The sequence below is a fragment of the Rhodococcus tibetensis genome, assembly GCF_024438035.1.
Classification (GTDB): Bacteria; Actinomycetota; Actinomycetes; order Mycobacteriales; family Mycobacteriaceae; genus Rhodococcus_F; species Rhodococcus_F tibetensis.
The window spans coordinates 1-56,225 of the sequence record NZ_JANFQF010000030.1 but is presented as its reverse complement, the minus strand read 5'-3'; the positions used below and the strand labels follow the sequence as shown (position 1 = coordinate 56,225).

The following is a 56,225-nucleotide window of genomic DNA, read 5'->3' as shown; positions in this document are numbered from 1 at the left end:
CATAGCGGAGGGGAAACGCCCGGACCCATTCCGAACCCGGAAGCTAAGCCCTCCAGCGCCGATGGTACTGCACTCGACAGGGTGTGGGAGAGTAGGACACCGCCGAACATCCGTTACCGGAAGCCCCCCAACACCTGTTGGGGGGCTTCCGGCATTCCACAACAAAAACTCCCTTCGTCGACATAGATCACGCTGCGGTAAATTCCGGCCGTTTAGCGCGCAGCAACTCGTTCGCCTGCGTAACGTGACCCGGGCAGATCCGGGTCGGATCGTGCCACATGGTGCGCCCCGGCCGGATCACCTGAGGCAACGAAGGGAATCTGTGGTGACGAGCACGATCTCGAAACGACGTCCGACGGTGAGGGTTGCTGTCGCGATGGCGGGACTCGTAGTGGCAGCCGGCTCGATGGCAGGATGCACGAAGACCGACACGAGCAGCGGCGGATCACTTCTCGAACAGCTCCGTTCAGATGGAACGGTGACCGTGGGCTTCGCCGGCGAAGCCCCGTATAGCTTCGAGCAGGACGGGAAGCTGACCGGCGCGACCGTGGCCCTGCACCGGGAGATCTTCAAGAATCTCGGCATCGACAACGTCGAAGGCGTAAGCACCGACTTCGGAGCCCTCATCCCCGGACTGCAGGCACGGAGATTCGACGTCGTCAGTGCCGGAATGTCCATCCTTCCCCAGCGTTGCGAACAAGCAGCGTTCAGCGAGCCCGAATTCAACTACACGACAGCGCTGATGGTGCCCAAGGGCAACCCGGCGAAGCTCACCGACATGCAGTCGGTCAAAGACAGCGGCGTCCGAATGGCCGCGATGACCGGTGCGATCGAGTCCGACTACGCACAGGACCTCGGCATCGAAGCTACACAGGTGGCGTCGCCGCAGGATGGCATGGACGCCATTGCGAACGGCCGCGCCGACGTCTTCGCATTGACGGGGATCTCACTGAACTGGCTGGCACAAAACAACCCGCAGGCACCGGTGGAAGTCACTGATTCGTTTGTTGCGCAGATCAACGGAGTCCCCCAGGTGGGGGCTGGCGGCACTGTCTTCCGAAAGGAAGACACCGAGCTGAGAGACGCCTACAACGCGGAACTGGCAAAGATCACGGCAGATAAGGACAAGTATCTCTCGATCGTCGGACCGTTCGGATTCACCGAGGCGGAGCTTCCCGATCCCGAACTGACCACAGCGAAGCTGTGTGAAGGAGAGGGCTGAATCGGGGGCGTCCGGTAGTGAACGAGAATTTCGATGCTTTCTTCGATGCCTGGCCGGGGATCCAGGAAGGCATCATCATTACCCTCGCGCTTACGGCGGGAGGTGCTCTCCTCGCTTTCGTGCTTGCCGTCGTGCTCGGGTTGGCTGCTCGTTCACAGCACGTGATCATCAGAGGTTCGGCGCGGGTGTTCATCGAGTTCTTCCGGGGCACGTCACTGCTCGTGCAGCTGTTCTGGCTCTTCTACGTGGTTCCGCTGTTCGGATATCTGATCGACCCCGTGCTGTGCGGGATACTCGCACTCGGCCTCAATTACGGTGCCTACGGAGCAGAAGTTGTGCGGGGAGCGATCAATTCGGTGCCCCAGTCGCAATGGGAAGCTGCTACGGCGTTGGATTTCACGCACTGGCAGAGGCTTCGCCGGGTAGTTTTCCCGCAGGCCTGGGCCGAGATGATTCCGCCCCTGACGAACCTTCTGATTCAACTACTCAAGGGCACCGCTCTGGCCAGCTACATCCTGCTACAGGATCTGACGTTCGAGATAGATCAGCTTCGGCGTACGACGGGCAATACGCTGTTCGCGTTCGGTGTCGGTCTCGTCATCTACTTCGTCATCGGCTACGTGTTGACGTTGCTGATGAATGCGCTCGAGGTCCGGGCGAAGAATCGACTGGGCACCGGACCCTCGTTGCGTGAGATCTTCTCTCTCGCGCCCTCGGACCCTCGTGGACTGGAGGCTGCTGAAAAATGAGCGTCCAGTGGAGTTGGGATCGCGCGTTCGAGGCGCTGCCCGTGTTGCTCGACGGGTTCAAGATCACTGTCGTCGCAACCGTTTTGGGGTTCCTCATTTCCGTCGTGCTCGGCCTGATGATCGCGCTGATCCGGCAGGCCGCTCCGCGCTGGATCGGAATGCCGGTACGGGCGGTGAGCGAATTCATCCGCCTCACACCTCTCGTCGTGCAGTTGCTGTTCGTCTACTACACGTTTACAACATGGTCGCCCTTGCAGATCGGTGTGGTGGTGCTCGGCGTCCATTACTCGACGTACATGGCCGAGGTGTACCGGGCAGGGATCGAGGCCGTACCCGTTGGCCAGTGGGAGGCAGCCAGAGCGCTGTCCATCGCACCGGCCCGTACGTGGCGGGCAATCATTCTGCCGCAGGCAATCCGCCGGGTTGTCCCGGCGCTCGGAAACTATGCCGTGTCGATGTTCAAGGACACCCCGCTGCTGTTCGCGATCACGGTGATCGAGATGGTCACGGCTGCGCAGCAATTCGGTGCGCGGCATTTCCAGTACCTCGAACCGCTCACCCTCGCAGGAGTGATCTTCCTGATCGCCAGTTACCCGACCTCCCTGCTCATACGGCGATTGGAGAAACGTCTTGCCGGATAAAGCGCAGCCAGGCACCCCGATGATCAGGTTCGACGACGTCGTGAAGCGGTTCGGTGACCACGTGGTGCTCGATCACCTCGACTTCCAGGTGGAGCGGGGTGACCGGGTCACGTTGATCGGCCCGAGTGGTTCGGGCAAGACGACGATTCTGCGATTACTCATGACCCTCGAGAAGGTGAACGACGGCATCATCTGGGTAGACGGGGCGCGCCTCACTCACGAGGAGAAGGGAGGCAAGCTCGTTCCCGCGTCGGAGAAGTACGTCCGCCGCATACGGCGCCGAATCGGGATGGTCTTCCAGCAGTTCAATCTGTTCCCCAACATGAACGTGATCGAAAACATCACCGAAGCCCCCATCCACGTCCTAGGGCTCGACAAGGCGGCCGCAGTCGAGCGTGCCCGTGAACTGCTCGAGACAGTCGGCCTCTCGGACAAGGAGAAGGCGCATCCGACACAGCTCTCGGGCGGCCAGCAGCAGCGGGTCGCCATCGCCCGGGCGCTGGCAATGGACCCGGACATTCTGCTGCTCGACGAGGTGACGTCCGCCCTGGACCCGGAGTTGGTTGCCGATGTCCTCGATGTGCTGAGGAACGTGGCCCTCACCACGGATATCACGATGCTGATCGTCACACACGAGATGCAGTTCGCGCGAGACGTGTCGAATCGGGTGATGATGTTCGACGCCGGCCGAATCGTGGAGGAGGGGGACCCGGTGACCATGTTCTCCGCACCGAAACACGAGCGGACCAAGACGTTCCTCAAAGCTGTGCTGGCCGACTGAGGCGAGGCCCGTTTCCTGCGACCCTCGGCACAGGCGTATAAATGCATCTTGTGTCTATGTTGTATTCCGCGGCGGAACAGGCGTACCGCGAGGTGAAGGAGCTCATCCTGTCGGGTGGGCTGCCCGGTGGTGAGCTGATCAGCGAAGGCGAGATCGCAGGACGCATGGGCCTCAGTCGCACACCCGTACGCGAGGCGTTTCTGCGACTCGAGGCCGAGGGCTGGATGCGGTTGTATCCGAAGCGGGGAGCTCTCGTCGTCGCGGTGGCCGAGGGGGAGGCCGAGCATATCGTCGACGCGCGAGAGCTCGTCGAGACACACAGCGTGCGTATCCTGGCCGAGCGGCCCCACGCCCGCGAGTTGCTCGTCGCCCGGTTGCGGGCCAATCTCGCCGAACAGCGGCAGATCGCCGAACAGGGCGACGTGACCGCATTCAGTGCAGCAGATGCCGACTTCCATCGCCTGATCGTCGAGGCAGCAGAGAATCCACTGCTCGCTACGTTCTATTCGAGCCTCCGGGAACGTCAGCGCAGGATGACTGCCCACTCGATCACCCGCGACCCCGGGCAGCTGCCGAGAATTCTTGCGGAGCATGAGCAGCTGACCGAGCTGGTGAACGACGGTGATGCCGACGGCTTCGACAGGGCGGTACTCGCCCACATGCGGCGAGTCCACGCTCTGAACCCGAGGGGAGCGGCTCGATGACCTCCGTGCATGAGTCCCGGGCGGTACTGCCGGACGCCGTGGTGTCCCCGCGGGCATGGTTGCAGGTTGCTGCGACGATGTTCGCGGTCGCGTGGGGAGGGAACGAGTTCACGCCGCTCCTCGGCATGTACCGCGCCGACCACGGCTTTTCGCCGGTAACCGTCGACCTCTTCTTGTTCGCCTACGTTCTCGGAATCGTTCCCGCCCTCCTGCTGGGCGGCCCATTGTCCGACCGGCTCGGCAGACGACCGATCCTGCTGCCCGCCCCTGTGGTGACGGTGGCAGGTTCGGTGCTGCTCGCACTCGGCGCGGACTCCGCGGCCATGTTGATCGCGGGCCGCATCCTGTGCGGCGTCGCGCTGGGGCTCGGGATGGCAGTGGGGGGCAGCTGGGTGAAGGAGCTGTCGACCGCACCGTGGGACCCCTCGGCGACGGAAGGAGCCGGTGCTCGACGAGCCGCGATGAGTCTTACCGGCGGGTTCGGTCTGGGCGCCGGGGTCGCCGGCGTCCTCGCGCAATGGGCGCCGTTGCCGAGCGTCCTGTCCTACGTGGTTCACAGTGGAATCGCGATCGTCGCTGCTTTCGCATTGTTACGCGCACCGGAAACCCGTGCCGCTCAACCGGTCTCCGAGCGTGTGTCACTCGCTCGGGATCTCGCGATTCCCTCGGCGGCACACCGGCGTTTCCTCCTCGTGATCGCACCTCTCGCCCCCTGGGTGTTCGGTACTGCGGCAGCTGCGTATGCGGTACTACCGGCACTCATGTCCGAGCACGGCGGCGGGGTTCCCCTCGCGTTCTCGGCACTGATGTGCATGGTGGGACTCGGGTCCGGCTTCGCGATCCAGGCGCTCGGCCGCAAGATCGATTCACCGCGCAATACGCGGGCCGTCGTGGTTGCCCTCGTTTTCGTCATGGCGGGGATGGGTGTGGCGGCAGCAGCGTCGTCGGCCTTGACCGTTCCTCTCGCACTCACCGCTGCGGTAGTGCTGGGCTGCGGGTACGGCATGGCGCTGGTGTCCGGGTTGCAGGAGATTCAGCGCATTGCCGGCCCCGACGATCTGGCCGGTCTGACTGCAGTCTTCTATTCGCTCACCTATCTGGGCTTCGCGACGCCGGCCGCGATGGCATTTCTCTCCGAGAACCTCGCCGCGGTGACATATCCGCGCATGTTCGTCTTCGGGGCGATCGCGGCCGCGGGATGTCTCGTTCTCGCCTTCGCCAATTGGCGCTCGCATCTGCCCAGAGCCCGCGAGATCTCGTAAGTGCATGGGCCGCCGAATAGTCGGGTCGGGGCGCACGACGAAGGGCACAGTTTGGTTGCGGTTCGTTGTAATCGAGAACTCAACTCTTAACCTGAGCCTCAGCCGTATACATTTGCCACATTCCGGTCGGCTGGGGCCCACGGTAGGGAGCAACGTGCAGAATCTCGATGGCGTGGATGCGAAGTCATGCGTGCGGCCCCTGATGCACCGGGGATGGCTGACGCGACGGGGATGGATCGTGACGACGCTGTCGCTGCTCGCACTGATGGTGGTGCCGGCGCCCCCGGTCTCGGCGAACCCCGTGGTCGAGCCCGTTGCCGCGGACCCGAGCGTGGTCCGTGCGGACGACGGGATGTACTACATGTACACCACCGCGGACGACTGGGGTGACGGCAAAGGCATGCGTAACATGTCGATGTTCAAGTCCTTCGACCTCATGGACTGGATGTACGTGGGTGACGTGTTCCCGGAACTGCCCGGGTGGCATCCGGAGGGAAAGCTCGCGTGGGCCCCGAACGTCCTGGAATCGGGTGGCGGATACAGCCTCTACTATTCGCTCTACGACGAAACGAATCCGTGTATCGGGCTCGCGGCCGCTCCCGGTCCGACCGGGCCGTGGACCGATCTGGGTCGCCCGGTGTTCTGTGCGCAGGACGTCGGCATCGAGGGCACGATCGACCCGTTCGTGTGGGACGACGGAGCTTCGAAAACGATGGTCGTCGGCAACTTCCGCGGCATCTACGCGATCCCGCTGGACGGGGAGGGGGCGGCGCCGGTCGGCGAACCCGTGCAGATCGCGGACGACCGGTTCGAAGGTCCCTTCATCGCATTCCGCAACGGCTACTACCACCTCTTTCTTTCCGCCGGCAATTGTTGCAACGGCGGGGACACCGCGTACCGCGTGGTGGTCGGCAGGTCCAGGTCGCTGACCGGGCCCTATCTCGACCGCAAGGGCCAGGATCTCAACGAGGGGGGCGGCGCGCTCATCCTCGCGGGGAGCGACCCGTGGGCCGGACCCGGACACAACACGGTGGTGACCGACGACGCCGGCAACGATTGGATCGTCTATCACGCCATCCCGCGCGACGACATCACACTGCCCAGCGGAGCTCAGCGCCGGGAAGGGATGATCGACCGGATCGTCTGGGCGGACGACTGGCCCGACGTCGGTGACGGTTCACCGTCCTCGACACGACCTCAGCTACCGGACACCGACCTTCCGGTGCGGGTGTCGCTGACTGCAGACGACTCCACCACCCTGCCCGAGAACGGGGGCACGATCGCGGCGACGATGGTAGTGACGGCACCCGAGGACCAACCCTACGTGGGACAGGTATGGGCGAGCGTGACGTCGCCGGACGGCGGGATCAGTGATCCGATCCTCGGGCCGATCGACGTCGACCTGGCTCCCGGGGAGGTATACGAGGAGCCCATCAGTTACACCGTGCCGGCAGACGCCCCGAACGGAACCTATGACGTGTACGCCTTCGCGGGCACATTCGACACCGAGACCGTCGAGTTCGGGGCGCTCAACGGAGTGAAGTCCGGTCTCCAGATGACAGACGTCGCCAAGCGTGTCTCCCCCGTCGTCTGGCGAGACGGTGCGTGACCGTCGATGGTTCTACAACGGCGGCAGCGCCTTCTCGCCCAGCCAGGTGTCCCACAGGCTTCGAAGCGACTCGTCCGTATAGTGCGCGGCGAGATCGGTGAACTGCTCCGCACTGACGCTGGAGTGGCTGTGCGACCGGGTCCACTGCTGCAGCAACGCGAAGAAATTTTCGTCACCCAGCCGAAGTCGCAACGCATGCAAGGTGATTGCGCCGCGCTTGTAGATGCGGTCGTCGAACATCAGCTGCGGCCCCGGGTCGGCCACCACCAGATCCTGCGGTTTGCGGGACAGTCCCAGGTGGGCCTGCAACGCTAGTTGGTGGGCCGTACGGCCGCCTGAATTCTCCGACCAAAGCCATTCGGCGTAACAAGCGAATCCCTCGTGCAACCAGATGTCCCGCCACTGACGCAACGTGAGGCTGTTGCCGAACCACTGGTGCGCGAGCTCGTGGGCCACCAGTCGTTCGGACCCACGTCTGCCCGTGCAGTGGTTGGCGCCGAAGATCGACAGTCCTTGCGCCTCGACCGGAATTTCCAGCTCGTCCTCGGTGACGACGACCGTGTAATCGGCGAACGGGTACGGCCCGAACAACCGGCCGAACAGATCCATCATCTCGGGTTGGCGTCCGAAATCGATATCGAACGAGGAGCGAAGTCGCGGCGGGTGAACGGCGAAGATCTCGACACCACCCGAACCGACTCGCCGGCGTTCGTACGGGCCGATCTGAATGGTGGCCAGATAGCTCGACATCGGCTCGGTCTGCTCGTACACCCACGTGGTCTGGCTTGCCCGGGTCTGCTTGCTCACCAACGCACCGTTGGCAACCGTGTAGTACGGCGAATCGGTCGTGATCGAAATCCGGTAGCTGGCCTTGGAGCTGGGGTGGTCGTCACACGGAAACCAGGACGCCGCGCCATTCGGCTGACTGGCGACGAGGCTGCCCTCCGTCAATTCCTCCCACCCGACTTCGCCCCACATGGTGCGGATGGGCTTCGGGGAACCGCCGTACTGGATCGTGAGTACCAGCGCACCGCCCGCCGGGATCTTCTGCGCGGGGGTGACGACGAGCTTGCCGTTCCGGTGGACCCATTTGGTGTTCCGTGCACCGTTGGCAGCGACCTTGGTGACGTGGAGGTCGGGCGCAAGGTCGAGCGCGAACCAGGATCGCGCTTCCGTGGTGACCGTGGTGATTGTGGCCTTCCCGGTCAACCGGTTGCTGTGGACTTTGTAGGTGAGCTCGAGCTCGTACCGCGACGCCCGATAGCCTCGGTTGCCGTTCTGGGGGAGATACGGGTCGAGGGGTTCGTCGGGCCCCCTACCGGGCTTCACGTGGCTGCCCACGGTGAGATGGGGTTTCCCTGCCACCGGGTGGAGGGCGGCACGGTGTCGCCGCGCATGACCAGTGAGGCAGGCCCGACCGTGGCGCCCGCGCCGATTCCGGCGGCGGGCAGTGCGACACAGTGCGGGCCGAGGGTGGCGCCGGCTCCCAGCGTGACGGTGTCCATGGACATGATCCGATCATGGAACAGGTGAGTCTGCACGACGCACCCCCGTTCCACGGTGGCGCCGTCACCGAGGGTCACCAAATCAGCCTCGGGCAGCCAGTAGGTTTCACACCACACACCCTTGCCGATGGTCGCGCCGAGGCCGCGCAACCAGACGTTGAGTACGGCGGTGCCGGTGGCAGCGCGCGCGAACCACGGTGCGGCGACGGTCTCGACGAAAGCGTCCGATACCTCGTTACGCCAGACGAATGAACTCCAGAGGGGATGCTCGACTTTCCCGATGCGCCCGACCACCAACCACTTCGCGGCCACCGAAATCGATCCGGCCAAGGCGCCTGCGCCGAGAAGGACGACGCCACTGGCCAGGGCGGCCATCCAGAAGCCGATCCGGTCGGCCATCACCTCGAGAGTGAAGAGCACCCCCAACCCGATGCCGAACGTCACCATCACGGGGATCAGACGGCACGTTTCCACGATCGCACGGGCGATCTTCAGCCGGAGCGGCGGATGGAAGGTGCGTGCGGCGTCGGTGTCGCCCGGTGCCCTGCGGAGGCGGACGGGGGGACTGCCCAGCCAGGAGGAACCGGACTTCGCCTTCGACGGCGTGGCCGAGAGCACCGCGACGAGACCGTTCTTGGGCACGCGCCGACCCGGACCGGTCATCCCGGAGTTGCCGAGGAAGGCGCGCTTGCCGACCTTCGCGTGTTCGATGTGCATCCAGCCGCCGCCGAGTTCGTAACTCGCGATCATCGTGTCGTCGGCGAGGAATGCGCCGTCCGCCACAGTGGTGAACTTCGGCAGCATGAGGACGGTCGACGCTTCCACGTTCTTGCCGATCCGGGCGCCGAGCAACCGCAGCCATCCCGGCGTCAGGAGGCTCGCGTACAGCGGGAACAGGAACGTGCGGGCGGAGTCCATGAGTCGTTCGGTCGCCCACACCTGCCAGCCGATGCGACTGCGGACCGGGTGGTAGCCCTCACGCAACCTGATCGACAGCAGCCGGACGGACACGACCGTGAGGACGGCGAACACGGCGAGGCTGACGAGCGTCGCGGCGGGAAGGATCACCAGCGACTGGAGTACGGCGGACCCGATCGTGCCTGCGTCGCGGATCCACCACCCGATGACCACGATGCCTGCGACGAGGGCGAAGATCGGCAGTCCGGCGATGAGCATCGACGTCACACCGAACGCCGGAACCCAGTAGGCCGCGCGGCGCGGGGTCTCCTCGGGCCACGGGTGGACGGCCTTGCCGACCTTGACCGCCGGTGAGCCGGCCCAGTGCTGATTGGCCTTGACGCGTCCGAACACGGCGGAACCGGCCTCGACCTCGGCGTTGCGCCCGATGGTGGCGCCGGGAACCAGCGTGGACCGGGCGCCCACCGACGCACCCGGACCGATCTTGATGGCACCGATGTGGACGACGTCGCCGTCCACCCAGTGCCCGGACAGGTCGACCTCGGGTTCGATGGAGCACCCGTCGCCGAGCTCGAGCATGCCGGTGACCGGCGGGAGCGTGTGCAGGTCGACGCCCTTGCCGACCTTCGCGCCGAGCGCCCGCGCGTAGTAGAGCATCCACGGCGCACCCGACAGATTCGCGGCACCGCTGGCCTCGGTCAGGCGCAACGCCACCCACAACCGCAGGTGTTCGCTGCCGCCTCGCGGGTAGGTTCCCGGCTCGAGTCCGCGCAGCAGGATCCGCGAACCGGTCACCGAGATCGCCATCCGGCCGACCGGGCTGATGAACACGACAAATGCGGCCAGAATCCACCACCACGACACCGTGGGCGCCCACGACACCGTCGTGAACCACGAGAAGACGTTGTTCGCGATGGCCAGCCACGTGACCCACTGCAGGCCCGTGAGCGTGGTGAGCGGAACCGTGGCCGCGATCTGCGCGAGTTGGCTCCGACGCGGAGTCGGCGTGACGATGCGGGGTTCGGCGGCGTCGATCGGCGCCAGTTCGTCGAGGTATTCCGCGAGCGAACCGAGCCGCGGATGGTCGTAGAGTTGCGCGACCGTCACCTCGGGGAACCGTTCGCGCAGTGCCGTCACCAGCTGGGCTGCCGAGAGGGATCCGCCGCCGAGTTCGAAGAAGTCATCGTCGGGGCCTGTGATCTCGGCACCGAGAATCGCCGTCCACAGTCCCGCGACCCAGGCCTGCGTGCCCTCGAGCCCCAGTTTCTCCGCGGCGTCGTCGACACCAGGCGCGGGCCAGGGCAGGGCGTTCCGGTCGACCTTGCCGGACGTGCGGGTGGGAAGTTCGTCGACCAGCACCAGCCGGGGAACCAGCGCCGCGGGCAGTTGCTCGGTGAGCGCCGCGTGCGCCGCCTTGAGGTCGAAGTCGGGGTTGGTGCTGGCCAAATAGCCGACGAGGATCTGGTGACCGGCACCGGTCCTGCGCACGGCCGCGGCCGCGCCGCCGACGCCCGGAAGGTTCTGCAGGGCGTTGTCGACCTCGCCCAGTTCGATCCGCCTGCCGCCCAGCTTCACCTGATCGTCGGCGCGACCCTGGAACAGCAGTCCGCGGCGGTCGAGGCGGACGAGATCACCGCTGCGATACGCACGGTCCCAGCCGAGGGTAGGCATCGGCGCGTACTTCTCGGCGTCCTTGGCAGGGTCGAGATAGCGGGCCAAACCGACACCACCGATCACCAGTTCACCCACCTCGCCCTCGGGTACGGGCTCCCCGGAGCTATCGACTACCGCCAGATCCCAGCCGTCCAAGGGAAGCCCGATGCTGACCGGGCTTCGTCCGTCCATCAGCGCACCGCACGCGACTACCGTGGCCTCGGTGGGCCCGTAGGTGTTCCACACTTCCCGTCCGTCGACGGCCAGTCGTTCGGCAAGTTCGGGTGGGCAGGCCTCACCTCCGAAGATGAGGAGACGGACGGCCTCGAGCGCCTCCGCCGGCCACAACGACGCGAGCGTCGGCACCGTCGACACGATGCTGACGTCGCGGGCCACGAGCCAAGGACCAAGGTCCATACCGCTGCGCACCAGCGAGCGCGGTGCGGGAACCAGGCACGCTCCGTGTCGCCACGCGAGCCACATTTCCTCACAGGATGCGTCGAATGCCACCGACAGTCCGGCGAGCACCCGGTCGCCGGGCCCGATGGGATCGTCGCGCAGGAACATCCGGGCCTCGGCGTCCACGAATGCCGCGGCGTTCCGGTGGCTCACCGCGACGCCCTTCGGTGTGCCGGTGGAGCCGGAGGTGAAGATGATCCATGCGTCGTCGTCGACCGTCGGCGGGCGGGCGGGCTGACTCTCCGACCGCTCGGAGGCGGTTCCCGGCGTAATGCCGACACCGGTCACCACACATCGCACCTGAGCCTCGCCGAACACGAGCGCGGCGCGTTCTTCGGGATCGTCCGCGTCGACGGGAACGTACGCGGCGCCGACCGCGAGGGTCGACAGGATGGTGACGTACAGCGCGCAGGACCCCGAAGGCATGCGGATGCCGACCCGGTCGCCTGCCCCGACTCCGGACTCGGCGAGTGCATCCGCGCCGCGGCCGATTTCCTCGAGCAGCTCCCGATAGGTCAACGAGGTCGTGCCGTCGTCGACGGCCGCGGCGTCGGGGTACGCGTCGGCGGTGGCGTGGAGGACATCGATGAGGGTGCGCTGCGCCGGCGCGAACTCGCGGCGAAGGAATTCCTGGGGTATGCGGTGCGATCGATCCGAATCCGTCGGCGACTGGAGAGACAATCCAGGATTCCTTCTCTGAGCGGGCGGTTGATGCGTACGGCTCGTTATCTCACGATCAAGTGGCCGGTTGGTGAACAGTGGGTGCTCGAGGTGCGGCGCCCGTGGCCATTCTTCACCTCAGAGATTTCCGGCGCGTGTCGATGTCGGATTCCCTTCTTCGTCGTCTTGTCAGAAGGGGCGCGTAGTTCCTTCTCTGCGAGGAAGGATGACGTTATGTACTACCTGGCATTGTCGGCAGGCGAGGCGAAGTGTATTCGAGGCAACCGACCTCGACGAGCTGCTCGAGGTCGCGCGGCAGATACCCGAAGCCACCGATGGATCGGTGGAGTTGTGGCCGATGGTCGAGTGGATGTCGGTCACCGATCGGAACGGCGCGTGGCTGGCTCTGCTGCGTGAACCCGTGGCGGAAGTGGTAGCGCCGGGCACGCAGCAGTGGGAGGCGGGGGCGGCGGAGCACGAGAACTTCGGCCGACTCGCCGGGGAGGTTGTGCGTGGCGGCGGAGCCCTGTACGCCCCGTCTTCGGCGACGACGCTCCGCGTCCGGGACGGCGTACTGCTTTTTCACCGACGGTCCGTTTGCCGAGACGGCCGAGGTGGCGAACGGCCTCTACGTCCTGGCAGCGGAGAACCGGCAGAGTGCGATCGCTCTGGCCGCCAAGGTTCCGGTGTCGCCGAAAGGCTGCATCGAACTACGGCGGATCGTCGACGACACCCGGTAATGGACGAGGGGGACAGCGACACGTTGGGTCGCTTCTTCCGGAGGAGTACGGGCGGGCCCTGGCCACCGTGGCACGGATGGTCGGGGATCTGTCCCTCGCGGAGGACGCCCTCCAAGACGCGTTCGCCGAGGCAATCCGCAGCTGGCCTGTCGCAGGGCTGCCGGACAACCCGGGCGCCTGGATCACCACCGTCGCGCGCAATCGCGCGCTGAACCGGCTTCGGCGAGAGTCCTTGCGTTGTAGCAAGGAACATGATGCGGCGCGGTTGTTTCCGCCTCCAGAAATGGAAGAGGTGTGGCCGGTGCACGATGATCAGTTACGCCTGATGTTCACCTGCTGCCATCCCTCGCTCTCGCCCGAATCGCAGGTCGCGTTGACCCTTCGGTTGGTGGCCGGGCTGAGGCCTGCCGAGATTGCCAGGTTGTTCCTGAAGCCCGAACCGACCATCTCGCAACGACTCAGCCGCGCCAGATCGAAAATCCGGACCGCGGGAATCCCGTTGCGTGTCCCACCCGATCACCTCTTCCCGGAACACACGCCCCAGGTGCTGTCCTGCATCTACCTGGTCTTCACCGAAGGGTATTCGGCGACCTCTGGGGATCCCGCGATCCGCGGCGAACTGTGCGAGGAGGCGTTGCGTCTCGGGCGGCTCCTCTGCGAATTGATGCCCGACGAGGGCGAGGCCTGGGCACTTACAGCACTCATGCTCTTTTACGACAGCAGGCGTCCGGAGCGCGTCGACGATCAGGGTGACCTGGTGGCGCTCGAGGACCAGGATCGGCGGGCATGGGACAGTCAGAAGGTCCAGGAAGGACTGCTCCGTCTCCAGGTGGCACTGCGTCGGGGATCCGGGCGCTACGTCGCGCAGGCGAGGATCGCGGCGATGCACGCGACCGCACCGACCTGGTCGGCCACCGACTGGAAGGCGATCGTCGCCGCATACGACGAGTTGATTGCCTACCAGGACTCACCGACGGTACGGCTCAATCGCGCCGTGGCCCTGAGTTTCGTGACGGAGTCGACGCGGGGCTGATGGAACTCGACGCGGTGGCGGAGGACCCGAGGCTGGCGCGATCACAAGTCGTTCACGCCACCCGCGCCGACCTGTTGCGCAGAGCGGGACGGTGGACGGCGTCGAGTGCGGAGTACCGCGTCGCGCTCGGACTTGCGGCGAACGAGCCCACTCGAAGATTCCTCCGCAGACGGCTGGCCGAGGTGGAATCCGGCGGAGGACAATCGCCGCCGCCGACGCGCTGAGCAGCGGACATCACTTTTCTGGTCCGTAGTGATTGCAGTCACTTTCGCCGCCCAATCGTGTTCGCTGGCCTGCGCATTCTGTGCGGATGACTGCCGTGGCCACGACTGCCGGCCGCTGCTGCGTGCCGGACAGTGGACGCCGGGTTTGCGCCGGGGGAGGGTTCCGGCTAGGTATATATGTGACTTCTCGTCCCACATAAAAATAGTTACCGGAGTGCCTGTGCCTGCCACGATCGAGACAGCCCGCGCCGAACACGTGCAGCACAAGTGTGCAAGCGTCGCCAAGCGATGACCTCACCACTCGTCAAGTGGCAGCTGGCCGGCTTGATCCTCATCGCTCTGACCGGCCTGGTCTACGTCGGCGCCCAGTACGTGCGCCTCGACAATCTGCTCGGTTTCGGTGAGTACACCGTCAGGGTCGAGCTTGCGAACTCCGGGGGCATCTTCAGCAATGCCGAAGTCACCTACCGCGGAGTACCCGTCGGCCGGGTGGGCGACATGTCGCTGACCTCGGACGGTGTCGATGTCGAGTTGAAGATCGACAAGAGCGCGCCAGGCATCCCCGCGTCCGCGAAAGCCGTGGTGGCCAACAGGTCGGCGATCGGCGAACAATACGTCGACCTTCAGCCCGACACCGACCGTGGTCCGTTCCTCGAAGACGGATCGGTTATTGCCGTGGGCAGCACCGCTACTCCCGTTCCAATCGAGGAACTGCTTGCGGGCACAAAGGAATTGGCCGACTCCGTTCCCACCGATGCGCTCCGTACGGTCGTGACCGAACTCGGTACGGCGTTCAACGGCAAGGGGCAGGACATTCAAGTACTCGCTGATGCACTGGCGGGACTGTCGCGGTCGGGCTCCGAGTCACTCGACGAGACGCTGACACTGCTGCGCGACAGCCGGCCGGTGCTGGCGACGCAGTCCGGACAATCCTCGGCCATAAAGCAATTCAGCACAGACCTCGACGCGATCGCGGCGCAGCTGCGTGCATCCGACCCCGACGTGCGGGGCGTGATCGAGAACGGAACCCCGGCCGCCGACGAACTGGGTAAGTTCGTCAGCGATTCCGGAGCGGCGGTAACCGCGAACCTCACCAACCTCGGCATGACCGCGAAAACACTCTCCGTTCAGGCGGACGCGCTTCGCACCCTTTTCGTGTACCTGCCGGGAGTTGCCGCAGCGTCCTCCACCATCGCCCCCGGAGACGGCACCGTTCACTTGGGCTTGGTGGGCGAGGTGAACAACCCACCCCCGTGCACAGTCGGCTACGAGGGGACGAGGGAAATACTCGAGGAGATGAAGCGGCAGGATCCCGACTTCGACGACACCCAGCAGGATTTCCCCCAGAACACGGCGGCGAACTGTGAGACGCCGCAGGGAAGTGTGAGCGGTGTGCGCAGCGCCAACCGGATCGTCCTCGGCGACCCTGGGACGGTCCAGCCGTGGGATTCCAAGCCCAAGAAGGACCCGCATCGGTTGAATCTCAACCCGATTGCGACTCAGCTCGCGCCACTTCTCGGGGTGAGCCCGAAATAGCGGGTTGACAAGTTCGCATCGATCCTGCAATCTTCGAATCAGGTCACGAGTACCAGCGTCAAGCCCCGGCTTGCTGGTCGGCAACCCTCCACCGCGGTGGGGTGCTCCGGGTGACGACCAGGCTGAGGTTCATACCGGACCCGGCAAGCGCGGACTCCGAGGGGCTTTCCCTGTGACGAGTCCCTGAGTACGAGGGATGTCGTGATGACTGCTGTATTGACCGCTGACGTGTGCGTAGGCCCCCTCGCCCCGGTTTCGGGCGCCGACCTGCGGGTTCCGCTGGTTCAGGGTGGTGACTGCACCTACGTCAACTTCGACTACGCCGCGAGCGCACCTGCGCTGGCGCGGGTGACGGATCGAATCGGTGCACTGCTGCCGACGTATTCGAGCGTGCACCGCGGGGCAGGGTACGCGTCCCGGGTGTCGACCGAATGCTACGAGGAGGCCCGCGACACGGTTGCACGGTTCGTAGGAGCCCGCGACGACCAGGTGGTGGTGTTTACCCGGAACACAACAGACTCGCTCAATCTGCTGGCTGGGTGCGTCCCTGGCAGTACGGTTGTGCTCGACATCGAACATCACGCGAACCTGTTGCCCTGGAAGAATTCCCGAGTGGTCCGGGCCGCTGACACCCTCGCCGAAACCGTTCGGCTGCTCGTAGCGGAACTGTGCTCGAGACCCACTGCGCTTCTCGCTGTCACGGGCGCATCCAACGTCACCGGTGAGGTGCTCCCCATCGCCGCACTCGCGGACGTCGCCCACCGTTGCGGTGCAAGGATTCTCGTCGACGGCGCGCAACTCGCGCCGCACCGGCGTATCGATCTCGAGGCATGGGGGGTCGACTACCTGGCGTTCTCCGGGCACAAGCTGTACGCGCCGTTCGGGTCGGGTGTGCTGGTGGGAAAGCGCGACTGGCTCGATGCGGCGGAACCGTACCTCGCCGGTGGTGGGGCAGTACGCAACGTGACCGTCGAATCAACCGAGTGGGCACCGGCTCCGGCCCGGCACGAGGCGGGAACTCCCAATGTCCTCGGCGCGGCGGCCCTCGCTGCGGCATGCGACGCACTGGCCGACTTGGACTTCGGCAGGGTGGCCGAGCACGAAGCGGCGTTGACCTCCCGACTTCTCTCGGGGCTCGCCGACGTGGGCGGTGTGGAGTTTCTGCGGCTGTGGTCGGACGCGCCGGACGCCGTGGGAATCGTGACCTTCACGATAGACGGGTTCGAGCCCGGGGAGATCGCCGCCTACCTGTCTGCCGAGCATGGAATCGGAGTGCGCGACGGCCGGTTCTGCGCGCACCCGCTCCTCACGAGACTCGGCCGGCCCGACGGCGCAGTTCGTATCAGTGTGGGACTCGGCAGTTCCTCCGCCGATGTGGATCGGCTGGTGGACGCGGTCCGCACTTTGGTGGCCGGCCGGCGCGACTGGGGCTATGCCAAGGTCGGCGGCCAGTGGAATCCGGTGCCCGAGACCCGTTTTTCGACCGACGCGCTACTATGAGCGCATGGCATCGCAGGCTGGGAGCGCAATGATTGCTCACTGGTGCCGTCGGCACGTCGATCTGTGCCGAACCGCCTCGGGTATGTGTTCGAGCTGACCGTTCTTTTCGGCTCCCTGCATCGGCACACATTCTCCGAGGAATCCCACATGTCTTCAGACAACGCTTTGTCCTCCCGTACCCTCCGCATCGCCGTCGAACTGACCGGATCGGGTCACCACCCGGCAGCCGTCGGGGCCGCAGGCACGCGGCTGATCAGCGGTGCGGACTACTGGGTGGAGCTCACCGCCTCTTCGGCGGACCCGCTCGACTTGACTTCCTTTCCGCGCGACGTCGTCCGGATCCGCGCCACCGATCTGCGGGAAGCGCAACAGGAGCGCACCCGAGTCCGCACGGAAACTCTTGCCGCGGGACGCGATCCCGACAGCGTCACAGTGCTGGTCGATCTCGAGGTGCTCATCGCCGCGGAAGCCCGCACCGCGCGCAAGGAACTGGCACTCCTCGACAGCGCACTGGAAAGCCCACGAACCCCGGTGTCGTTGCAGTACGTCGGGACTCCGGTAGGGCTCGCCGGGCTGATCGCCGACATCCAGGCCGCCGGGGTGGCCGACGGTGTGACGCTGCTTCCGCTGACCCTGCCCAGGGTGCTCGAGCAACTGGTCGACGGCACATTGCCCTGGTTGGAACAACGTGGGCTCGTCACGTCCGCGGACGATGTCGACGAGGCCCTGCGGCGGTTCGACCTTCCGCGCCGGCAGCGTGTACTGGCGTCCTGAGCTTCGCCCCAAATACTACGACGGCGCCGTGCGGTCTCAGTTGCCGAGCGGGGTGGGCCGGTAGTACCGCCCCTCGTGATACAGCAGGGGAGCGGAGGCCGATTCGTCGTCGTCCTCGGCGTGGACCCGGGTGACGAGCCCGATGACCAGCGTGTGGTCACCGACCGGAATCAACTGGTCCACGGTGACGCGGAGCCAGCTGGGGGTCCCGTGCAGCACCGGCTCTCCGGTGTCGAGCCGGGCCCAGAGCGACCGGTCCGCAAACCGCTGATCGGCGCTGCGTGCGAATCGCTGAGCCAGATGCTGCTGATGTTCACCGAGCAGGTGGATCACCAAGGAGTCGGCAGCATGCAGCGCCTTGATGCTGGACGACGAGTGCGCAATGTTGAACGACACCAACGGCGGATTCAGCGAGACGGAGGCGAACGAGGTGGCAGTGAACCCGACCGGCCCACCATCGGAATCCAGGGTCACGATGGTGACTCCCGCCGGATGGCGCCGTAGCGCGGCGCGGTAGTCCTCGGCGCTGATCCCGGTAGCAAGTTCGGCCTCGCTCGCGTCGCCCGCGGCGCGGGCGGAATCGGTGTTCTTCGCCATGATGGCGTCAACTATAGGCAGATGGCTGATCGCGGTAATCAGTCGACGTCGATGGCGAGGCCCGCGGTAATGCGCACCAGCTCGGAGAACGATGTGCGGAACACGGTGTCAGGGTGTCCGGCGGAAGCCCACAACTCCGAATGCTTGGCCAGCGCGTTGTCCACATAGGTCGGCAGGTTCGTGGGGTGCCCGAGCGGGGCGATACCCCCGATCGGTTGTCCGGTGGCGATCCGCACCATGTCGAGCGGTGCCCGCGTCAAGTTTCCCTGCAGTCGATTGCCGGTGTTCGCGAGGTCGACCTCGTGTGCCCCCGACACGAGCAACAGGATCGGATCGTCGTCCAACAAGAACACCAGCGACTTGGTGATGGCCCCGACGTCCACGCCCAGAGCTTTCGCTGCGTCGTCAGCGGTGTGGACGGATTCCGGCTGGGTGACGATGACCCCGTGGTGTCCTCGCGCGATCAAAGTCTCGGCGACATGCGCGGCGTGGGGGTGCAGGGGCGTCGGCATGAACCAAGAGTAGGGCCATAACTGCGGAACGACATCAGGACGCGTCGTCCGAGACGAGATCGACACGGGGCGTGGTCTATTCCGATTCGGAAACGCGGCGGGCGGTGAAACCGAAGAGCAGCGCAAGTCCGAGCAAGGCGTAGAGCAAGAGCGCCAGCGCAGGCTGTCCCGAGCCGATGTCGTCGAAGTAGACGATGCTGCGGACACCCTCCGTTCCGGCGCCCGGGGTGATCCACCGTCCGATCGCCGCGTAGAAGGTGGGGATGACGTTGGAACCGAACGCTCCTCCCGCACTCGGGTTACCGAGGATCACGAACACGGCGATGGCGAGCGGTACCGCAAGGACCCCGATCGCCGCTCGCAGTCCCAACGTGAATACGGCGGTACCGAAGACGACCCCGGTGCCGAGGAGCCACAGCGGAAACCAGTGTCCGGCGAACGTGCCGAGCACGTGGGTGGTGATCAGTGCGCCCAGGGCCCCGGAGATCACTGCGTATCCGAAGAGAACTCCGACGTGTGCCGCTGCCTGCCGCAGCGACCTGGGGGCGCCGATGAACAGCCCGATCGCCGCCGCAAGGAGGTAGCCGCCGACCACCCAGCCAACCGAGAGGTAGAAGCCGGACAATCCGCGATTGTCGTGGACGCCGACCGGGATTTCGTCACGAACTGTGAACTGTCGTCCCTGCGCGTTTTCCACCTGCGTGAACACCGACTCGAGGGCCGAGGAGATGGAACTTCCACCCGCGCTCGCCGTGATCAGCGTGTCAGCACCGACCGGCTCGATCACGAAGGCGCCCTGGATCTCGCGGGCATGCAGGAGACGCCGCGCCTGGGCCGTGTCGGACACGATGCGCGCGTCGAGCGGGTGACCGTCGATCCCATTGAGCCGGTCGGTGACCTGCTGGTCGATGCCGGCCGGCAGTCCCGGAGCGGCCACGACGGCCACGTCGATGCCGCGGGGAGTGGGCTGATGGAATGCGGCTACATAGCTGAGGATGAAACCGAGCTGCAGCACGAGAACACCGAGGACCAGCGCCGCCATGACCTTGGGCGTGCCGTACCTCGATCCGGGACTCTCCGGGTGCTCGGGCGAGAAGGTGGCGTGCTCGGGTTCGGTGGTGGTCATCAGTCGTCCTCGTCCTTGTCGATACCGCGGGTATCCAATACCGTAGGTATCGTGACTGGAAATCGTCAACCTGGCAGTGGTCACACCGAATGGGCGCCGACGACGCGTCCCGGGCGTGATGTAGTGCGTCGACGACTGCTCGACGCGGCGGCGGAGGAGTTCGCGGAACGGGGTTTCAGTGCTGCACGTCTCACCGAGGTGGCGCGGCGCGCCGGATTCACCAAGGGGGCCGTGTACTCGAACTTCGAGTCCAAGCAAGACCTGTTCGCCGAGCTCTTCGCTCAGCGATCACTCCAACTTGCGGGCCGCGTCCTCGCTGAAATCGCGGGGATGAACCCGTCGGACGCCGTCGGTAGAGGCGGTGAGGCGATCGCCTCGTGGATGATGCGCGAACCGGGGTGGTCATTGCTGGTGCTCGAGTTCGGCGTACTCGCCTCGCGGGACGCGCAGATCGCGCAGGCGTACCTCCGGGAACGACGGCACCTACGGTCGCGGCTCGTCGAGCTGATCGGCGACCGCGCCCGGGAGTGGGGTGTGGACGACACCCTCGACGTGCGGACTACAGCTATTTCCCTCATGGCATTGATTTCGGGCCTGGTACTCGAGCACTCGGTCGATCCCGAAGAGGTAGATCAGGCGACGATGGGAGCGGCCGTCACGGCTCTGTTCGCGGGTGCTGTCGCCAAGGCCGGGCTCAGCTGACCCCTGAGGTGGTGCGCGCGACGGCGCCTTCGAGGAACGCGTCGATGTGTGCCCACGTCGTCGTCCGCGCCTTCGGGCCGGCCACCAGTCCCAGGTGACTGCCGGGAGCTGACTCGTACCGCGCCGACGAAGATCCCGTCAGCACGTCGGTGGCCGCCCGGACCGAGGCGACGGGGGCGATGACGTCCTCGGTGCCGCCGATCGCGAGCACTGGAACAGTGATGTCGGCGAGAGTCACCGGCCCGTTCCGCGTCTCGAACTTTCCGGCGACGAGCGCGTTCCCGAGGATCAGTTGTGTGCAGACCTGCCGGAAGAAACGTGCGGGGTACCCCAGCATTTCTGCCATGAACCGGTCGATGGACTCCATGCGGGCGAGGGTCTCCGTGTCGTGCAGATTCCTCGCGATGAACCACGGTTTGGTGAGCTCCCGCTGGAGTGCGGTGAATCGGTAACTCGCCTGGACGAGGGGTGCGGGTAGGCCGCCCATCACCCCCGTCACGGTAGTGAGCGGGCGGTCTCCCGTGAAACGGCCCACGGCCCGCAACGGCGAGATCATCGAGACCGAGCGGTAGTCGATCGGCGTTCCGATCGCGGTGACCGAACCGATGGCAAGATCGCCGCGGCCCGCGGCCGTCAGTAACGACATCGTCCCGCCGAGGCTCCATCCGATCAGGTCGACGGGCGCTTCGTCGTGAAGTGCGGACACCCGCTCGAGCGCCGTCGGGATGATGTCCTCGATCCAGTCCTCGAATCCGAGGCCGCGGTCGGCGTAGCCCATCGACCCGTAGTCGAGGAGGTACGTCGCCTTGCCGGAGTCGACGAGATGGGCGGCCAGGCTCTGCCCGGGTCGGAGGTCGAAGCAGTGCGCGGGCGCGGCCAGCGGGGGTATGAGAAGGACGGGGCGATCGTCGTTGATCGGGTTGCCGTCGAAGCGGTAGAGGTCCCGATGCGGAGCTTCGGAGATCAACGTCGAGGGTGTCCGCTGCACCGGCGCGATCCCGCCACCGAAGGACAATCGCCACGCATTGCGGGTGAGTGTGTCGAGGGTGGGGGTCCAGGCGATGTCGAGCACGGCGGTCCTCTCATGGCGTTACAAATCCGAGATCGAGTAACTGTAACGCCAACATACAGGTACTTTGTCCTGTCATCGACACTGGCAGTCGCCACTCGAGTGCGGTCGTTACTCTTGGGTAATGACCGAATCGAAGACCTGGAACGCGTTCACCGTCGAGCGCAAGGACCGCGTTGCGCGGGTGACTCTCATCGGCCCCGGTAAGGGCAACGCGATGGGTCCGGATTTCTGGAGTGAGCTTCCCGAAATATTCGGTGAGCTCGACGCCGACCCGGAGGTACGCGCCGTCGTCATCGCCGGCTCGGGCAAGCACTTCTCCTTCGGCCTCGACCTGCCGGCCATGAGCGGGAGCTTCGGTGCCGTCCTGGCGGACAAGGCCCAAGCCGGCCCGAGGACCGCCTTCCACGACATGATCAAGCGCATGCAGTCGGGCATCAACGCGGTGGCCGACTGCCGCAAACCGGTGGTCGCGGCCGTCCAGGGCTGGTGCATCGGCGGCGGCGTCGATCTGATCTCCGCGGCCGACATCCGCTACGCCAGCGCCGACGCGCGGTTCAGCATCCGCGAGGTCAAGGTCGCGATCGTCGCAGACATGGGTAGTTTCGCCAGGCTCCCCGCAATCATCGGTGACGGACACCTGCGCGAACTCGCGCTTACCGGCAAGGACATCGATTCTTCACGCGCCGAGAAGATCGGTCTGGTCAACGACGTGTTCGAGGACGCCGATGCGGTGCTGGCCGCGGCGCATGCCACCGCTGCCGAAATCGCGGCCAACCCCCCGTTGGTGGTTCACGGGATCAAAGACGTTCTCGACCACTCCCGTTCGGCCGCGGTGAACGACAGCCTGCGTTACGTCGCGGCCTGGAACGCGGCTTTCCTGCCGTCGCAGGATCTGACTGAGGCGATCACCGCGGTCTTCGAGAAGCGGGAGCCCGAGTTCAAGGGGGAGTAGCGGCAAGCTTCCTACGAGTGACACGCAACTCGGCGCCCACTCCTTCGGAATGGGCGCCGAGCAGTAGTAGCCGGACCGGTCAGTGTCCGCCGTTGTCCTTCAGGCGCTTGAACGACGCCTCGACCTCAGCCTTCGCCTCGGCCAGCCCGACCCAGTCGGCGGCCTCGACGTGCTTGCCGGGCTCGAGGTCCTTGTAGTGGACGAAGAAGTGCTTGATGGCGTCCAGTTCGAACTGCGGAACGTCGCCGATGTCCTGGATGTGATCCCAGCGCGGGTCGCCTGCGGGCACGCACAGCACCTTGTCGTCGCCGCCGGCTTCGTCGACCATCTTGAACATGCCAACCGGGCGTGCCTCGACGATCACGCCGGGGAACACCGACTCCGGAAGCAGCACAAGCGCGTCCAGCGGGTCGCCGTCCTCGCCGAGCGTGTTCTCGATGAAGCCGTAGTCGGCCGGGTAGCCGAATGCGGTGTAGAGGTAGCGGTCCAGCTTCACGCGACCGGTCTCGTGGTCGACCTCGTACTTGTTTCGCTGACCCTTGGGGATCTCGATGGTGACGTCGAACTCCACGCCGATTCCTCGCTGTCGTGTCGGTGATGATTCCGGGGAAGGATATCGGGTCGAGGATAAGGTTGGTTGCTGACCACCCACGAGATGTAAGTGAAGAACACGGAGGCGCGTTGCCGGGCCAGGGAAAGAAGAAGATGGGCCCGTTGGCGGGACGTCACCGTCGGAACATGCGGATACTCCTTGCTGGAGTAGTCGTGGCGGTGCTCGCCGTGGCCGCGGCACTCGTGATCGCCGTGAGCACGAGGGACGCCTCGGCGAGCCGTGGTGAGCTGGAAATCGCTCCCGAGCCTGCGCCGATCACCGCGGCGCCGCAGGTCACACCCGTTCCGGACGATGCGCCGTTGCCGACACCGCAGGGTATCGCCGCGGCAGTCGCACCGGCTGCCGCCAACCCGGCGCTCGGTAAGTTCAGCGGCTCGGTGGCCGACGCCGTCACCGGTCAGGTGTTGTGGAGCGTCACCCCGCAGACGCCGATGACGCCGGCCTCCACCACCAAGGTGCTGACGGCGGCGGCGGCGCTGCTGTCGTTGCCGTCCGATCACCGGGTGACCACCAAGGTCGTTCAGGGCACGAAGCCCGGCGAAATCGTGCTCGTCGCCGGGGGTGACCCCACGATCACCGCGAAACCGGTGGGCGAGAACGGCTACTACCCCGGCGCGGCGCATCTTTCCCAACTGGTGGATCAGATCCGCGGGGCCGGTGTCGCCGCCACCGACATCGTGGTCGACACCAGCATCTACACGGGCGGCACCATGGCGCAGGGCTGGTTCCCGGCCGATGTCGGCGCCGGCTTCATCACCCCCACCGAACCGATCATGATCGACGGCGGGCGGGCAGACCCGCTGGTGGACGAGTCGTCACGAACTATTACGCCGGCACTCGACGCCGGGCGGGCGCTGGCACGCGCGCTCGGGGTGAGCCCGTCCGCGGTCACGGCCGGTGTCGCGGCACCGGGTGCGGCCACCATCGCCTCGGTGGACTCTGCACCGCTTCGCGACCGGTTGCGGCAGATGATGGAACACTCGGACAATGTGCTTGCCGAAGCGATCGGGCGGGAGGTTGCCATGAATGCCGGCGCAGACGCTTCGTTCGCGGGAGCCGTCGCCACAATCGGCCAGAAGCTGTTCGAGGCGGGGTTCGACATGTCGGGCCTCACCCTGCACGACGCCAGCGGGTTGTCCGTCGACGACCGCATTGCACCGCAACTGCTCGACCACGTTCTGACGGCCGCCGCGGGAGATGGCACGCCCACGCTGCGGCCCATGCTCGATTACTTACCCGTCGCGGGAGCGACGGGGAGCCTCTCGGACCGTTATGCGTCGGGCAACCGCACCGGCGCCGGATGGGTGCGCGCGAAAACCGGCACGCTGTCCACCGCCAGCGCGCTCGCCGGATACGTCGTGGACCAGAACGGGCGGGTCCTGACATTCGCGCTGATGTCCAACGACAGGCCTCCAGAGGTCAGTCGTCCAGCTCTCGACGCACTTGCGGCCGCGCTCCGCACGTGCGGGTGTCAGTGATGGTCGCCGAGAAGAGTGCGTTCAGCGGCGTCGTCGACTGGAAACTTGCCGCCCGGACGGGTGTCAAGCTGGCCCGTACCGGCCCGGCCACCTCGCGGTACACGGCCGAGACCGTCATCGCGGAGTTGGCCGATGCGTCCATGCGAGCGGAGCTGCCGGTCCGGGAAGTGACCGGGCTGGCCGACGGACTGCCCGTGCCGACGGCCCAGATTCTCGACCGGGCGGGGTGGATTCACGCTGCTGCCCATTCGATGTCGCAGCTCACCGGCGGTGATGCCGCACCCGGACTTCTCTTGGGAAAACCTGCGGGTATCCAGGCCGGTGCCATGCTCGCCTACCTGTCCTCGGCGATCCTCGGCCAGTACGACCCGTTCACCGGGGACAACGGAACCCTCCTGCTGGTGGCCCCGAACGTGGTGACCGTCGAGCGGGCACTGCGGGTGGACCCGAGCGACTTCCGGTTGTGGGTGTGCCTGCACGAGGTGACCCATCGGGTCCAGTTTTCGTCCTCGCCGTGGCTGACGAAGTACATGCAGGATGCGGTCGACACGCTCGGGACCTCCGACGACGAGTCCGTGACCGATGTCGTCGGCCGGTTATCGGCTGCGGTGCGGGACCGCGGACGCCCCGAGCTGGATGCGTCCGGCGCCCCCGGCGGAATCGTCGGACTGCTGCGCGCCACCCAGGCCGAACCCCAGCGCGACGCCCTCGACCGCCTCCTGGTACTCGGCACTCTTCTCGAGGGGCACGCCGATCATGTGATGGACGCGGTCGGGCCGGCGGTGGTGCCGTCGGTGACCACGATCCGCGCCGCCTTCGACAACCGGCGTCGCCGCAAGAGCAATCCGGTGCAGCGACTGATCCGGGCGCTGCTCGGGATGGACGCCAAGATGGCGCAGTACGTCCGCGGCAAGGCGTTCGTCGACGCTGTCGTCGCCGATGTCGGCATGGACCGGTTCAACGTCGTCTGGACCGGCCCCGACACTCTGCCCCGGCTGGCCGAGATCGACCGCCCCGCCGACTGGGTGTCGCGGGTACTGGGCTGAGACCCGTAGTGCTGCTTCCCGAGGAGCCCGCGATTCTTCAAGTGCGTCACGCAGTTCGGCGCTGGCTCGCGCTGTACTGTCCCCGCGGCGAGGTCGCGGTGGCGCTGTCCGGCGGCGCCGACTCCCTGGCGTTGACGGCCGCGGCGGCGACGGAAGCGCGCACGGTCCGCGCGCTGGTGGTCGATCACGGACTACAGCTTGGTTCCGCGGAAGTGGCACAGGAAGCAGCCGCCCGCGCCCGCGTCCTCGGGTGCGTGTCCGCCGACGTGCTGACCGTCGAGGTGACCGGTTCCGGCGGACTCGAGGCGGCCGCCCGCGACGCCCGCTACCGCGCACTCGACTCGGCGCGTCGGACGGATCCGGTGATGCTGGGCCACACCCTGGACGATCAGGCCGAGACCGTGTTGCTCGGCTTGGCACGGGGATCGGGTGGCCGATCCATCTGGGGAATGAGCGCCTTCGACAGCCCCTGGGGGCGGCCACTGCTCGGCGTCCGACGGGCCGTGACGCACCAGGCGTGTGCGGAACTCGGGCTCACACCTCACGAAGACCCGCACAACGCTTCCCCGGATTTCACCCGCGTCCGGTTACGGACCGAGGTCCTGCCGCTACTCGAAGACGTTCTCGGCGGCGGCGTCGCGAGCGCGCTCGCCCGCACCGGCGACCAGTTGCGGGAGGAAGGAGCGCTTCTGGACTCGGTGGCCGAAACTGCGGCGAAGCGCGCGGTGGTCGACGGACAGATCGACGCTGCAGCCTTGGCGGATGCTGCGCCACCGATACGCCGGCGGGTGTTGCGGACATGGCTACTGAGCGCAGGCGCGCGGGGGCTCGGGGACAAGCAGTTACGGGCCGTGGACGACCTCGTCGTGCAGTGGCGCGGGCAGGGGCCGGTCGCGGTCGGCGGCGGAACACCGGATGTCAGGTTGGTGGTCTGCCGACGACGTGGCAGGCTGAACGTCGGATTGGACGACCGACGAAGGGTTTGACCGCGTGTACGAAGGCGACATCGCATCGGTACTGATCTCCGAAGACGAGATTCGTCGACGTACCGTCGAACTGGCCGAGGAAATCGCGAAGCGATACCCGGAGGGTGCCCCGGAAGGGGATCTACTCCTGGTCGGTGTCCTGAAGGGCGCCATCTTCTTCATGACGGACTTCGCGCGGGCATTGCCCATCCCCGCCCAGATGGAGTTCATGGCCGTCAGCTCTTACGGGTCGTCCACGTCGTCCTCGGGCGTCGTCCGCATTCTCAAGGACCTCGACAAGGACATCGCCGGGCGGCACGTACTCATCGTCGAGGACATCATCGACTCGGGCCTGACGCTCTCCTGGCTGATGCGCAACCTGTCGAGCCGCAACCCCGCGTCGCTCGAAGTGGTCACCCTGCTCCGCAAACCCGAGGCCATCAAGGTCGACGTCAACGTCGCCAATGTCGGCTTCGACATCCCCAACGAGTTCGTGGTCGGGTACGGACTCGACTACGCCGAGCGCTACCGCGACCTGCCCTACATCGGCACTCTGGAGCCCTCCGTCTACGGCGGCTGAACACCCCGTCAGCGCACGGCCTCGTGGGACACCACGGGTTCCAGTGCCCGCAGGTCCTCCTCCAGTTGGCGGAACAGCCAGTAGACACCGACGAACGCGAAGATTCCGCCGACGCACAGAATGCGGACCGCGATGATCACCAGCGTGATCTCGTCCGGCGACAAGAAGGTCACGCCGGCCACCCCGGCGAGGGGAACCGACGCGGCCACCGCGAGGTACAGGGTGCTGCGCCGGTCCAAGCCCCGCAGTTTCTGCGCGTCGGCGCTGCTGGCGATGTCCTGCGGTAGCAGGCTCGGGTAGATGCAGCGCACCGCGAAGAAGGCGACGACGAAGAACGGGTACGCCACCGACACCGCGCCGCAGACGATCAGAGACGCGATGAAGTGCACGTACGCGCCCGGCGGAACGTCCCCGGCCGCGAGCTGGAGCGAAATCGGATACGCGATCCCGGCCACGAGCCACAACCCGAACACGACTAGGACGACGCGGTCACCGAGCAGCAGGGTGTCGGTGCGCGCTCGCGTGAGGATCTGCCGGTCGTACGTCCGCCCCTTGCGCAATCCACGCGGAACGAGGAGGGGATAGCGGCACCAGTACAGGAGCAGAATCGCGCCCAGCGGGAACGCGATCGAGTTGATTACCAGCTGTATCTGCTCGAATGACCGCTGCGCCTCCGGAGTGAGAGCGCTGATGATCAGCATCTTGTTGTGGTGATAGTTGTAGATCCCGGCGAGAGCGTTCGGCGCCGCGATACCGACGACGAGAATCGGCAGTGCCCAGCGGCGCAACTTCATGCGCCAGCTGTGTGGCGGCGGGTCGACGAGATCACGAGCCCGTGGATTGAGGCAGAGATCGAACTGTTTGGCCAGCTCCGCGCCACTCGACCAGCGTCCGTCCGGCTTCGGCGACAGGCAGGTCAGCAACACCCGTCGCAGCGATGCGGGGCAGTCGTACGGCAGGTGGTCGAGAAACTCGGGATCGATGTCGCGACTGCGGTGGTCCAGCATCGCCTCGAGTCCGACGAGAGACTCACTCGACACGTCCTCGTCAGGGAATGGGCGTCGCCCGCACATCAACTCCCACAACATCACGCCCAGCGCGAAGATGTCGCTGCGCGTGTCCAGGTCGGCCGCGGTGCCCGGCATACCGCGATGACATGCTTCGAGTTGTTCGGGCGACATGTACGCGAGAGATCCGCCGAAGTACGCCAGCGGTGACGCTCCCGACACGGAGTCGCTGAAACTGATGTTGAAGTCGGCAAGTTTGGGCACGCCCTCGGCGGTCAGCAGGATGTTGGCCGGCTTGATGTCGCGGTGCAGAACCCCGCGCTTGCCGGCGTAGTCGAGGGCGTCCGCCAACCGCCGCCCCAACCATGCGATCGTCTCCGGCCAGGTCAACGACGCTATCTCCGCGCGGACACTCGAATCGGTCGGCCGAATCTCGCCCTTCTCCCGCATCTCCTCGTCCACCACCTCGAGCAGGAGGCCGCCGGTCCGCTCACGCTCCGGCGTGACGCGGACGCGCCGCAGGACCCGCAGCAGCGTCCCACCCGGGAGGTACTGCATGTAGAGCAAGCGGAGCTTGCGGTCCTCGAGCAGTCGCTGATCGAACACCCGCACGATGTAGTCGTGGTCGAGTTGTGCGAGAGTCTGCGGTTCGTTGCCGTGGTCGTGCGAGATCTTGACGGCAACGAGGCGCTGCATCGAACGCTGACGGGCGAGGAACACTCGGCCGAAGGCACCGCTGCCCAACCCCATCAGCAGATCGAAGTCGTCGACTTGCTGGCCGACCTCGACATCGTCCAGGGCAGCATGAGACGGCGGCCTGGTGATCAGAGTGTCGACGGGAACGGCAGTGACGGTGCGGCTGCCCTCGCTCGTCCGCTCGACGCCCATCGTCGGAGCTGCAGCGGTTCGCTCAGTGCTCAGTGGTGCCGGAGCGGTTCGCTCACCACTCATCGGCGCAGAAACGGTTCGCTCACCGCTCAGCGGCGACGGGCCGGCCGCGACCGTCGCTTCGCTGCTCTCGGGTTCGGAGTTCTGAACTCCGACGGTCTGTTCGGCAGAGGCCGATTCAGCGGCTGATCTGTCTCTGCCCGACCCGTTTCCTCTGGTCATAGCGCATCGAGGTTCTACTGGGCGGGTGTAGCGAGTCCCGTCCGGGGACAAGCGAATGGTAACCCCGCGGACCTACCGTATCCAGCGCGAATAGTCGAAATGATCGAGTCGCAGAAACCTATACTCGAATGATGGGCGATTACCCGCTCTCCTCGGCCCTCGGCATCGCCGACCGTGTTCGCTCCGGCACGTCGAGTCCCGTCGAGGCCGTGGAATCGGCACTGGCCGTCATCGCGGACCGAGACCCGAAGATCCGCGCGTTCGTGAGCGTCCTCGCCGAGCAGGCCCGTGCCGATGCTCTGGCCCTCGCGGATCGTGCGGATTTGTCGACGCTTCCGCTGGCGGGCGTGCCTGTCGCGATCAAGGACGACATTTCGGTCGCGGGCCGGCCGATGAGAGAAGGATCGCTGGCGACGAGTGCCGAGCCCGAGCCGTCCGACCATGCTGTCGTGGCGAGGCTCCGAGCAGCGGGAGCCGTGGTCGTCGGGCTGACCGCCCTCCCCGAACTCGCCGTGTGGGGCACCACCGACGCTCCCGGCGCAATCACCCGCAATCCGTGGAACCTCTCGCGCACATGCGGTGGTTCGTCCGGGGGATCAGCTGCGGCGGTCGCGGCGGGAATGGTCCCGATCGCTCACGGGACGGATGGACTCGGTTCCATTCGCATCCCGGCCGCGAATTGTGGCGTGTTCGGGATCAAGCCCGGTCGTGGGGTGGTGCCCTCGGAACTCGGCGCGACGTCGTGGTTCGGTATGGCGGAGAACGGACCGCTGGCGATGACAGTGGCCGACGCGGCCCTGATGCTGTCCGTACTGGCAGATCGACCGGAACTCGCTCACCCCGCAGATCCCGGGCCCCTGCGGATTGCGGTGGCGCCCGGTTCGCCGACCCACCTGTCCGCCGTAGATCCGCACTGGCGGGCAGCAACCGAACGGGCAGGCGCGGAACTGGCCGGCTCCGGCCATCGCGTGGAATCGGCGAAGCTGCCGTACCCCGTGAACCTCCTCCCCGTCCTCGCGCGGTGGACCGCCGGAACGGCAGCCGACGCGAAAGACCTCGACCCCAGGAAACTGCAACGTCGCACCAGGCGGCACGTGGCGGTCGGCCGAACACTCCGACGAGTGGTCCGTCCGCAGCAGGTGATCCGGCTCGAACAGACGATGTTCGCCTTCTTCGCGGACTATGACGTCGTGATCACGCCCACGCTCGCCCAGCCGCCGCTCGCCGCCGCGGCCTGGAGCGAGCGATCCTGGACGTCGAATATCGTGGCGAATGTCCGGTACGCCCCGTTCACGGCGCTGTGGAATCTCGTCGGGTGGCCGGCGGCGAGCGTTCCGGTCGGGACGCATCTGCGGTCCGGCACTCCGCTCGCGGTGCAGATCGCTGCGCCACCGGGAGGAGAGGCGCGAATCCTGGCGCTCGCTGCCCACATCGAACGGGTCGCAGCCTGGCCCAGGGTGGCGCCTGCACGGTGATCGACGGTATTCGGTCCGCGCGTCCACGGGCCGAGGGAACCTGAAGGCGGTCGCATGCGTTGACGTAGAGACACCGTCCCACCGGGCGGTTGGCTGCTACCTGGAGTCGCCGGAGTGCCGTCGCGGTAACCTGGATTGTCCGGTTGGCAGCCGGAAGGCGCACCCGGAAGACCCGCACTCTCGAAAGGACCGGCCACTTCGGCCGACCTGTATGAACCGTAAGACAGTGTTTCGTAACTTGGCGATAGTTGCCGGCATCCTGCTGGTGATCTATGCCTTCAGCTACTTCGGCAACGACACGCGCGGATTCAAGGGTGTCGATACGTCGGTGGCCCTCGCGCAGCTCGACGCGAACAACGTCGAGAAGGCGCAGATCGATGACCGCGAGCAGCAAGTACGCCTGTGGCTCAAGGACGGCAACGACGCCACCGACGGCAACACCGAGATCCTCGCGAAGTATCCCGAGGCGGCGTCCGAGCAGATCTTCACCGAGATCTCCGACAAGGGCCTGGCGAGCTACAACACCACGGTCACGCAGGAGAGCTGGCTCACGTCGATTCTGCTGTTCGTGCTGCCGATGGTGATTCTCCTGGGCATCTTCTTCTTCGTGATGAGCCGGATGCAGGGCGGCGGTCGCGGCGGTGTGATGGGCTTCGGTAAGTCGAAGGCCAAGCAGCTCAACAAAGACATGCCGAAGACGACGTTCGCCGATGTCGCAGGAGCTGACGAAGCGGTCGAAGAGCTGTACGAGATCAAGGACTTCCTTCAGAACCCCATGCGCTACCAGTCGCTGGGCGCGAAGATCCCGCGCGGTGTGCTGCTGTACGGGCCTCCCGGAACCGGTAAGACCCTGCTCGCCCGCGCGGTCGCGGGTGAGGCCGGCGTCCCGTTCTTCACGATCTCCGGCTCCGACTTCGTCGAAATGTTCGTCGGCGTCGGTGCCTCCCGTGTCCGTGACATGTTCGACCAGGCCAAGCAGAACAGCCCGTGCATCATCTTCGTGGACGAGATCGACGCCGTCGGCCGGCAGCGCGGTGCAGGTCTCGGTGGCGGCCACGACGAGCGCGAGCAAACCCTCAACCAGCTGCTGGTGGAGATGGACGGTTTCGGTGACCGGACCGGCGTCATCCTCATCGCCGCAACCAACCGCCCCGACATCCTCGATCCCGCGTTGCTGCGCCCGGGGCGTTTCGACCGCCAGATCCCGGTCGGTGCCCCCGACCTTGCCGGTCGTCGCGCGATCCTCAAGGTTCATTCGCAGGGCAAGCCCATCGATCAGCACGCCGACCTCGAAGGCCTGGCCAAGCGCACCGTCGGAATGTCGGGTGCCGACCTCGCCAATGTCATCAACGAGGCCGCGCTGCTCACGGCCCGCGAGAGTGGGACGGTCATCACCGAGGCAGCGCTCGAGGAGTCGGTCGATCGGGTGGTCGGCGGACCCCGCCGCAAGAGCCGCATCATCAGCGAGCACGAGAAGAAGATCACTGCGTACCACGAGGGTGGGCACACGCTCGCCGCGTGGGCAATGCCCGACATCGAACCCGTCTACAAGGTCACCATCCTCGCTCGTGGCCGCACCGGCGGTCACGCGATGACGGTGCCCGAGGACGACAAGGGCCTGATGACGCGGTCGGAGATGATCGCTCGACTCGTCATGGCGATGGGTGGCCGCGCCGCCGAGGAGTTGGTGTTCCACGAGCCGACCACCGGCGCGTCCTCCGACATCGACATGGCGACGAAGATCGCGCGGTCCATGGTCACCGAGTACGGCATGAGCGCCAAGTTGGGTGCGGTCCGCTACGGGCAGGAAGGCGGCGACCCGTTCCTCGGCCGTTCGATGGGCCAGCAGTCCGACTATTCACACGAGGTGGCCCGCGAGATCGACGAAGAGGTACGAAACCTCATCGAGGCCGCGCACACCGAGGCGTGGGCGATCCTCAACGAGTACCGCGACGTGCTGGATATCCTGGCCACCGAACTGCTCGAGCGGGAGACCCTCACCCGCAAGGATCTCGAGAAGATCTTCCACAGTGTGGAGAAGCGTCCGCGCATCACGGCGTTCAACGACTTCGGCCACCGGACTCCCTCCGACAAGCCGCCGGTCAAGACGCCGAGGGAACTCGCGGTCGAGCGCGGCGAGCCGTTGCCCCCGCACCAGCCCGAGCCGGTGTTCGCTCATCAGCAGTCGTCGCAGCAGGCCCAGCCGCAGCAGCAGTATCCGCAGCCTGTGGCTCCGGCAAACGGATACCCGCAGCCCGGTCCTTCGCGGCCGCAGGGCGCAATCGCCCAGCCGCGCCCGGACTACGGCGCACCCGCGGGATGGTCGGCTCCGGGATGGCCCCCACGCGATTCCGGTGGGCAAGGCCAGGAAGGCCGGTACTCCGGGACTCCGAACCCGGGCAACGAGTGGAACCCACCCCACGAGCAGCGTCCGGCAGGGGACGAGGATCCGCAGACGCGGCCCTGGCGAGGACCGGACGGATCGAACTGATCTGTTCGAACTAGGCTGATGTTTCGGGACACAAAGTTCCCGTAAGTGGAGGAGTTTCCGGTTGTCGGTAGATCATCTCGATAGTGAACCCGTAGCACTCGAAACGGGCCGGGTGTTCGATCAGCCCCGCGCTGAGGCTGCCGTGCGTGAACTACTCATCGCCATCGGCGAAGATCCCGACCGTCCCGGTCTCATGGACACCCCTGCCCGGGTAGCCCGGTCGTATCGCGAGGTCTTCGCGGGCCTCTACACCGATCCGGACTCTGTCCTGGACACAACGTTCGACGAAGGCCACCAGGAACTCGTGCTGGTGCGGGACATCCCGCTGTACTCCACCTGTGAGCATCATCTCGTCTCCTTCCACGGCGTCGCTCACGTCGGTTACATCCCCGGAAGGACCGGCAAGGTGACGGGTCTGTCTAAGCTGGCTCGCGTGGTCGACCTGTACGCCAAGCGTCCGCAGGTGCAGGAACGCCTCACCAGCCAGATCGCCGATGCGGTGATGCGCAAGCTCGATCCGCGCGGCGCCATCGTCATCATCGAGGCCGAGCATCTGTGCATGGCGATGCGGGGCATCCGCAAGCCGGGAGCCAGTACCACCACGTCGGCGGTGCGGGGCCTCCTCCAGTCCAGCGCGGCCTCACGTTCCGAGGCTCTGGACCTTATTCTGCGCAAGTGACTGCTATCGAGTTGCCCTCGCCCGGCCGGACCGTCGTGATGGGTGTCCTGAACGTCACCGCCGATTCATTCTCGGACGGGGGCCGCTTCCTGGATCGTGACGCCGCCCTGGCTCGCGGTCTCGAACTGAAGCGTCTCGGGGTCGACATCGTCGACGTGGGCGGTGAGTCGACTCGTCCGGGGGCGGCGCGCGTCGACCCGGACGTGGAGGCGGGGCGCGTTGCTCCGGTCATCGCAGATCTGGTGTCCGAGGGTATTTGTGTCAGTGTCGACACGATGCGGGCGTCCGTCGCCGAAGCGGCAATCGAGGCGGGTGCCTCCATCGTCAACGATGTCGCCGGGGGGCGCGCCGATGCGGCGATGGCATCCGTCGTGGCAGACGCCGGTGTCCCGTGGGTCCTCATGCACTGGCGGTCGGCCGGCGATTACGTTCACCGCGGCGCTGCCGACCACTACGAAAACATAGTCCGCGAGGTCCGGGACGAACTGATGACGCAAGTGGACCTGGCTGTCGAAGCCGGTGTCGCGGCGAGTTCGCTGGTGTTGGACCCCGGACTCGGTTTCGCGAAGAACGCCGGCCACAACTGGGCGCTGCTCAAGGCATTACCGGAATTCACCGAGCTGGGATTCCCCGTCCTCATCGGGGCGTCGCGGAAGAGGTTCCTCGGTTCTCTGCTGGCGGACCCGGACGGTACTAGTCGGCCACCGGCGGGGCGCGAGGTCGCGACCGCTGTCGTTTCGGCACTCGCTGCCACCTACGGAGCGTGGGGTGTTCGTGTGCACGACGCGCAGGGTTCGCTCGACGCCATCGCAGTGGCCGAGGCCTGGGCACGAGGTGGCGTCGCCCGTGAGTGACCGAATTGAATTGAGAGGCTTGCAGGTTCGCGGCAACCACGGAGTCTTCGAGCACGAGAAGCGGGACGGTCAGGAGTTCTACGTCGACATCACCGTGTGGATCGATCTCGCACCCGCGGCAGCGTCGGACGCTCTCGAGGACACCCTGGACTACGGCGGACTGGCTGAGCGGGCAGCGGCGATCGTCGCCGGACCGTCTCGGGACCTGATCGAGACCGTGGCTGCGGAGATCGCCGACGGAGTGATGGCGGATCCCCGCGTGCAACGCACCGAGGTGGTGTTGCACAAACCCTCCGCCCCGATTCCGTTGACGTTCGCGGACGTGGCGGTAGTGGCGCACAGGTCACGGCAATGAGCCGCGCCGTGCTGTCCATCGGATCGAACGTCGGCGACAGCGTCGCTCACCTGCAGTCCGTTCTCGACGCTCTGGGAAGCAGTGTGGTAGCGGTCTCGGCGGTCTACTCGACTGCGCCGTGGGGCGGGGTCGAGCAGCAGGACTTTCTCAATGCAGTACTGGTGGCCGACGATCCGGCACTCGACGCCCCTGGGTGGTTGCGGCGCGGACAGGAGATCGAGGCCGCCGCCGAGCGGGTGCGGACGCAGCGCTGGGGTCCGCGGACACTGGATGTCGACGTCATCGTGTGTGACGACCTCCGTAGCGACGATCCCCACTTGACCCTGCCGCATCCAAGGGCGCACGAACGTGCCTTCGTGCTGATTCCGTGGCTGGACGTGGATCCCGACGCAGTCCTGCCGGTCGGAGGGGAATTACAACGGGTCGAGAATGTGCTGGCATCCCTGGACGAGAGCGAACGCGCCGGTGTGCGTCGTACGGAGTTCGCCCTGAACCGGCGGTCGCGATGAAACCGGAACCTACCGGCACGATGAAGCCCACTCGGATCTGGGATCTGCTGTTCCTGGCGGCACTGGCCGTCGCCGCCACCTGGATTCTGGTCCGAGTCTTCTATGGATCCTTTCCACCCATACCCGTGTACGCAGGGGCGTCGTTGTATCCGGTGGCCGCAATCGAGGTGATTCTCGCGTTCATGGTCCGGTCGAGGGTCCACAACCATCAGGTCGGTGACGGTCCCCGCCAGCTGCACCCGATCACCGCGGCCCGGGTCGCTGCGCTGGCCAAGGCCTCAGCACTGGTCGGTGCCGCGACAGCCGGCGTGTGGGGCGGCTTCCTGCTCTACCTCCTCCCGCAGCGCTCGGTGTTGCGGGCTGCGGTGTCGGATACGCCGGGTGCCTGGGTCGGGTTGGTTGCCGCGCTCGCTCTCGTCGGCGCTGCCCTGTGGTTGGAACACTCTTGCCGCACCCCGGACGACCCGTCTGACGAGCCGGCGCACTAGCACCGTAGGGGATCGCCGGACGTGTCCTGCGAATGCGCAGTGCACCGCTGACGGCCAAGTACCCTGGCAAGCATGACGAATCCTGGTCGCCTCAAGTCTGCGCGCCGCAACAAGCGCAGCGCGAGCCAGATGATCGTTGCGGCGCTGCTCGCGCTCGCCGTGGTCGCCTCCCTGTTCCTGATCTTCAGCGAGAGCGTGCCACTCCTGAGAGTTGGTGTGGTGGTAGCACTCTGGGCAGCGACGCTCGGTGCCATAGCCATGACGAAGTACCGTCGCGAATCCGCGCTCGACAAGGCGAAGGTCAACGATCTGCAAACCGTGTACGAGCTCCAGCTCGAGCGGGAAATTTCGGCTCGGCGTGAATACGAGCTGACCGTCGAGAAGCGGGTACGCAGCGAGGTTCGCGCGGACGCCGAAGAACTTGCGGCACTGCGGGCCGAGCTGTCCTCGTTGCGGAAAAGCCTCGAGGCCTTGTTCGACGGCGCCATGCCAACCGAACGGATCGCGCTGCGGGCCGATTCGACGCGGGTGCAGGAACTCGCCGGCGGGTCGTACAGCAGCTACCAGCCGGCGGCGTCCGGGCTGTACATCCCGGGAGTGGGACATTCCGGCCACCAAGGCCAGACCGGCGGGCCGCAACACAACTTCGCAAACCCCGACGACGAGCCGGTCACCGCCGAGACCTCGATCGTTGCGCCTGATAGTCGGGATTACGCGGACGCGGACGCAGACGCAGAGATCGAGGTCGAGCCGGAGTCCGAGCCCGCACCCGAGCGGGAATCCGAGGCCCAGCCGGAGCCGGAGGCAGAAGCTGAGCCGGTGGTGGAAGCTGAGCCGGAAGCGGAAGCGGAAGCGGAAGCTGGTGCCGAGGCAGAGGCAGAGGCAGAGGCCGAGGCAGAGCCCGAGCCGGAACCCGGTTCGCGTCGCGCTCGGCGACGGGCGTCCGAGGACGACGAACCGTCCGGCGCACATACGAGCGGTCTGTCCGTGGCCGAGATCATGGCCAACTTGCACTCGACGGCGGGTCCCGCGCAGGTCAGCGGACGTCGACGGCGCCGCGCCGAGTAATGAGGCGCAGATCACTTCGCCGGCGCATGGCGGGGTGAACTGGAAGCGGGCTATTCTCACTCGAGAACGTCTGGTACCCGCCGAGCGGGACTGGAACGAACGAGAGGACGACGGTGACCTCTTTCGGGATCACTAATGGACCTGCGCCTGCGCGATTGACGGTAGGAATCGTCTCTGCCGGCCGGGTCGGTACAGCTATCGGGGCGGCGCTCGAGCGTGCGGGACACGTTGTCGTTGCCTGTTCGGCGGTTTCCGACGTGTCTCGCCATCGAGCGCGCACCCGTCTTCCCGACACGGAGATTCTTCCGGTGGCGGATGTCGCTGCCCGCTCCGAGCTGCTGATTCTGGCCGTTCCGGACTCCGAGCTCGCCTCACTGGTGACGGGACTGGCCTCCACGGATGCGGTGCCGAGGCGCACGATCGTCGCGCACACCTCCGGTGCCAATGGCATCGGTATACTCGACCCTCTTGCCCGCCAGGGCGTCGTTCCCCTTGCGATCCATCCGGCGATGACCTTCACCGGCCACGACGAGGACACCGTGCGCCTCGCGTCGGCGTGCTTCGGGATCACCGCGGCGGACGACATCGGTTATGCCATCGCCCAGTCCTTGGTTCTCGAGATCGGCGGCGAGCCGGTGCGCGTACGCGAGGACATGCGGACGCTCTACCACGCGGCTCTCGCACACGGCAGTAATCACCTGGTCACGCTCGTCGTCGACGCCGTGGCCGCCCTGCGCGTCGCGCTCGAAGGGCAGGAGCTTCTGGGGCAGGAGCTGATCGGCAACGAGCCGAACGGCCTCGCGGAACGAGTTCTCCAGCCCCTGCTGTCCGCTGCCCTCGACAACGCGCTTCGTCGCGGCCCGGCCGCCCTCACCGGGCCGGTGGCACGCGGCGACTCGCACGCTGTGGCTACGCACCTGCGGGTGCTCGAGGAGGTCGATCCGCAGATCGCCGCGGGTTACCGGGCGTTGTCGCTTCGGTCGGCCCAGCGGGCGGGCGCGACATCTGAACTACTCGACATCCTGAACGAGCGGAGGTAGTTCCGTGAGCGAACTGCACGGCGGATACAAGCGCGGGGAACTCACCGTGCACCACGACCCGAAGGTCCTGACCCGGGTCTCGAAGGCATTGCGGGGCGTGGGCCGGCAGGTGGCGCTGGTGCCGACCATGGGAGCCCTGCACGCCGGGCACCTGGAGTTGGTGCGCCAGGCCAAGTTGACGGGCGCGGTGGTGATCGTGTCGATCTTCGTCAACCCGTTGCAGTTCGGCGCAGGGGAAGACCTCGATTCCTACCCCCGCACGCTCGATGCGGACCTTGCGTTGTTGCGGAAGGCCGGAGTCGAACTGGTCTTCGTACCCACAGCCACCGCGATGTACCCGGCTGGGCAGCGGACCATGATCCACCCGGGCCCGCTCGGTGCCGAACTCGAAGGTGCGGCCAGGCCGACGCATTTCGCGGGCATGCTGACCGTCGTGGCGAAGCTGCTCCAGATCGCCGCGCCGCATGTGGCGTACTTCGGCGAAAAGGACTATCAGCAGCTCACGCTGATCAGGCAGATGGTCACCGACCTCGACTTCGACGTGAGAATCCTGGGCGTGCCGACGGTCCGTGAGCACGACGGTTTGGCGTTGTCCTCGCGTAACCGGTACCTCGACGAGAAGCAACGGACTGCGGCGACGACGCTTTCTGCAGCTCTCATCGCGGGCGCCCATGCCGCCGCGGGCGGAGCCGAAGCGATTCTCGCCACCGCCCGTGAGGTGCTGGCGTCGGCGCCGGAAGTGGATGTCGACTACCTCGAAGTGCGGGGCGTCGATCTCGGTCCCGCCCCCGAACGCGGGGACGGTCGCCTGCTCGTCGCCGCCCGAGTGGGGTCCACCCGGCTGATCGACAACGTCGGGGTCGCGGTCGGCACCGGATTTCTCGAACGTGCCACCGAACCGCCGTCCGGCACGGCAGTCTCCGAAGAACTCACCTCCCGATAGAACAGCGTCGAATCTTCCGTTCGTGGAAGAGTAAGGACCAGAACATGTTTCGCACCATGATGAAGTCGAAGATCCACCGCGCCACGGTGACGCACGCCGATCTCCACTACGTCGGTTCGGTCACGGTGGACCAGGATCTGATGGACGCCGCCGACCTTCTCGAAGGGGAGCAGGTGTGCATCGTCGACATCGACAACGGTGCACGGCTCGAGACCTACGTCATTGCCGGCGCACGTGGTAGTGGCGTGATCGGAATCAACGGCGCAGCAGCGCATCTCGTCAAGCCCGGCGACCTCGTCATCCTCATCGCCTACGGGGTCATGAATGAGGAGGAGGTGCGGGACTATCAGCCGCACGTCGTCTTCGTCGACGCGGTCAACAAGCCCATCGAACTCGGTACCGACCCGGCGCACGCACCGGAAGGCTCCGGTCTCATCACGCCCCGCATGCTCGGGGCGCTCGACGCCGAGCGCGAATCCAGCCTGGTGTAACGGGTGCTCCTCACCGTCGACGTCCGGAACACGAACATCGTTCTCGGGCTTTTCACCGGATCCGGCGAACACTCGAAACTGGTGCAGGACTGGCGGATGCGTACCGACCAGCGGATGACCGCTGACGAGTTGGCCTTGATCTTCCGAGGGCTCCTCGGTGCGCACGTCGACCAGGTCACCGGTGTGGCCGCCTTGTCGACGGTCCCGTCCGTGTTGCGGGAGATTCGGGTGATGTTGACGCGGTACTGGGGTCATGTTCCGCACGTGCTGGTGGAACCCGGCGTCCGAACCGGTGTCCCGCTGCTCGTGGACAATCCGAAGGAGGTCGGCGCCGACCGGATCGTCAACAGTCTTGCGGCGCACCATCTGTACGGGGCGCCGTGCATCGTCGTGGACTTCGGTACCTCCACCTGTGTCGACGTTGTGTCGGGCAAGGGGGAGTTCCTCGGTGGCGCCATCGCGCCCGGGCTCGAGATTTCCTCGGACGCGCTGGCGGCGCAATCGGCGGCGTTGCGCAAGGTGGAACTGCTCCGCCCCCGCTCGGTGGTCGGGAAGAACACCGTCGAATGCATGCAATCGGGTGCGGTGTTCGGTTTCGCCGGTCTCGTCGACGGGTTGGTTCGTCGGGTCCGAAAAGAGTTGCCTGCCTTTGCGGGGTCCGATGTGGTGGTGATCGCCACCGGTGATCGCGCGCCGCTGATCATGCCCGAGACGGAGACCATCGACGAGCACGAACCGGATCTCACCCTCGAAGGCCTGCGGCTGGTGTACGAGCGCAATCAGGCCCGTCGTGGATCGGCCCGTCGAAGTCCGCTCGACTGACGGGTTCCGTCCGGCCGGAAGATGTGCCACAATGGTCGGCGTGAATCGCTGCGCGAGTGCTCAGGAGTGTTGTCGAGGCTGAACGCTGCCTTGACCAATTCACACTTCTGGAGTCTCTCTCGTGCTCGCTACATATTCTTCTGCAGCTGTACCCACCCGTCTTCGTCCCGCCGACTTGCTGCGCATCACCGATCAGGGTGCTGCCGAAGTCCTCGACGGCCGGCACGACAATCTCCTTCCGCGTCGATGGCCCACCGATGAGCGCTGGTCCTCGCGGCTGTACAGCGACGACGACGTCGATGTCTGGCTGATCAGCTGGGTTCCCGACCGAAACACCGAATTACACGATCACGCAGGATCTTTCGGAGCGCTTACCGTTCTCAGTGGTGCGCTCGCCGAGTTCCGCTGGGCCGGTGACCGCCTACGTCATCGGAGGTTGGAAGCAGGTGATCAGGCTTCCTTCCCCCTCGGATGGGTTCACGACGTCGTGCGAGCCCAGGACGTGCCTGGGGCGACCGTCGCGACGCCGACGCTCAGCGTGCACGCCTACTCACCGCCTTTGACAGCCATGTCCTACTACGAGGTCACCGATCACGGCACGCTGCGCCGCACCCGAAGTGAACTCACCGATCTTCCCGAGGGCGGTTCGAAATGACCATCGACCAGATGCTCGAAGAGGCTCGTACGCAGATCGACCGCATGTACGCGTTCCAGTTGCCCGAGGCGGTGGCTCGCGGTGCGATCGTCGTGGACATCCGACCGCAGGCGCAGCGGGCCGTCGAGGGCACGCTGCCCGGCGCACTGGCCATCGAACGAAACGTGCTCGAGTGGCGCCTCGACCCCACGAGCTCGGCGCACCTGGCGTTGGCGGTGAACCACGATGTGGAGTGGATCATCGTCTGCTCCGAGGGCTACACCTCCAGTCTTGCCGCCGCGTCCTTGCAGCAGCTGGGCCTGCACAAGGCCACCGACCTCGTCGGCGGATACAAGGCGGTCAAGGCGGCGGGACTTCTGGGCGCCCTCATCGGCTCCCGGCACTGCACGCGCGAGCTGGCCACCGTTTCGGCTCACTGACGTATTCGGCCGACGCCTGATGACGCCTGAATAGGGGCACCGGAGACGGTCGATTAGGCTGGTGACCCGTGAGTGAAGCAGCAGACCAGCCAGTCGACGACACCCCCGAGCAGCTCCGGATCCGTCAGGAGAAGCGTGCGCGGATTCTCGCGGAGGGACGCGAGGCGTACCCGGTGTCGGTTGCGCGCACCCACTCTCTGTCGGAAATCCGCGCGAAGTATCCAGACCTCGAGCCCGACACCGCGACCGGCGACGAGGTCGGTGTCGCGGGTCGAGTCATCTTCGTCCGCAACACGGGCAAGTTGTGCTTCGCGACGCTGCAGGAAGGCGACGGTACCCAGCTGCAGGCGATGATCAGTCTCGCCTCTGTCGGGGAAGAGGCGCTGGCGTCCTGGAAGGCAGATGTCGACCTCGGTGATTTCGTGTTCGTCCACGGTGAGGTGATCAGCTCCCGTCGTGGCGAGTTGAGTGTGATGGCTGATTCGTGGCAGATCGCCGCCAAGTCGCTCCGCCCGCTGCCGGTGGCGCACAAGGAGATGAGCGAGGAATCGCGCGTCCGGCAGCGTTACGCCGACCTGATCGTGCGAGCGGAGGCGCGCGAGAATGCGCGCAAACGCGTGGCTGTCGTGCGGGAACTGCGCAACGGTCTCGAGCGCCGCGGATTCCTCGAGGTCGAGACACCGATGTTGCAGACGCTGCACGGTGGCGCCGCGGCCCGCCCCTTCGTCACTCATTCCAATGCCCTCGACATCGACCTCTATCTGCGCATTGCGCCGGAACTGTTCCTGAAGAGGTGCGTCGTCGGCGGTATCGAGAAGGTTTTCGAGATCAATCGTAATTTCCGGAACGAAGGCGTCGATTCCACCCACTCGCCGGAATTCGCGATGCTCGAGACCTACGAGGCCTACGGCACCTACGACGATTCCGCCGTCATGATCCGTGAACTGGTTCAGGAGGTCGCCCAGGCGGCTTTCGGGTCGACCGTGGTGACACTTGCGGACGGCACCGAATACGACTTCGGTGGCGAATGGAAGACCCTCGAGATGTATCCGTCGCTGTCACAGGCGATCGGTGTCGAGGTGACCCCCGCGACAACGGTCGACGAATTGCTTGCGCTCGCTCAGAAGGTTGGCCTCGAGGTACCCAAGGACAAGGGGTACGGGCACGGCAAGCTCGTGGAAGAACTGTGGGAGCACCAGTGCGGCGACCAGTTGTACGAACCCACGTTCGTTCGGAACTTTCCGGTCGAGACGTCCCCGCTCACCCGGGATCACCGGACGGAACCGGGGATCACGGAGAAGTGGGACCTGTACGTCCGAGGCTTCGAGTTGGCCACCGGCTATTCGGAATTGGTCGATCCGGTGATCCAGCGTGAGCGTTTCGTCGATCAGGCTCGGCTGGCCTCGGCCGGTGACGACGAGGCGATGGTCCTCGACGAGGAATTCCTCGCGGCGATGGAGCAGGGAATGCCTCCGACCACCGGTACCGGAATGGGAATCGATCGACTGCTCATGGCTTTGACGGGATTGGGAATCCGGGAAACAATCCTCTTTCCGATTGTTCGTCCCTCTTCCCGCTGATTCAGCTCGATGAATTCGCGGGGATAAAATACGTCCATTCTCCGTATTCCGAGACGGTGAATTAGGGGTATGGTTACCTCCGGGTAGTAGCTCACGTTGACGATGACACGTTCGCTTCATTCGAGAGGAAATTCATCCCATGGCCAAGAAGGTTACCGTCACCTTGATCGACGACGTCGATCAAGAGGCATCTGCTGATGAGACCGTCGAGTTCGCACTCGACGGTGTTCAGTACGAGATCGACCTTTCCTCGGAGAATGCGGCAAAATTGCGCGAGCAACTCGACGTGTGGGTTTCGCATGCCCGGAAGGTCAGCTCACGCAAGCGCGGCAAGACCGTGGCGGCAGCCCCGGCCGCTGTCAAGTCCCGCGTTTCGGTCGATCGGGAACAGAGTGCGGCGATCCGTGAATGGGCGCGCAAGAACAACAAAAAGGTTTCCGCACGCGGGCGGATCTCCGCCGAAATAATCGACGCGTACAACAAAGCGAACTGAAAGTTAGCTGGGAACAGAATTCACTGAATCGCGTCCAGGATCTACCTGGACTGTTACAGTCCCTGACTGATTCGATATCCGGTAAATCCGGGTGGTAGCTGCCGGGGCGCTGCGTGGTCGTTTCGGGAATTCTGTTCCTGGCGTTCGTGGTGCGCGCCGGCGGGGTACCGGCGTCGCCGCAACAGGCACTTCCGGTGCCGGATCGTTCCCTTCCGGTGTGCCCCTCGAATCGAGTAACCCGGGTAGTTTGTGCCAAGGCCGAGGCCGAGGCCGAGGCCGAGGCCGAGGATGGGTTTGTGCCGGCCGACCGCCGATCATCCCGAGCCCGTGATCCTGGCTTCACTGCACCGTGGTGCCCTGGCAGACCGGCTCGGCCGTGTCCGCCGGCCAAGTGCCCTGCCGTTTCGTCTCACCGAACCGGGGGCTAGGTCTCATCGTGACGCTGCCGACGTTCCGCTGCCTCGCCCGCGAGCCCCAGGCGTTCGCGGCAGACAGAGGCGGCAACGTCTGGGTGGCGAACGCACAGGTCGTCGACATACCCTGTCCGGACAGGCAGGACTGGCAGTCTTACCGTTCCGTGGGTTAACGCCGTCGCCGAGAAGCGACAACGGCGGGTCGCAACCTCGCGGGAAATACGGGAGTCGTCGTCGACCCACCCGGCAACGTCTGGGTGACGAACAACTGGAAAGAAGTACCTGTTCGAGCCAACCCCGACGGCTACGACATCGTGGCTGTACCGGCCTCGCCGGACCTGTTCGCTCCAGGCGTACAGGGAAGGGGAAACGAATGCCGGAGCTGGGGCGTTAAATACGATAAGCAGGCTCGCCCGCCCACCTAAAGGGGTGGAGGGGCAGCAGGTCGATCGGCAGCCAACTAGAGTATGAGATGGGGTCGTGGAACCTTCGTCGGTTCAGGGCTGAGGCCTTCGAGCAGGCGGTGGCGATCTGCTTGTTGTGCCGGAGCGAAACGCGGCGAACAGGGACGAGACACCCGGTCTCGTGACTGCTTGTCGGAAAGTGTGAGGGAGAGCGATGTTCGAGAGGTTCACCGATCGCGCACGGCGCGTTGTTGTCCTGGCGCAAGAAGAAGCCAGGATGCTCAACCACAACTACATCGGTACGGAGCACATCCTGCTCGGCCTCATTCACGAGGGCGAGGGTGTCGCTGCAAAGTCGCTGGAGTCGTTGGGCATCTCCCTCGAAGGAGTGCGCAGCCAGGTCGAGGAGATCATCGGCCAGGGCCAGCAGGCCCCGTCCGGCCACATCCCCTTCACCCCGCGTGCCAAAAAGGTCCTGGAGCTCAGCCTGCGCGAGGCGCTGCAGCTCGGACACAACTACATCGGTACGGAGCACATCCTGCTCGGCCTCATCCGCGAGGGTGAAGGTGTCGCAGCGCAGGTGCTGGTCAAGCTCGGTGCCGATCTCAACCGTGTGCGACAGCAGGTCATCCAGCTGCTCTCCGGTTACCAGGGCAAGGAGCCGGCCGAAGCGGGCGGAACTCGCGGCGAGGCGGGCACACCGTCGACGTCGCTTGTGCTCGACCAGTTCGGTCGCAACCTCACCCAGGCAGCCCTCGAGGGCAAGCTCGATCCCGTCATCGGCCGCTCGAAGGAAATCGAGCGTGTCATGCAGGTGCTGTCGCGCCGTACCAAGAACAACCCTGTCCTGATCGGCGAGCCCGGTGTCGGTAAGACCGCTGTCGTGGAGGGTCTGGCCCAGGCCATTGTCAATGGCGAGGTTCCCGAGACACTCAAGGACAAGCAGCTCTACACGCTCGACCTCGGGTCGCTCGTAGCCGGCAGCCGTTACCGCGGTGACTTCGAAGAGCGCCTGAAGAAGGTTCTCAAGGAGATCAACACCCGCGGCGACATCATCCTGTTCATCGACGAGCTGCACACCCTCGTGGGTGCCGGTGCGGCCGAGGGCGCCATCGACGCGGCCTCGATCCTCAAGCCGAAGCTCGCCCGCGGTGAGCTCCAGACCATCGGCGCCACCACTCTCGACGAGTACCGCAAGTACATCGAGAAGGACGCTGCACTCGAACGCCGCTTCCAGCCGGTGCAGGTCGGCGAGCCGACGGTGGAACACACCATCGAGATCCTCAAGGGTCTTCGCGACCGTTACGAGGCGCACCACCGAGTGTCCATCACGGACGGTGCACTCGTCGCCGCGGCCACCCTGGCCGATCGCTACATCAACGACCGCTTCCTGCCGGACAAGGCCATCGACCTCATCGACGAGGCCGGAGCCCGGATGCGCATCCGCCGGATGACCGCACCACCGGACCTTCGCGAGTTCGACGACAAGATCGCCGACGCCCGCCGCGAAAAGGAGTCCGCGATCGACGCGCAGGACTTCGAGAAGGCCGCGAACCTGCGCGACAAGGAGAAGACCCTCGTCGCTCAGCGTGCGGAGCGGGAGAAGCAGTGGCGTTCCGGCGACCTGGACGTCATCGCCGAGGTCGACGACGAGCAGATCGCCGAGGTCCTGGGTAACTGGACCGGCATCCCTGTGTTCAAGCTCACCGAGGAGGAGACCACGCGTCTGCTCCGCATGGAGGAGGAGCTGCACAAGCGGATCATCGGTCAGGAAGACGCGGTCAAGGCTGTCGCCAAGGCGATCCGTCGTACCCGTGCCGGCCTGAAGGACCCGAAGCGTCCGTCCGGTTCGTTCATCTTCGCCGGCCCGTCCGGTGTCGGTAAGACCGAGCTGGCCAAGTCGCTCGCCAACTTCCTGTTCGGCGAGGACGACGCCCTCATCCAGATCGACATGGGTGAGTTCCACGACCGCTTCACCGCGTCGCGGCTGTTCGGTGCCCCTCCCGGCTACGTCGGCTACGAAGAGGGCGGCCAGCTCACCGAGAAGGTGCGCCGCAAGCCGTTCAGCGTGGTGCTGTTCGACGAGATCGAGAAGGCACACCAGGAGATCTACAACACCCTCCTGCAGGTGCTCGAAGACGGCCGTCTCACCGACGGTCAGGGCCGGACCGTGGACTTCAAGAACACGGTGCTCATCTTCACCTCGAACCTCGGGACCTCGGACATCTCCAAGGCTGTCGGCCTCGGATTCACCTCCGGTAAGGGTGACGAGTCGAACTACGAGCGGATGAAGCTCAAGGTCAACGACGAGCTGAAGAAGCACTTCCGGCCCGAGTTCCTCAACCGCATCGACGACATCGTCGTGTTCCACCAGCTCACCACCGAGCAGATCGTCAAGATGGTGGACCTGATGGTGGCACGCGTCGAGGTGGCGCTGAAGAACAAGGACATGACCATGGCGGTCACCGACAAGGCCAAATCGCTCCTGGCCAAGCGCGGCTTCGATCCGGTCCTGGGTGCGCGGCCGCTGCGCCGCACCATCCAGCGCGAGATCGAGGACCAGCTGTCGGAGAAGATCCTCTTCGGCGAGGTCGGCCCCGGTCAGATCGTGTACGTCGATGTCGAGAACTGGGACGGCGAGGGTGCGGGCGAGGACGCCAAGTTCACGTTCCGCGGCGAAACCAAGCCGGTCACGGTACCCGACGAGGTTCCGATCGACCTTGCCAAGTCGGGCGCTTCCGACTCGGAGTAAGCAGTAGCAGCACACGAACGGGCCGCCGGTGGATATCCACCGGCGGCCCGTTCGTCGTCCGCGTATCAGACGCTCTTGCGTCCGGACCAGTTCGCCAGCCGCTCAGTTGGACCCGCGGCAGGCAGGGGTTCGACCACCTAAGCGAACGGGACATGGCCACCGCGCACTTCGGCCGGAATTGCATGTCGGACGACGGCGAGCGCCGCTTCGGCAAGCCCCGGCCGGGTTTCGGCGTGCTGGCCGGTGGCGACGGCGATGTCCCAGCCGTGCACGAGAGTCTCGTTGATGTATCCCCAGACGGCCGCCCGTCCGGGGACCGTGCCCCACGGCGCCGTGACGTCGGCGTCGAGCCGGCTGTCGTCGGTCCAGACCGGCCACATTCGTTCGATCGCGGCTCGGTAAGCCGCGGCGTAGTCCTCGTCGGGAATTTCGGTGGCGACGAGGGGGATGGTGCTCGGGTCGTCGCCTTCACCGATCACGCGGGCGCGTTCCACCGTGGCGACCAGATGGCCGAGGAGGGTGCGGACGTCGAAGTCGACGCAGGGAGTGGATGCCGTCAGCTGGTCCTCGCGGACTTTCTCGATGAGGCCGGTGGTCCAGGTGAGGGCTTCGCGATACAGGGGCCGGGGATCTGTTGTGGATGTCATGAGGCAACTATCGCCGCGAAACATGACATCTCCTGTCATGTATTTCTGCCAGACTTTTCCCCATGCGCGCCGACCGCCTTCTCTCGCTCGTCCTCCTGCTCCGAAGCCGTGGACGCATGTCGGCGCCGGCGCTGGCCCGCGAGCTCGAGGTGTCTCCGCGCACTGTGCTCCGCGACATCGACGCATTGTCGACGGCGGGGATACCGGTGTACGCCGGACGCACACCGCGCCGCGGCCACCAAGGTGGCCGAGCGGATATTCGTCACTCAGGAAACGTGGTTGTCGGATCCGGTCCCCGCGGATGAGCACCTCGGCCTGATTCAGCAGGCCGTCTTCGTGGGACGCCGACTGAACATTCTGTACGCGTCGAGGGGAGCGGAGGCGGTATGGCGAATCATCGACCCGCTCGGACTCATTTATGCGTCCGGAAGGTGGTATCTGGTCGCGACGGACGCGGGCAGGGAGAGGACGTACCGTCTCGAGCGCATCGAGGCGGTGGTCGAACTGGACGAATCCGCGCAGCGTCCGGCCGACGTCGACCTCGCCGCCGTCTGGGAGCGTCGCCGCACAGCGTTCCGGGCGACAACGAAACCGGTTGTCGCGGATGTACTCGTGCGCGTGGACCGCAGGGACGATCTCGTGGAACGGGTGTTCGGTGTGCGCACCGAAACTGCGTTCGACCGCAGTCGGGTTCGCGTCGAGGCGGTATTCGGCGACCATGCCCACGCGAACGGTGTGCTGTGGGCGATGGGTGACGATGTCGAGGTCCTGGGACCTGCGAAACTGAGGGCAGAACTACTGTCCAGGGCGATGCGCATGCTTGCGCGGTACGAGTAGGTTCGAGGAGAACTGACGTCATACGAAAGGGATTGGCATGCCGACACGTACCGCACGCACCGCTTGGAACGGAACGCTCGAACAGGGAGCGGGTCAAGTCGAACTCACCAGCTCGGGAGTGGCTACGTTCGACGTGTCGTTCCCGAAGCGAGCGGCCGACAACGCGGAGGGAACCACCAGCCCGGAAGAGTTGATCGCAGCTGCGCATTCGTCGTGCTTTGCGATGCAGTTGTCCGCGCTGATCGCGGAGGCAGGCGGAACACCGCAGAGTCTCGAGGTGAAAGCCGATGTGTCCTTGGGACCGGACACTTCGGGTTTCAAGCTGACCGGCATCACGCTCACCGTTCGAGGTGAGGTGGAGGGCCTGGACGCCGAGGGGTTCGCCAAGGCCGCGCAGGCGGCCAAGGAATCGTGCCCCGTGAGCAAGGCGCTGACCGGTGTCGAAATTACGCTCGACGCGGCGCTCGAATCCTGAACCGGCTCACTGCCGGTTGAACCGGGCGCGGATCTCCTCCATCTTGGTCTGCAGCTCCTCCTGACTGATGACGCCCCTGTCCATCAGCGCATGAGCCGTCGCAATCACCGAGCGGCTGCGGACGGGGAAGTCACGGTAGATCGTCTCGCCCAGTTCGTCCTCGGTGTGGCGCCTGTCGAGGTTGTCGAAGGTGCCACGCCAGGACAGGCATTCGGCCGTGGCCTGCATTCGCGATTCCCAGGGGTCGGGTTTCCGGTCGAGGTCGGGAAGCGTGGCATCGTCTCGCGTACCGGAGGGTGTCAACGTGTTCAGGAGGACCTCGTAACCCTTGTCCGTCATCATTTCGGGCCTCCGACCGACGGTGGCGTGGTCGCCGTCCAGTCCACCTGGGGTACTGCGACACCGATCATGGTGTCGCGGGTGACGATCGATGCGAGTTGCTCCTCGCTCCAATCCTCGGTTCCGGGCGGCCGCATCGGCATCACCATGAACCGCGACTTCTGATTGGAGTCGTGTACGCGTACTTCCACATCAGGCGGGAAGTGCAAGCCGAACTCCGCAATGACCTCACGAGGCCAGCGGACCATCCTGCGCCGGTAGTTGGGCGTGCGGTACCAGTCGGGGGACATGCCCAGAACTGGCCGCGGATAGCAGGAACACAGCGTGCAGACTATGACGTTGTGCACCTTCGGCGTGTTTTCCAGGACGTAGAAGTAGGTGTAGTCGCTCGGTGTCCCGGACCCCGTCGGGTCGCGCCAATCTATTCCAACTTCCTTGCATGTCTCGGTGCCGTCGGCCAACAGTCGCTTCTTGAACTCCGGATCGACCCATGCTTTGGCGACGAGCTTGGAACCACCGGACGGCCCGACGGATTCGGCCCACTCAGAGAATCTGCGATGGTCCTCGTGAGAGAACAGGCCGTGCTCGATGGACAGTTCGCGGATCGCCGTTTCGAGGATCTCGAATTCGCTGATCTCTTCCGACGCTTGGATCGGGGCGTGGTCGTCGTGCGAATGCGTCATGTCTCAGCCTCCCCTGCAAGCTCCAGCCAGCGCTCGGAGCATTCGGTTTCCAAAGTGTCGACATCGAATCCGGTATAGCGAGGCCACAGGTCGGTCTGCTTGAAACGTACGACGTAGAACGGTTCCGTTCGCCCGTCGTCTACCCTTCCCCACGCCTCGTCTTCGGGAATCACCCATTCCGGGCGATATTCGACGATCACGCCGGTGTGCCCGCGGATGAAGGCCTGGGTTCTGGTGTGAAACATCGACGTCGCGTCCCGGACGGTGATACGATCCCCGATCCGGAACTTGCTCATGACGGACTCCCACCTGCTGGTTGGTTACTCGACCGCCCGCGGACCTCGTCGATTTTCGCGGAAAGTTCGTCGGGAGTGATGAGGCCTTTGTTGATCAGTGTCTTGGCGGCCACCGTGATCCACCGCGCGTAGTACGGCAGACCGAAATAGAGAGTTGCACCCAGGTCGTTCTCGGCACGACGGCGTTCCTCCGAGTTCCACACACCGCGCCATCCGAGGCATTCGCAGGTGACGTAGGTGCGCATCTCCCAGTCTTCTTCCACCTTCTCCTCGTACGGGACGGGAAGCGCGGGCTGGCCACCGACGTCGTGTAGGACATGCCGCAACGCGTCGAAGGCGGCGTTGGAAAGGTAGTAGGGCGAATCCATTTCGGCGTGGTGGACTGGGGTGAATTCGGCTACGCGATGAGCCTGTGCTTCGAATTCCGCTCTAGGGTTCATCTCCGGCTCCGGTCCTAAGATGGAAACTAGTGGCAGGGAAGTCCCAGTAGGTGGCGTCCGTCATGCATCAGTTCGTGAAGGTACATGCCACTTCGGGAGATCGCGCCCTGGTCGAACCCGACCAGGTAGAGCATGAGGAGGGAAAGAAGGACGACTCCGAAGGCTGTCAACACGACTCCGAGAGTTTCGACAGACCTGCCAGGCGAAGCGACGTACACCATGGGTTCCCCTGAAGAAGTTCGGGTTCGAGAACTACCGTCCACTGCCAATCATCCGGGCATCGCGGTGAGCGCCCCTCGATCAGCGGCACGGCCGTCTCGACGTTACTCCCGGTACCGCGAGTCGACTACTGTCCCAGACGGCCCAATCCCGCATACGCAGATGGGGCATGGGGGACCAAGACAAGACGCAATCTCCCTCGGTTCACGTCACGGAACAGAAGCCGGCGTCGAACTGTTTACTGCACTGTGACGACCCAACTCAACGACTCCGCTCGTGCCATCGAGATCGAGATCTGGTCCGACGTGGCGTGCCCGTGGTGCTACATCGGCAAGCACCGCTTCCTCTCCGCCCTCTCGAATTTCGAGGGGCGTGAGCGGGTGCGGGTGACGTGGCGGTCGTATCAACTGGCACCGGAAACACCGGTAGGGGAGCGCCGCAGCGAACTCGACGCGCTCGTGCAAAGCAAAGGCATGTCTGCGGAGCAAGTGCGTCAGATGTTCGGACACGTGTCGCGGACGGCCGCCGAAGAAGGACTCAGGCTCGACTTCGACAGCGTGATCGCCGCCAACACGTTCGACGCCCACCGTCTGATTCACCTGGCAGGAGACTCGCGCGACGCGGTGGTGGAGGCGCTGTTCCGAGCGCACTTCACTGAGGGCGCGGTGATCGACGATCGGGAAGTTCTTGTCGACATCGCATCAGGTGCCGGTCTCGACCCCGATGTCGTGCGCGCGCAACTCGACTCCGACGCAGGGGCGGATGCGGTGCGCGCCGACCTCGCTTCTGCTCGACAGTTGCAGGTATCGGGGGTGCCGTTCTTCGTCGCAGACCGCCGAATCGCGGTGTCGGGTGCTCAACCGAAAGACCTGTTCCTTCAGCTGCTGACACAGGCGAGCGCAGCGTCGGTGGACTGACGACGCCGGTGTCCGCGCAGTGGGGTCCACCCCTACCCGGGTGTCGGTGCGGCGCGCTTGCCATCGCCTTGGCCGAAGAGCACATTGAAATGCACGTCATCGGCAGGGAGGCACTGTGCGCGAGCAGACACGATCCAGAGACACATGGCCTGCGTTGAAAGTGGACGACTGGACCTCGACACGGGACACCCTGCACATGTGGACGCAGATAGTCGGGAAGATCCGCTTGGCCCACGCACCGTTGATCAACCACTGGTGGCAGGTCCCGCTGTACGTGAGCCCCCGCGGTCTCACGACGTCGACAGTCCCGTACGGCACCGACTGTTTCGATATCGAATTCGACTTCGCCGACCATCGACTGGTGATCCGCACGAGCACGGGCGGCAGCGGGACGGTTGCCCTCGAACCGAAGTCGGTGGCCGATTTCTACACGGAGACGATGGACACGCTGGCCGAACTGGGAGTGGCGACCACCATTCGGGCCCGGCCCAACGAGGTGAACCCAGCCGTCCCGTTCGCGGAGGACACCCAGCACTGCTCGTACGACGGTGAGTCGGTGTACCGGTTCTGGCGGCAGCTCGTGCAGGCGGACCGGGTGTTGCACGAGTTCCGTTCGCATTTCATCGGGAAAGTCAGTCCCGTGCACTTTTTTTGGGGTGCGCTCGACCTGGCCTGTACCCGGTTCTCCGGGGAAACCGCACCGACTCACCCTGGGGGAGCGCCGAACTGCGGAGACTGGGTGATGGTCGAGGGCTACTCGCACGAGCTGAGCAGCTGCGGTTTCTGGCCCGGTGGTGGCGCCGAAGGCGCGTTCTATGCGTACGCCTACCCGGAGCCGGATGGCTTCGCCGACTACCCGGTCGGGCCCGACGGAGCCATCTACAGCGGAGAGTTCCGGCAGTTCTTGCTGCCGTATGAGGCCGTGCGAACTGCAGACGATCCGGATCTGGCGCTGCTGACGTTCCTGCACAGCACGTACGACGCGGCTGCCGAACTGGGTGGCTGGGACCGGGCCGCCCTGGAGGCGGACCCGGCCCGATGGGACAAATTCCGTTGACGCCCTGAAAGGCGGGTCAGCCGGCGTTCGCCGCCGCGGGCGCCTGCGCCCGGGTGGCACGCTCGGTGAGGAAGGCGAACACGAGACCGAGAGCGAGCCACAGGGTGGCCTGGGTGGCGAGGGAAGCGAGGCGGAAATCCCACAGCAGGCCGGCAGGGAAGTCGTCGCCCACCTCGTCGACGGTAGGCAGAATCAGATATCCGACCGTGACCACGACCAGGAAAGCGGCCACCGGGGCCGCGATGCGCGTCGACAGGAATTCCTGAGCAGCTACCGCTTTCGCGGCGTATACCGATGCGAGCACGGCGAGCAGACCCAGCACCACCACGGCGAGCCACAGCCAGGTGCGACTGGTGATGGTCTCGGGATCGCCGACGGCCGGCGGATTGGCCGGGTACTTGAAGAACGGAACGGCTTCGATCGCCAGCCACCCCAGTGACGCGAGCACCATACCGAGCACCGGACCCGAAAGCGTGGTCACCCTGCGCGCGTAGTGTGTGACGACGGCGAATATTGCACCGAGCGCGAGCCCGGCGAGTGACGTCGCAAGGAACAGGCCGAACCGCTGTCCATTGCGGCTGACCAGGGCATCTTCCTCGTCGTGCGAGTGGCCCGACGCTGCCCCGGCTTCCGTGGCGTCGTGCGAGTGATCGGCCGAACCCGCCGCTTCCTCGATCGCGATGGCGGCGTCGATGTGCGATTCGCCGACGACGAATGCCACGCCGCCGGCGAGGATTCCGGCGATCAAGCCTGCGAGCAGGCCGCGGATCAAGAGTTTCCCAAGGGACTCGCTCAGTGGCATGGCAGACCCAGGAGGTGGCGCCCGTCATGCATCAGTTCGTGCATGTACATGCCACTGCGCGAAATTGCGCCCTGGTCGAATCCGACGAGGTAGAGAGCGAGCATCGCGAACAGGACGATCGCGAAAGAAATGACGGCGAGACGGGTCGAATCGACCGATGTGCCGGGTGCGTAGGCGAGTGCCATGGTTCCTCCTGGGATGTCGCGTCCCCTAGGTTCATGCGATGGCCGCAGTATCTGGCTGTCGAGGTGGTTCCCGCATCTTGCCGTGGCCTAGCTGAGGGACTACTCCGATTTACAGTGGCGCGACCGCTCCGGTTTTGCACCGGATTCCTGCCGAACCATCGCTTTGTCTTGCGAACTTTCGCACCCGGCGGGCCGCCGTGTCAATGTTGGTATCGAGGTTCGCCTAAAGTAGATCGTCAGCGATCGGCGGCGGCCGACACGTCGAGAACCACCTCGAACTCGAGCAGAGACGCACCGGATGCCACCGGCTTCTTCCGCTCACCAGCGTGCGCATCCTTGGCGGGGCCGTCGCGCCACGCCTCGAATGCCTCTTCGCTTTCCCATTGGGTGACGACGAAGTAGCGGTTCTCGCCCTTGACCGGGCGCAGAAGCTGGAAGCCGAGGAAACCGGGAGAGTTCTCGACGGCATGCGCGCGTCCCGCGAAGCGCTTCTCCAGCTCGGGGCCCGCACCCTCGGGAATTTCGATTGCGTTGATCTTCACCACTGCCATGCTTGGCGAGATTACTCCGCTAGCGTCGCAGTCGTGGTGGGTGAGAGTGCGTTGCACGATGAGGGCGGCACGGGACAACCGATTCTGCTGCTGCACGGGCTGATGGGTAGTGCCCGGACTTGGGTCCGGCAGGTTCCGTGGCTGCGCGAACACGGCCACGTCTACACATTCGACGCTGCCGGCCACGGCCGTCCCGTCCCGCGCGTGCTGTCGACGGAAGCATTCGTGGAGGACCTGGCTGCGGCGTTGAGTGCGGTCACCGAGCCGGCGGTGGTGATCGGACATTCAATGGGCGCCCTGCACGCGTGGTTCCTGGCAGCCGAACACCCGGAGATGGTGTCGGCGCTCGTAATCGAAGACATGGCCCCCGACTTCCGCGGCCGTACCGCCGACGACTGGGCTGCGATGATCTCGAACTGGCCGAGGCCGTTCGCGACGCGAGAGGCACTCCTCGGATACTTCGGACCTGTCGCGGGACAGTACTTCCTCGACTCGTTCGAGCAGCGTGACGACGGCTGGTACCTACACGGGGAGGTCGAGACGTTTCGCGACATCTCCGCCGAGTGGGGCGACCGGCATTTCTGGGATCAGTGGGCGTCGATCACGGTTCCGGCGCTGCTGATCGAGGGGGAGTTCACGATCACCCCGGAGGGCCAGATGCGGACCATGGCGGAGCATCATCCTCGCGCCGAGTACGTCCGCATCGAGCGGGCCGGGCATCTGGTCCACGACGACCAGCCCGAGCAGTACCGGAAAGTGGTCGAGGGGTTTCTGGACCGACTCGGCTGAGCGCACAGTTGCACCGCCACACCCACCCCTAGGGTCATCAAGGTGACCGTCATCACATTCTTTGACTATATGAGCTCGATAACATTAACTTAGCCTGCCCTCACGCAGGGCAGGCTACCCATTCTGGCGGTCAGCGGAGGTCACCCCTTGGTGGCCTCGAACTGTCCGCGCAGACGACAATGCGCCGCGTGCGGGGGCCCGGCGACCAAACGACAAGGACATCACTCTCGTGGCATCTTCGACCAAGCGGCGCCTGGCCGGCGCCGGCACCATCGCCGGACTCTCCGCGCTCGCGCTGATCGCAAACCCCGCCATCGGTTCCGCAGC

At 65.5% G+C, this 56,225-nt stretch carries 56 protein-coding genes, 1 rRNA gene, 2 pseudogenes and 2 riboswitches; of the genes and pseudogenes, 42 read left to right on the top strand and 17 right to left on the bottom strand.

All coding sequences use genetic code 11. From position 1 onward, the window contains the following. The 8 genes from rrf to NOF53_RS25550 form a co-directional block, all read left to right on the top strand. A 5S ribosomal RNA gene (rrf, locus tag NOF53_RS25585) occupies positions 1-108 on the top strand; the annotation flags it as partial. Between the two features lie 268 nt (positions 109-376). Further along, the gene (ehuB, locus tag NOF53_RS25580; protein ID WP_255974152.1) at positions 377-1,222 is read left to right on the top strand and encodes an ectoine/hydroxyectoine ABC transporter substrate-binding protein EhuB; all 846 of its coding nucleotides are present in this window, start codon (positions 377-379) and stop codon (positions 1,220-1,222) included. 17 nt (positions 1,223-1,239) lie between these two features. Then, positions 1,240-1,971 carry an ectoine/hydroxyectoine ABC transporter permease subunit EhuC gene (ehuC, locus tag NOF53_RS25575; protein WP_255974140.1) on the top strand — a complete coding sequence of 244 codons (732 nt, stop codon included), beginning with the start codon at positions 1,240-1,242 and terminating at the stop codon, positions 1,969-1,971. Next, positions 1,968-2,612: an ectoine/hydroxyectoine ABC transporter permease subunit EhuD gene (gene ehuD, locus NOF53_RS25570; protein ID WP_255974137.1), complete on the top strand. Its 645-nt coding sequence runs from the start codon at positions 1,968-1,970 to the stop codon at positions 2,610-2,612. Before ehuC ends, ehuD begins: the two co-directional genes overlap by 4 nt. Before the next feature lie 19 nt (positions 2,613-2,631). Next, positions 2,632-3,393, top strand: coding sequence for an ectoine/hydroxyectoine ABC transporter ATP-binding protein EhuA (gene ehuA, locus NOF53_RS25565; RefSeq protein WP_255974135.1), 762 nt, complete (start codon positions 2,632-2,634; stop codon positions 3,391-3,393). 56 nt (positions 3,394-3,449) lie between these two features. After that, positions 3,450-4,097, top strand: coding sequence for a GntR family transcriptional regulator (locus NOF53_RS25560; protein WP_255974150.1), 648 nt, complete (start codon positions 3,450-3,452; stop codon positions 4,095-4,097). Then, a complete protein-coding gene (locus NOF53_RS25555) occupies positions 4,094-5,359 on the top strand; it encodes an MFS transporter (RefSeq protein ID WP_255974133.1) in 1,266 nt (421 codons plus the stop codon). The genes NOF53_RS25560 and NOF53_RS25555 overlap by 4 nt, the downstream gene beginning before the upstream one ends. A gap of 202 nt (positions 5,360-5,561) precedes the next feature. Next, on the top strand, positions 5,562-6,968 hold the full coding sequence (locus NOF53_RS25550) for a family 43 glycosylhydrolase (protein ID WP_255974148.1): 1,407 nt from the start codon (positions 5,562-5,564) through the stop codon (positions 6,966-6,968). Between the two features lie 12 nt (positions 6,969-6,980). Here NOF53_RS25550 and NOF53_RS25545 read toward each other — a convergent pair whose 3' ends face one another. Together NOF53_RS25545 and NOF53_RS25540 are read right to left on the bottom strand one after the other, a co-directional pair. Next, positions 6,981-8,309, bottom strand: coding sequence for a M1 family metallopeptidase (locus NOF53_RS25545; RefSeq protein ID WP_374212671.1), 1,329 nt, complete (start codon positions 8,307-8,309; stop codon positions 6,981-6,983). Continuing rightward, the gene (locus NOF53_RS25540) at positions 8,294-12,142 is read right to left on the bottom strand and encodes a Pls/PosA family non-ribosomal peptide synthetase (protein WP_374212670.1); all 3,849 of its coding nucleotides are present in this window, start codon (positions 12,140-12,142) and stop codon (positions 8,294-8,296) included. Before NOF53_RS25540 ends, NOF53_RS25545 begins: the two co-directional genes overlap by 16 nt. Positions 12,143-12,675: 533 nt before the next feature. Here NOF53_RS25540 and NOF53_RS25535 point away from each other — a divergent pair. From NOF53_RS25535 to NOF53_RS25515, 5 genes and pseudogenes are all read left to right on the top strand, one after another. Next, a complete protein-coding gene (locus NOF53_RS25535) occupies positions 12,676-12,903 on the top strand; it encodes a YciI family protein (RefSeq protein ID WP_255974127.1) in 228 nt (75 codons plus the stop codon). Continuing rightward, a pseudogene (locus tag NOF53_RS25530) lies at positions 12,903-14,160 on the top strand (RNA polymerase sigma factor). Before NOF53_RS25535 ends, NOF53_RS25530 begins: the two are co-directional and overlap by 1 nt. A gap of 288 nt (positions 14,161-14,448) precedes the next feature. Next, complete coding sequence (locus NOF53_RS25525; RefSeq protein WP_255974125.1) at positions 14,449-15,696, top strand: MCE family protein; 1,248 nt, start codon at positions 14,449-14,451, stop codon at positions 15,694-15,696. A gap of 41 nt (positions 15,697-15,737) precedes the next feature. After that, a riboswitch (SAM riboswitch) is annotated at positions 15,738-15,852 on the top strand. Positions 15,853-15,900: 48 nt separating this feature from the next. Continuing rightward, the gene (locus NOF53_RS25520; protein WP_255974123.1) at positions 15,901-17,196 is read left to right on the top strand and encodes an aminotransferase class V-fold PLP-dependent enzyme; all 1,296 of its coding nucleotides are present in this window, start codon (positions 15,901-15,903) and stop codon (positions 17,194-17,196) included. A 147-nt stretch (positions 17,197-17,343) separates the two neighbouring features. Then, positions 17,344-17,970: an LLM class oxidoreductase gene (locus NOF53_RS25515; protein ID WP_255974120.1), complete on the top strand. Its 627-nt coding sequence runs from the start codon at positions 17,344-17,346 to the stop codon at positions 17,968-17,970. Between the two features lie 36 nt (positions 17,971-18,006). Here the strand turns inward: NOF53_RS25515 and NOF53_RS25510 are convergent, their stop codons facing one another. The 3 genes from NOF53_RS25510 to NOF53_RS25500 all read right to left on the bottom strand — a co-directional run bounded on the left by NOF53_RS25510 (position 18,007) and on the right by NOF53_RS25500 (position 20,205). Next, positions 18,007-18,567 carry a flavin reductase family protein gene (locus NOF53_RS25510; RefSeq protein WP_255974118.1) on the bottom strand — a complete coding sequence of 187 codons (561 nt, stop codon included), beginning with the start codon at positions 18,565-18,567 and terminating at the stop codon, positions 18,007-18,009. A 38-nt stretch (positions 18,568-18,605) separates the two neighbouring features. Beyond that, positions 18,606-19,079 carry a YbaK/EbsC family protein gene (locus NOF53_RS25505; RefSeq protein WP_255974116.1) on the bottom strand — a complete coding sequence of 158 codons (474 nt, stop codon included), beginning with the start codon at positions 19,077-19,079 and terminating at the stop codon, positions 18,606-18,608. Between the two features lie 76 nt (positions 19,080-19,155). After that, complete coding sequence (locus NOF53_RS25500; protein ID WP_255974113.1) at positions 19,156-20,205, bottom strand: hypothetical protein; 1,050 nt, start codon at positions 20,203-20,205, stop codon at positions 19,156-19,158. Between the two features lie 123 nt (positions 20,206-20,328). On the opposite strand from NOF53_RS25500, the gene NOF53_RS25495 reads away from it, so the two are divergent. Continuing rightward, positions 20,329-20,907, top strand: a complete 579-nt coding sequence (locus NOF53_RS25495; protein ID WP_255974146.1) for a TetR/AcrR family transcriptional regulator — start codon at positions 20,329-20,331, stop codon at positions 20,905-20,907. Here NOF53_RS25495 and NOF53_RS25490 read toward each other — a convergent pair. After that, the gene (locus NOF53_RS25490; RefSeq protein WP_255974111.1) at positions 20,900-21,979 is read right to left on the bottom strand and encodes an alpha/beta fold hydrolase; all 1,080 of its coding nucleotides are present in this window, start codon (positions 21,977-21,979) and stop codon (positions 20,900-20,902) included. The two genes, NOF53_RS25495 and NOF53_RS25490, sit on opposite strands and share 8 nt — an antisense overlap. Positions 21,980-22,100: 121 nt before the next feature. Between NOF53_RS25490 and NOF53_RS25485 the strand changes: the two genes are divergently transcribed. Further along, on the top strand, positions 22,101-22,931 hold the full coding sequence (locus NOF53_RS25485) for a crotonase/enoyl-CoA hydratase family protein (RefSeq protein WP_255974108.1): 831 nt from the start codon (positions 22,101-22,103) through the stop codon (positions 22,929-22,931). A 79-nt stretch (positions 22,932-23,010) separates the two neighbouring features. Here NOF53_RS25485 and NOF53_RS25480 read toward each other — a convergent pair whose 3' ends face one another. Continuing rightward, positions 23,011-23,502 carry an inorganic diphosphatase gene (locus tag NOF53_RS25480; RefSeq protein WP_255974105.1) on the bottom strand — a complete coding sequence of 164 codons (492 nt, stop codon included), beginning with the start codon at positions 23,500-23,502 and terminating at the stop codon, positions 23,011-23,013. A 134-nt stretch (positions 23,503-23,636) separates the two neighbouring features. On the opposite strand from NOF53_RS25480, the gene dacB reads away from it, so the two are divergent. From dacB to hpt, 4 genes are read left to right on the top strand one after another with little or no spacing between them, the layout of a single operon-like run. Then, positions 23,637-25,022, top strand: coding sequence for a D-alanyl-D-alanine carboxypeptidase/D-alanyl-D-alanine endopeptidase (gene dacB / locus NOF53_RS25475; protein WP_255974144.1), 1,386 nt, complete (start codon positions 23,637-23,639; stop codon positions 25,020-25,022). Continuing rightward, positions 25,022-26,068: an Rv3626c family coenzyme F420 biosynthesis-associated protein gene (locus tag NOF53_RS25470; RefSeq protein WP_255974102.1), complete on the top strand. Its 1,047-nt coding sequence runs from the start codon at positions 25,022-25,024 to the stop codon at positions 26,066-26,068. The genes dacB and NOF53_RS25470 overlap by 1 nt, the downstream gene beginning before the upstream one ends. A gap of 8 nt (positions 26,069-26,076) precedes the next feature. Beyond that, the gene (tilS, locus tag NOF53_RS25465; RefSeq protein WP_255974100.1) at positions 26,077-27,054 is read left to right on the top strand and encodes a tRNA lysidine(34) synthetase TilS; all 978 of its coding nucleotides are present in this window, start codon (positions 26,077-26,079) and stop codon (positions 27,052-27,054) included. Positions 27,055-27,058: 4 nt separating this feature from the next. Continuing rightward, the gene (hpt, locus tag NOF53_RS25460; protein WP_255974097.1) at positions 27,059-27,613 is read left to right on the top strand and encodes a hypoxanthine phosphoribosyltransferase; all 555 of its coding nucleotides are present in this window, start codon (positions 27,059-27,061) and stop codon (positions 27,611-27,613) included. An 8-nt stretch (positions 27,614-27,621) separates the two neighbouring features. Here the strand turns inward: hpt and NOF53_RS25455 are convergent, their stop codons facing one another. Next, a complete protein-coding gene (locus tag NOF53_RS25455) occupies positions 27,622-29,730 on the bottom strand; it encodes a serine/threonine-protein kinase (RefSeq protein ID WP_255974094.1) in 2,109 nt (702 codons plus the stop codon). 131 nt (positions 29,731-29,861) lie between these two features. Between NOF53_RS25455 and NOF53_RS25450 the strand changes: the two genes are divergently transcribed. The 17 genes from NOF53_RS25450 (at position 29,862) to NOF53_RS25370 (ending at position 47,661) form a co-directional block, all read left to right on the top strand. Beyond that, the gene (locus NOF53_RS25450; RefSeq protein ID WP_255974092.1) at positions 29,862-31,205 is read left to right on the top strand and encodes an amidase; all 1,344 of its coding nucleotides are present in this window, start codon (positions 29,862-29,864) and stop codon (positions 31,203-31,205) included. A gap of 211 nt (positions 31,206-31,416) precedes the next feature. Next, positions 31,417-33,696, top strand: coding sequence for an ATP-dependent zinc metalloprotease FtsH (gene ftsH, locus NOF53_RS25445; protein ID WP_255974090.1), 2,280 nt, complete (start codon positions 31,417-31,419; stop codon positions 33,694-33,696). A 61-nt stretch (positions 33,697-33,757) separates the two neighbouring features. Continuing rightward, positions 33,758-34,375 carry a GTP cyclohydrolase I FolE gene (gene folE, locus NOF53_RS25440; protein WP_255974088.1) on the top strand — a complete coding sequence of 206 codons (618 nt, stop codon included), beginning with the start codon at positions 33,758-33,760 and terminating at the stop codon, positions 34,373-34,375. Further along, on the top strand, positions 34,372-35,229 hold the full coding sequence (gene folP, locus NOF53_RS25435) for a dihydropteroate synthase (RefSeq protein WP_255974086.1): 858 nt from the start codon (positions 34,372-34,374) through the stop codon (positions 35,227-35,229). Before folE ends, folP begins: the two co-directional genes overlap by 4 nt. Beyond that, positions 35,222-35,584 carry a dihydroneopterin aldolase gene (folB, locus tag NOF53_RS25430; protein ID WP_255974084.1) on the top strand — a complete coding sequence of 121 codons (363 nt, stop codon included), beginning with the start codon at positions 35,222-35,224 and terminating at the stop codon, positions 35,582-35,584. Before folP ends, folB begins: the two co-directional genes overlap by 8 nt. After that, on the top strand, positions 35,581-36,093 hold the full coding sequence (gene folK, locus NOF53_RS25425; protein ID WP_255974082.1) for a 2-amino-4-hydroxy-6-hydroxymethyldihydropteridine diphosphokinase: 513 nt from the start codon (positions 35,581-35,583) through the stop codon (positions 36,091-36,093). Before folB ends, folK begins: the two co-directional genes overlap by 4 nt. A gap of 20 nt (positions 36,094-36,113) precedes the next feature. After that, positions 36,114-36,581 (top strand): DUF3180 domain-containing protein, encoded by a 468-nt coding sequence (locus NOF53_RS25420; RefSeq protein ID WP_255974142.1) that lies wholly within the window; start codon positions 36,114-36,116, stop codon positions 36,579-36,581. Between the two features lie 72 nt (positions 36,582-36,653). Then, on the top strand, positions 36,654-37,649 hold the full coding sequence (locus NOF53_RS25415; RefSeq protein ID WP_255974080.1) for a DUF6779 domain-containing protein: 996 nt from the start codon (positions 36,654-36,656) through the stop codon (positions 37,647-37,649). Positions 37,650-37,762: 113 nt separating this feature from the next. Beyond that, positions 37,763-38,689, top strand: a complete 927-nt coding sequence (locus NOF53_RS25410; protein ID WP_255974078.1) for a Rossmann-like and DUF2520 domain-containing protein — start codon at positions 37,763-37,765, stop codon at positions 38,687-38,689. Between the two features lie 4 nt (positions 38,690-38,693). Next, complete coding sequence (gene panC, locus NOF53_RS25405; RefSeq protein WP_255974076.1) at positions 38,694-39,632, top strand: pantoate--beta-alanine ligase; 939 nt, start codon at positions 38,694-38,696, stop codon at positions 39,630-39,632. 44 nt (positions 39,633-39,676) lie between these two features. Beyond that, complete coding sequence (gene panD / locus NOF53_RS25400; protein ID WP_255974074.1) at positions 39,677-40,123, top strand: aspartate 1-decarboxylase; 447 nt, start codon at positions 39,677-39,679, stop codon at positions 40,121-40,123. Between the two features lie 3 nt (positions 40,124-40,126). Next, positions 40,127-40,945 (top strand): type III pantothenate kinase, encoded by an 819-nt coding sequence (locus NOF53_RS25395; protein ID WP_255974072.1) that lies wholly within the window; start codon positions 40,127-40,129, stop codon positions 40,943-40,945. Between the two features lie 121 nt (positions 40,946-41,066). Next, positions 41,067-41,600: a cysteine dioxygenase gene (locus NOF53_RS25390; protein WP_255974070.1), complete on the top strand. Its 534-nt coding sequence runs from the start codon at positions 41,067-41,069 to the stop codon at positions 41,598-41,600. Beyond that, positions 41,597-42,019, top strand: coding sequence for a rhodanese-like domain-containing protein (locus NOF53_RS25385; RefSeq protein ID WP_255974068.1), 423 nt, complete (start codon positions 41,597-41,599; stop codon positions 42,017-42,019). The genes NOF53_RS25390 and NOF53_RS25385 overlap by 4 nt, the downstream gene beginning before the upstream one ends. 68 nt (positions 42,020-42,087) lie before the next feature. Next, the gene (gene lysS / locus NOF53_RS25380) at positions 42,088-43,599 is read left to right on the top strand and encodes a lysine--tRNA ligase (RefSeq protein WP_255974066.1); all 1,512 of its coding nucleotides are present in this window, start codon (positions 42,088-42,090) and stop codon (positions 43,597-43,599) included. A gap of 139 nt (positions 43,600-43,738) precedes the next feature. Then, positions 43,739-44,092, top strand: a complete 354-nt coding sequence (locus NOF53_RS25375; RefSeq protein ID WP_255974064.1) for a histone-like nucleoid-structuring protein Lsr2 — start codon at positions 43,739-43,741, stop codon at positions 44,090-44,092. Positions 44,093-45,123: 1,031 nt separating this feature from the next. After that, on the top strand, positions 45,124-47,661 hold the full coding sequence (locus tag NOF53_RS25370) for an ATP-dependent Clp protease ATP-binding subunit (protein ID WP_109326470.1): 2,538 nt from the start codon (positions 45,124-45,126) through the stop codon (positions 47,659-47,661). A 65-nt stretch (positions 47,662-47,726) separates the two neighbouring features. Here NOF53_RS25370 and NOF53_RS25365 read toward each other — a convergent pair. Beyond that, positions 47,727-48,308: pseudogene (locus NOF53_RS25365) on the bottom strand (TIGR03086 family metal-binding protein). Between the two features lie 62 nt (positions 48,309-48,370). On the opposite strand from NOF53_RS25365, the gene NOF53_RS25360 reads away from it, so the two are divergent. Genes NOF53_RS25360 through NOF53_RS25350 form a run of 3 tightly spaced genes read left to right on the top strand, consistent with a single transcriptional unit; the run spans position 48,371 to position 49,620 of the window. Continuing rightward, on the top strand, positions 48,371-48,613 hold the full coding sequence (locus NOF53_RS25360; protein WP_255974062.1) for an HTH domain-containing protein: 243 nt from the start codon (positions 48,371-48,373) through the stop codon (positions 48,611-48,613). Next, positions 48,588-49,145 (top strand): helix-turn-helix transcriptional regulator, encoded by a 558-nt coding sequence (locus NOF53_RS25355; RefSeq protein ID WP_255974060.1) that lies wholly within the window; start codon positions 48,588-48,590, stop codon positions 49,143-49,145. Before NOF53_RS25360 ends, NOF53_RS25355 begins: the two co-directional genes overlap by 26 nt. Before the next feature lie 37 nt (positions 49,146-49,182). After that, the gene (locus NOF53_RS25350) at positions 49,183-49,620 is read left to right on the top strand and encodes an OsmC family peroxiredoxin (protein ID WP_255974058.1); all 438 of its coding nucleotides are present in this window, start codon (positions 49,183-49,185) and stop codon (positions 49,618-49,620) included. Between the two features lie 6 nt (positions 49,621-49,626). Here NOF53_RS25350 and NOF53_RS25345 read toward each other — a convergent pair whose 3' ends face one another. The 5 genes from NOF53_RS25345 to NOF53_RS25325 are packed head-to-tail and all read right to left on the bottom strand — an operon-like array spanning position 49,627 to position 51,599. Continuing rightward, the gene (locus tag NOF53_RS25345; RefSeq protein WP_255974056.1) at positions 49,627-49,962 is read right to left on the bottom strand and encodes an SH3-like domain-containing protein; all 336 of its coding nucleotides are present in this window, start codon (positions 49,960-49,962) and stop codon (positions 49,627-49,629) included. Next, positions 49,959-50,642, bottom strand: a complete 684-nt coding sequence (gene scnC / locus NOF53_RS25340) for a thiocyanate hydrolase subunit gamma (RefSeq protein ID WP_255974054.1) — start codon at positions 50,640-50,642, stop codon at positions 49,959-49,961. Before scnC ends, NOF53_RS25345 begins: the two co-directional genes overlap by 4 nt. Then, positions 50,639-50,938: an SH3-like domain-containing protein gene (locus NOF53_RS25335; protein ID WP_255974052.1), complete on the bottom strand. Its 300-nt coding sequence runs from the start codon at positions 50,936-50,938 to the stop codon at positions 50,639-50,641. The genes scnC and NOF53_RS25335 overlap by 4 nt, the downstream gene beginning before the upstream one ends. Further along, positions 50,935-51,378: an SH3-like domain-containing protein gene (locus tag NOF53_RS25330; RefSeq protein ID WP_255974050.1), complete on the bottom strand. Its 444-nt coding sequence runs from the start codon at positions 51,376-51,378 to the stop codon at positions 50,935-50,937. The genes NOF53_RS25335 and NOF53_RS25330 overlap by 4 nt, the downstream gene beginning before the upstream one ends. A 26-nt stretch (positions 51,379-51,404) precedes the next feature. Then, on the bottom strand, positions 51,405-51,599 hold the full coding sequence (locus NOF53_RS25325; RefSeq protein WP_255974048.1) for a CbtB domain-containing protein: 195 nt from the start codon (positions 51,597-51,599) through the stop codon (positions 51,405-51,407). Between the two features lie 246 nt (positions 51,600-51,845). Between NOF53_RS25325 and NOF53_RS25320 the strand changes: the two genes are divergently transcribed. Continuing rightward, positions 51,846-52,514, top strand: coding sequence for a DsbA family oxidoreductase (locus NOF53_RS25320; protein ID WP_255974046.1), 669 nt, complete (start codon positions 51,846-51,848; stop codon positions 52,512-52,514). 115 nt (positions 52,515-52,629) lie between these two features. Then, positions 52,630-53,571, top strand: a complete 942-nt coding sequence (locus NOF53_RS25315) for a DUF5996 family protein (protein WP_255974043.1) — start codon at positions 52,630-52,632, stop codon at positions 53,569-53,571. A gap of 16 nt (positions 53,572-53,587) precedes the next feature. On the opposite strand, the gene NOF53_RS25310 is transcribed toward NOF53_RS25315, so the two are convergent. From NOF53_RS25310 to mhuD, 3 genes are all read right to left on the bottom strand, one after another. After that, positions 53,588-54,373, bottom strand: a complete 786-nt coding sequence (locus NOF53_RS25310; protein ID WP_255974041.1) for a CbtA family protein — start codon at positions 54,371-54,373, stop codon at positions 53,588-53,590. Then, positions 54,364-54,558, bottom strand: a complete 195-nt coding sequence (locus NOF53_RS25305) for a CbtB domain-containing protein (protein WP_255974039.1) — start codon at positions 54,556-54,558, stop codon at positions 54,364-54,366. Before NOF53_RS25305 ends, NOF53_RS25310 begins: the two co-directional genes overlap by 10 nt. A gap of 23 nt (positions 54,559-54,581) precedes the next feature. Then, positions 54,582-54,733, bottom strand: a riboswitch (cobalamin riboswitch). Positions 54,734-54,794: 61 nt separating this feature from the next. Then, positions 54,795-55,109, bottom strand: a complete 315-nt coding sequence (mhuD, locus tag NOF53_RS25300; RefSeq protein ID WP_255974037.1) for a mycobilin-forming heme oxygenase MhuD — start codon at positions 55,107-55,109, stop codon at positions 54,795-54,797. Positions 55,110-55,142: 33 nt separating this feature from the next. Between mhuD and NOF53_RS25295 the strand changes: the two genes are divergently transcribed. Then, entirely contained in the window at positions 55,143-55,898 is a 756-nt protein-coding gene (locus tag NOF53_RS25295; RefSeq protein ID WP_255974035.1) for an alpha/beta fold hydrolase, read from the top strand. The last annotated feature ends 327 nt before the right edge of the window (positions 55,899-56,225 follow it).

What these genes read in the sequence shown, in the direction of transcription:
- NOF53_RS25345 (WP_255974056.1), bottom strand. Translation starts at nt 49,962, where the DNA reads ATGATGACGGACAAGGGTTACGAGGTCCTCCTGAACACGTTGACACCC.
- ehuA (WP_255974135.1), top strand. Translation starts at nt 2,632, where the DNA reads ATGATCAGGTTCGACGACGTCGTGAAGCGGTTCGGTGACCACGTGGTG.
- NOF53_RS25375 (WP_255974064.1), top strand. Translation starts at nt 43,739, where the DNA reads ATGGCCAAGAAGGTTACCGTCACCTTGATCGACGACGTCGATCAAGAG.
- folK (WP_255974082.1), top strand. Translation starts at nt 35,581, where the DNA reads ATGAGCCGCGCCGTGCTGTCCATCGGATCGAACGTCGGCGACAGCGTC.
- NOF53_RS25455 (WP_255974094.1), bottom strand. Translation starts at nt 29,730, where the DNA reads ATGACCAGAGGAAACGGGTCGGGCAGAGACAGATCAGCCGCTGAATCG.
- NOF53_RS25520 (WP_255974123.1), top strand. Translation starts at nt 15,901, where the DNA reads ATGACTGCTGTATTGACCGCTGACGTGTGCGTAGGCCCCCTCGCCCCG.
- NOF53_RS25370 (WP_109326470.1), top strand. Translation starts at nt 45,124, where the DNA reads ATGTTCGAGAGGTTCACCGATCGCGCACGGCGCGTTGTTGTCCTGGCG.
- NOF53_RS25450 (WP_255974092.1), top strand. Translation starts at nt 29,862, where the DNA reads ATGGGCGATTACCCGCTCTCCTCGGCCCTCGGCATCGCCGACCGTGTT.
- dacB (WP_255974144.1), top strand. Translation starts at nt 23,637, where the DNA reads ATGGGCCCGTTGGCGGGACGTCACCGTCGGAACATGCGGATACTCCTT.
- NOF53_RS25500 (WP_255974113.1), bottom strand. Translation starts at nt 20,205, where the DNA reads ATGACCACCACCGAACCCGAGCACGCCACCTTCTCGCCCGAGCACCCG.
- NOF53_RS25485 (WP_255974108.1), top strand. Translation starts at nt 22,101, where the DNA reads ATGACCGAATCGAAGACCTGGAACGCGTTCACCGTCGAGCGCAAGGAC.
- NOF53_RS25335 (WP_255974052.1), bottom strand. Translation starts at nt 50,938, where the DNA reads ATGAGCAAGTTCCGGATCGGGGATCGTATCACCGTCCGGGACGCGACG.
- NOF53_RS25470 (WP_255974102.1), top strand. Translation starts at nt 25,022, where the DNA reads ATGGTCGCCGAGAAGAGTGCGTTCAGCGGCGTCGTCGACTGGAAACTT.
- NOF53_RS25560 (WP_255974150.1), top strand. Translation starts at nt 3,450, where the DNA reads ATGTTGTATTCCGCGGCGGAACAGGCGTACCGCGAGGTGAAGGAGCTC.
- panD (WP_255974074.1), top strand. Translation starts at nt 39,677, where the DNA reads ATGTTTCGCACCATGATGAAGTCGAAGATCCACCGCGCCACGGTGACG.
- NOF53_RS25415 (WP_255974080.1), top strand. Translation starts at nt 36,654, where the DNA reads ATGACGAATCCTGGTCGCCTCAAGTCTGCGCGCCGCAACAAGCGCAGC.
- NOF53_RS25510 (WP_255974118.1), bottom strand. Translation starts at nt 18,567, where the DNA reads ATGGCGAAGAACACCGATTCCGCCCGCGCCGCGGGCGACGCGAGCGAG.
- NOF53_RS25550 (WP_255974148.1), top strand. Translation starts at nt 5,562, where the DNA reads ATGCACCGGGGATGGCTGACGCGACGGGGATGGATCGTGACGACGCTG.
- NOF53_RS25505 (WP_255974116.1), bottom strand. Translation starts at nt 19,079, where the DNA reads ATGCCGACGCCCCTGCACCCCCACGCCGCGCATGTCGCCGAGACTTTG.
- ehuB (WP_255974152.1), top strand. Translation starts at nt 377, where the DNA reads ATGGCGGGACTCGTAGTGGCAGCCGGCTCGATGGCAGGATGCACGAAG.
- ftsH (WP_255974090.1), top strand. Translation starts at nt 31,417, where the DNA reads ATGAACCGTAAGACAGTGTTTCGTAACTTGGCGATAGTTGCCGGCATC.
- scnC (WP_255974054.1), bottom strand. Translation starts at nt 50,642, where the DNA reads ATGACGCATTCGCACGACGACCACGCCCCGATCCAAGCGTCGGAAGAG.
- NOF53_RS25420 (WP_255974142.1), top strand. Translation starts at nt 36,114, where the DNA reads ATGAAGCCCACTCGGATCTGGGATCTGCTGTTCCTGGCGGCACTGGCC.
- mhuD (WP_255974037.1), bottom strand. Translation starts at nt 55,109, where the DNA reads ATGGCAGTGGTGAAGATCAACGCAATCGAAATTCCCGAGGGTGCGGGC.
- NOF53_RS25515 (WP_255974120.1), top strand. Translation starts at nt 17,344, where the DNA reads ATGTCTTCAGACAACGCTTTGTCCTCCCGTACCCTCCGCATCGCCGTC.
- NOF53_RS25330 (WP_255974050.1), bottom strand. Translation starts at nt 51,378, where the DNA reads ATGAACCCTAGAGCGGAATTCGAAGCACAGGCTCATCGCGTAGCCGAA.
- NOF53_RS25305 (WP_255974039.1), bottom strand. Translation starts at nt 54,558, where the DNA reads ATGGCACTCGCCTACGCACCCGGCACATCGGTCGATTCGACCCGTCTC.
- NOF53_RS25325 (WP_255974048.1), bottom strand. Translation starts at nt 51,599, where the DNA reads ATGGTGTACGTCGCTTCGCCTGGCAGGTCTGTCGAAACTCTCGGAGTC.
- ehuD (WP_255974137.1), top strand. Translation starts at nt 1,968, where the DNA reads ATGAGCGTCCAGTGGAGTTGGGATCGCGCGTTCGAGGCGCTGCCCGTG.
- NOF53_RS25555 (WP_255974133.1), top strand. Translation starts at nt 4,094, where the DNA reads ATGACCTCCGTGCATGAGTCCCGGGCGGTACTGCCGGACGCCGTGGTG.
- NOF53_RS25525 (WP_255974125.1), top strand. Translation starts at nt 14,449, where the DNA reads ATGACCTCACCACTCGTCAAGTGGCAGCTGGCCGGCTTGATCCTCATC.
- NOF53_RS25385 (WP_255974068.1), top strand. Translation starts at nt 41,597, where the DNA reads ATGACCATCGACCAGATGCTCGAAGAGGCTCGTACGCAGATCGACCGC.
- NOF53_RS25360 (WP_255974062.1), top strand. Translation starts at nt 48,371, where the DNA reads ATGCGCGCCGACCGCCTTCTCTCGCTCGTCCTCCTGCTCCGAAGCCGT.
- NOF53_RS25350 (WP_255974058.1), top strand. Translation starts at nt 49,183, where the DNA reads ATGCCGACACGTACCGCACGCACCGCTTGGAACGGAACGCTCGAACAG.
- NOF53_RS25310 (WP_255974041.1), bottom strand. Translation starts at nt 54,373, where the DNA reads ATGCCACTGAGCGAGTCCCTTGGGAAACTCTTGATCCGCGGCCTGCTC.